The organism is Leptospira brenneri (assembly GCF_002812125.1).
GTDB lineage: Bacteria > Spirochaetota > Leptospiria > Leptospirales > Leptospiraceae > Leptospira_A > Leptospira_A brenneri.
Map to the genome: position 1 here is coordinate 57,672 of NZ_NPDQ01000003.1, position 56,986 is coordinate 114,657.

Sequence of the window (56,986 nt, forward strand, 5' to 3'; positions counted from 1 at the left end):
GGGTTATTTTCTTTATTCAAAAATTGCGGCATTCCATTCGGCGCAATCGTTAGATCGTGACTTGTGGAATAACCGTTATAAAAATACTGCTCCCCTTCAATGATCTTAAAGTTAACAATAACAACTCGTTTGTCTTTTTTAAGAGGATTTTCCCAACGAATTTCCCAGTTAGTCCCTTCATTACTAAGCTCCGCATCCACATACCCTCTGGATTTTAAATAACCAGCAATTTTCTGTTTATCAGATTCGAAGGCAGATTCTTTAAATACACCCGATTCAATGATCCCACTTTCTTTGAGATCCATAATCCCTTGGATATCATAAGTATCAATTTCACTATTTCCGAAAATATTAATTTTACTAACGGGAATTTCTTCCCCTTCATCAATAATAAACTTCACCTTTACCGTGTTAGTTTCTGGGTTTACGGGTTCCGTTTCAAAACGAACATAGGCAAGAAAAAAACCTTCATCTCGGTATTTCTTTAAAATAACTTCCTTGGAGAGGGTCACTTTTTTAGGAGTGATGACTTCGTTTTCTTTTAGCGGAATTTTATCGCGTAAGTCGGAAGGGAAAACCTCATCGGCACCAATAAAATCAATGTCTTTGATCCGCGGTCGTTCTTTGATCACAACAAGGATTTTGACACCATCTCCATCAGCTTCCCCTTGGATATCGATATGATAAAAGAACCCTGAAACAAATAAGGCTCTCATATCTGCATTCAAAAGACCTTGCGACAACTGCATTCCAGGTCGCATGTCCATTAATTCTAAAATGTCATCAGAAGAAGTGTTGATATTTCCTTTAAATTCAATTTTGGTAATGACTTTATCAATAAAGACTGACCTGTTCGACCAAAGGGAAACCCACTCTGCCGAAACTAATAGAAGGAGAGATAAAACAAAAAGGCTAAAAAATTTAATTTTTTTTCGTATGTTCAAAAAATCACTTCGATGTGCCTTTTACCATCGCTAGGTTAAACCGGCTAACACCCGCAGCATTGACTGCATCAATTACCTTAACCACAACTTGGTAGGACGCACCACCATCTCCACGAATAATGACTTTATTTTTTTTAGGGTCTCTTTCTTTTTCTGGACCAAGGAAACCATTGATTTTCTCAGTAAGCCCTTCCAAGGGAACGGGATCTGGACTTTGGTCCAAAAATATTTTTCCCTGTTTGTCGACAGTAATGACAAGTTCATCTTTTTGTTTTTCCTTGGCAACACTTGAAGACCGAGGAAGTTCAACTTTCAATGCGGTGTTTTTTTCCAAGGTCGCATTCATTAAAAAATAAATTACGATAAAGGAAATAACATCAATTAAAGGCGCAAGCTCGATGTTATTAAATGATTTTTGCGTTTTGCGAAATTTCATTTAATTCTATCGTTTATTAAGATGAGGTAATACCAAATCTGTTACGTTTTCCATTTCTGTAATTTTTTCCTCTTTCATTCGAGAAAAAAGATTATAAAAAATGTAAGCCGGAATCGCAATTCCAAGTCCCATAGCCGTAGTGATCAAAGCCTCAGAAATCCCCACCTCTGCACCTTGTGTTCCAGCACCTTCAGCAAAAGACCGAACAATTCCGATGACCGTTCCAAGGACCCCGAGTAACGGAGCAATGGTGGCAATGGTTCCAAGACCAGTCAGATATCTTTCCATCAAATAAACTTGTCGAAAGCCTTCTTGTCTGATGTCTTCCTCCCAGAACTGACTTCCTCTACGTTTTAGGTCAAATGCCATACGAAGGAGGACTGCTGCAGGAGATTGCACTTCCGCTGTGAGCACATCTTTCGCTTCATCCCATTTTTGTTCACGAGCAAGTTCTCTTACCCGACGAAAATGGTCTTGAGGAATGGATTTCAGTTTCCAAAAGTAAACAAGCCGTTCCACGATGATGGTAAAACCAACGATAGAAACAAATATGATTAAAATGGGAATGGTTTGTGGTGGAACCGAGGATATGATTGAATCTGATTTAGCGAAAGGAAAAGACATGAATGGGACCCCATTGAAGGATTACGAATAGAGTTTTCAGTCTTCCCTTTTTCGCCAAATACTATTTTTAGGATGCTAACCTGCTTTTTTCATCAGGAGATCTGTAGCAGCTTTTAAAACCGCGGAGGTTACCTGTTTGCCACCGATCATCCTAGCCAACTCCCGTTTCCTCTCTTCAAAGTCAAGAACCGAAGCCTCAGAAACTGTCCTTCCACCTTCTTGGCGTTTCTCGATCTTGATTTGGTGGTCTCCCGATGCCGCTACCTGTTGTGTGTGCGTGATGAGGAGAATTTGCGAGTTTCTTGCTAGTTTTTTAAGCTTTGCTGCCATTGCTTCTGCTGCTTCCCCTCCGAGACCCGCATCCACCTCATCCAGAACTAACATTTGGGGAGAAGGAGCTCTTTTTCCAAGCACACTCCGAAGAGCTAGCATCACCCGTGACAATTCTCCTCCCGATGCCACCTTTCGAAGAGGACGTGGCTTTTCCCCTGGATTGGCACTGAAATAGAACTCAATTTGATCTAAACCGGACTCCGATAAAAAATAAGATTTAGAACCCTCTTCCACTTCCCCCTCAGGATTTTCTTCCCAACGAAGGACAACTTGGAGTTTTCCTCCCTCTAGTCCTAAATCAAACATCTCTTTCTGGACATCTTCCTCAAACTGAGAAATGACATTGCGGCGTAATTTGGACAGTTGAAACCCAAGTTCCTTTAGCTCAGAAAGGCATTGGTCCTTTTTGATTCGTAAAAAATCCTCATCCCCAGCTTGTTCATTCCACCTCTCTAGTTCAGATTTTTTTTCTTCCAGTAAAAGATTGATTTCGGTTAAACTTACATTGTATTTTTTCTTTAATTTTTTAATGTCTTGGAGTCTAGACTGAACCATATCCAACCTTTCAGGGCTGAAAAATAATTCCTCTTCTTCTTCGCGAATGATGGACTTAAGAGATTTTAATCTGTCATATACCTCTTCCCATTCTTCTAACATTTCCTTTTTTTCAGGAATCAAAATAGAAACCTTTTGGATGGCGTGAATGAGAGTTGGGAAAACTTTTAGAATCGAATTTTCTTTTTCTGTTAGTTCTTCTAACACCAAACGATAGTTCTCTGCTAATTTTTCACCGTTGGCAAGTAAAGATTCTTCTGAGGATAAACTTTCATCCTCTCCTTCCTTCGGAGAAACCGATTCGATCTCTTCAATTTCATATTCGAGGATTTCTTTGCGTTTCAGCATCGTTCGTCTCGTTTCCTCAAAATCGATGAGTTTTTGTTTCCAATGACGATACTGTTGTAATGCTGATTTGAATTTGAACTTTAAAGATTCCAAATTGCCGTACCGGTCAAGGAATTCCAATTGGTTGGATTTTTCTAATAAGAATAGTTGTTCATTTTGGGAATGGATCTCCGCCATGGTTTTACCGAGTTCCCGCAAATGTGTTGTGGATGCCAAACTCTCACCAATTTTAACGCGAGCCTTTCCATCTTTCATTAGTTCTTTGGTAATGATGATTTCATCCCCTGTATAACGAAAACCTTGTTCCATCAAATAGTCCTTTGCTAAGTTTTGGCCGGTTAAAGAAAGGACTGCCTGCAAAGAATACCGCTCCTTCCCTTGCCGTATATTGGCAGTGGAACAACGCCCTCCAAAGAGAGAAGCCAATGCATCGAAAATTAAGGATTTTCCGGCACCAGATTCACCAGTAAAGACAGAGAGACCATCCGCAAGGGAAAGCTCCAGGGACTCAAAGAGTGCAAAATCTCTAATTTTCAAATGTGTAATCATATAGACTCCTGTTTGCTACACATACAATTACTACTTAACAAAAGAGTAGTCAATGAAATTTTTTATTTTTGCCTAAAAAACGAAATTTCTCTCTCTTTCCTTTCTGAAACTCTGGTGGAAAAGGCACCCCATGAAAGATTTAGAAGGAAAAATTCATCTCGTATCGAGCCTTCCCTTATTTCGAAGTCTCTCTCGAAAAGAAAAGGTTTGGGTGGCAGAATCGGTTCATATTGTTGAAGCGGAACGTGAGGAAGTTTTATTCACGGCAGGGGACTCCGACCGCAGTTTATTCTTAATTCTATCTGGTGGGATCAAATTATTTCTCCCGAAAAAAGGAGAAGGGAAAAGAGAGGAAGAAGTACAATACCTTAAAAAAGGAGAGTATTTTGGAATCCAATCCTTGCTAACAGGAGAAAAACATAGCCATACCGCTATTACCGTTACGGAATCTAGATTTCTTGTTCTTTCCCAAGCGGGGTTCCAAAAGTTAATCCAAAAAATTCCTTACCTTTCCATTACCTTTTCAAAAATGTTAACCAAGTCATTACGTGGGGAATTACTTGGTGGAAAAGAATATTTCCATAACTCCGTAGTCTGCCTTGTTCATTCAGATCCCATTGCGAAGGAAAATTTATCGAAAGAACTTGTCGAATCCATAGAAGAAGAATCCGGCAAAAAATCAGTGATCTTACACTTTGGACAAAATGGACAAACAGATAATCCTTATGTGAAATCCTATAAATTTAAAGATTCCGATAGAATCAAAGAAACGCTTGGCAAACATTATGCGAGCCATTCCTTTATTTTTTTGGAAGTTTTTCCTGACACAGATGAAGAGCTAAAACACCTGTTAATTGACGAAGCCGATCATATAGAAAACTATATTTCTCCTGATAAAAAAATAAATCTTTGTGATTCGATTACCACTGAATCCAAAGAAAACGAAATCCTCTATCACGAAACACAAATCCAAGATATCATCAATCATGGAAAATGGGAAATCCATATCCGTAGAAAAGCAAGAGAACTTTCCGGAGTTCAAATTGGAGTCGCTCTTGGTGGTGGTGCCGCCCTTGGACTTGCCCAAGTCGGAATTATGAAGGTAATGGAAGAAGAAGGACTCATCCCTGATATGATCGCAGGAACCAGTATCGGAGCCATCATTGGAGCCTTTTGGGCAAGCGGACTTGGATACAAGGGAATTTTACCGCTACTCAGTGAAATCGATAGTATCTTCAAAATGTTCAAACTCGTAGATCTTTCCTTTCCAGGCCAAGGGCTTTTGCATGGAAAACATGTACGTTCTCTACTCGAAAAGTATTTAGGAGATTTATATTTTGAAGACCTTCCCATCAAACTAAGACTGATTAGTTGTGATATATCTACAAGGCAGGAAATTGTATTATCAGAAGGAAAGGTTTTGGATGCAGTGATGTCGAGTATTTCCATTCCAGGAGTTTTTGTACCCCAACCCCAAGAAAATGGAAAAACTTATGTGGATGGTGGAATTGTAAATCCTCTTCCTGTTTCTGCTTTAAGCCATGAAGGAGTTGGGAAGATCATCGCAGTCAATTCCATGCCAAGTTCCAAAGATGAAATGAAAACAAACAAACTTTTGAATTTGAATGTTTTGGATATTATCGTCAATAGTTTGTATTCTTTACAATATCGAATTGGGAAATACAGTGCTCAAGAAGCAGATGTCTATCTCAACCCGATCCTCCCCAACTCCAATTGGTTTGAGTTTTGGAGAAGTGCAGAATTCATCCAACTAGGGGAAACTGTTGTAAAAAGCTCCCTAGAAGAAATCAAACAACTGTTTAGCGAAAAAACTTAGTCTCTATCGGGCGAGAGGATCACAATATTAAAAGGATTTCTTTCGTTCTTTTCCGATTCGGAAAGAGACTGAGAAAACCTAAGTGCTCCCGTAATTACGGTTCCTGTTGTCAGTCCCGCAAAAATTCCTTCTTTTTCGTAAAGGTCAGCTTGCAAATGTAAGGCTTCCTCTGGATTTACATGAAAATAATGATCGATGAGTTTAGGATCGTAAACTGCGGGTAATTGGATTCTTTCCCTTTCCTTTGGATTCTCCGTTTTCCCATATTCCATAAAAGGGGAATTCTTTTTCCCTGCGATGATGACTTTGACCCTCCGGTCTTGGGATTTCAAATACCGACCAATCCCAGTAATGGCCCCACCAGATCCAGGAGCGGAAATGACTGCCCCTACCTTTCCCTGTAAATCTCTCCAAATCTCAGGCCCTGTGGTTTTGAAATGGAAATTCGGATTTGCTGGGTTGGATGCTTCATCGGGAATCCACCCCCCCAGTTTTTTTGCCTTCTCTTCCGCTAGGTCATACAAACGACTACTGTCACCTTCATTGGTCACAGTGACTTCTGCTCCGTAACTTCTAAGGAGTTGGATGCGTTCTGGACTTGTATGAAGAGGGACTAGACAAAATACAGGATAACCTTTGACCTTTCCGATCCAAGTAAAACTAACAGAAGAGGATCCGGCACCAACTAACACCACACTCATTCCTTTTTTTAGTTTTCCCCTTCTCTCCGCGTCCATATACATAGCAATTGCAGTGCGATCTTTGGCAGAACCAGTAGGATTTAAAAATTCTGCTTTGAGATAAAACTGAACTCCCGTATACTCCGATCCAATTCGATTCAATCGAATGAGAGGAGTGTTTCCGATGAGTTGGAGGATATTGTCTTGGATGGGTCTGGCAACGGAAAGTTCCTTTCCAAAGATACCTTGAACATTATTAAGTGCCTGAAGCAGACTGTTGCCAAGGTCGTCGATGCCTTTGGAAATTGGATCTATCATTATTTTACTTTAATCAGTTCCACATCAAAAATCAGAGTTGAGTTGGCAGGGATAGGACCAATCGCACGCGCTCCATATCCATATTCAGGAGGAATGGTGAGTTTTCTTTTTCCACCTTCTTTCATTCCTACAATCCCTCGTTCCCAACCTTGGATCACTTGTCCTTGGCCTAATCGAAAGCTAAAAGGTTCGCCACGATCCACAGAAGAATCAAAAACTTTGCCATTGGTTAATTTACCAGTGTAATGAACCACTACAGTAGTTCCACGAATAGCCTCTCTTCCTAACCCTTGTTTGGTGTCTTGGATAAGAAGCTCTTCTGCAAAAAGGCCGCCTGTTAAAAACAAAAATCCGAGTATAATTGAAAACCGTTTCATAGTGCGATTATACAGATTTCGCGTACAACCAGGGAACTTCTTTTTGGTTCTTTTCCTCAAATTTTTGAATAAAATCTGCCTTTTGTAGAGTGAGACCAATATCATCAAGTCCATTGAGAAGGCAATGTTTTCGGAATGCATCCACTTCAAAAGGATATTTTTTACCCTCTTCTGTCACCACAACTTGGTTTTCCAAATCGATTTCCAGATTGGCACCTTCTTTTTTATCAATCGCTTGGAAGATTTCTTCTACTTCTGCTTCTGATAAAACAATTGGTAACATTCCATTTTTGAAACAGTTATTATAAAAAATATCTGCGTAAGATGGAGAAATGATAGAACGAAACCCATAATCTTCCAAAGCCCAAGGAGCATGTTCTCTCGATGACCCACAACCGAAATTATCTCTTGTAACAAGGATATTCGCACCTTGGTATCTTGGTGCATTCAAAACAAATTCAGGGTTTGGTTTTTTACCGGCATCATCTAAAAATCTCCAGTCATGGAAAAGATGTTGTCCAAAACCAGATCTCTCAATCTTACGAAGGAATTGTTTGGGAATGATTTGATCCGTGTCTACGTTTGCTTTATCTAAAAGAGCAGCAATGCCTTTTAATTTTGTAAATGCTTTCATCTTATTTCCACTCCCGAATGTCTACGAAATGTCCTTCGACTGCTACAGCCGCCGCCATGGCAGGGCCAACTAAATGGGTGCGTCCCCCTTTCCCTTGTCTTCCTTCAAAATTTCTATTGGAAGTGGAGGCACAACGATCTCCCGGTGAAAGAACATCATCGTTCATAGCAAGGCACATAGAACAACCAGGGTTTCTCCATTGGAATCCTGCTTCTAAAAAGATTTTGTCGAGTCCTTCCGATTCTGCTTGTCGTTTCACCCGACCAGATCCTGGAACAATGATAGCTTCCACTTCTTTACTGACTTTTTTTCCTTTGATGGTATCTGCGACCACTCGTAAGTCTTCAATCCGAGAGTTTGTACAAGATCCAATAAACACCTTATTCACTTTCACATCGGAAAGTCTTTGGCCTGGTTTTAGGTCCATATAGGCAAGAGCGGACTCTGCGGATTTTTTTTGGATTGGATCCGTAAAGTCGTTTGGTGCAGGCACGCTGGCAGTTACAGGAATCACTTGGCCTGGAGATGTTCCCCAAGAAACCATTGGTGCAATTTCATTTGCATTGAGTGTAACTGTTTTATCAAACTTAGCACCTGGATCGCTTGCATAAGAACGCCATTTAGCAGCTGCTACTTCAAAAGCATCACCCTTCGGTGCAAAGTCCCGACCTTTGATATAATTGATCGTAGTGTCATCAGGAGAAATCAAACCTGCACGAGCACCGGCTTCAATCGCCATATTACAGATGGTCATACGACCTTCCATACTGAGAGAACGAATTGCCTCTCCCGTAAATTCAATTACATAACCAGTAGCCCCATCAGTTCCAATTTTACCGATGATGGCAAGTACGATGTCTTTTGCGGAGACAAGAGGAGAAAGTTTTCCATCTACACGGATTTCCAAAGTTTTTGGTTTTTTCTGAACGAGAGTTTGTGTAGCTAAAACATGTTCTACTTCGGAAGTTCCAATTCCAAAAGCCAAGGCCCCAAAAGCACCATGAGTGGCTGTATGTGAGTCCCCACATACAATGGTCATACCAGGATGAGTGAGGCCAAGCTCTGGCGCGACAACGTGAACGATTCCGTTGTCTGGATGGTTGATATCAAATAATGTAATTCCATTTTCTTTGCAGTTGTCCATTAGCGTTTGCATTTGGAGAACTGAAATAGGATCCACCGATTTCCAATCACGTGTTCTAGTAGAAACGTTGTGGTCCATAGTAGCGAAAGTGGCATCCGGACGACGCACCTTTCTATTTGTTAATTTTAAACTCTCAAAAGCCTGCGGGCTTGTCACCTCATGGACAAGGTGTCTATCGATATAGATGAGGCAGGTTCCATCTTCCTCGTGAACCAAATGGTCATTCCAAATCTTTTCAAACATGGTTTTCATAACTAGACTCCCTCACTTCCAGTCATAACTCGGACATGGGGTAGTGTGTCCAGGGAATTTGGAAAAATAGATGCGTTCTACGGGGTTTGGACAGTAGAACCGTTTACAAAAGTTCCCGAGATCCCCGAACAATGTGTTGCGGCAGTCCCAGCACCACCCCCTGTCAGGGGAGCTGTGTAAACACTGATGATATACCCCACACTGGCCTGGGTGACTTTACAAGAACCCACTACACTTGTCTCCGTACACTTAGACGTTTGTTTGGTCCCAGAAAGGCAACTTGTAAGATATCCGTAATAATTTTGGCAGACACCGCCTCCCACTGCACAAGCGAATTTAAAGGTTTTGATGGATCCCCCGTTGAGAAGATCCGTAAGGTCCGAGTCTGAAATATTTTGTACAGGGGTTCCATCGGTTAGAACTGTAAGTGGATTTACCGAACCACTCTCTTTTTGATAAAGATAGAGTAAATAACTCCCAGCCTTTGTAAAAGTAATCACAGTTGCCGGTGAATCCACTTTGGAATATTCAGTACCATCCTTCGCTAGAACTGCCGAGGATAGATCCAATGGACAACTTGTGGAAACATAAACAGAAAGTTTCGCATAACGAGAAAGTACGACCCGTGTTCCGATTTGTGCTCCAGCAATTTGCATCACAGCATAATAGGTATCTCCCGCAAGGGAAAAAGAAACTGATTGGGATGTGGTTGTAATTCCTGTATATCCAGCTTTGATTTGTGTTCCAAGGCCCGCAACAGTACATCCGTCTGCTCCTGATTCTTTCGCTAAAGCCAGTGAGGTTGCGGCATCGTTTTTAGATGTTTCACCGGAACAGGTGAGACAAACTAAAATGGTAAAATTGACTAGGAAAAAAACCAAAATCTTTTTAATCACCGGAACCATCCCTTTACCTTCCTCGAAACGAAAAGATCGTTTTGCCGATTTGGATTTCGTCCAAATTTTGCAATACCTTTGGGCGAAGTAATTTTTTACCATTTAAGTATACTCCCGTTGGTGAAACACAATCAAACAATATATACTTTCCTTTTCGGTTTTTTATCTTCGCATGGAGACCTGCGACTGTGGGGTCACTTAGGACAAGATGATTGGATTCCAGACTTCCAATCCTAACTTCCTCAAACTGTAACTGAAATTGTTCGGAATTTTGATTCCCTTCCCTTCTCATCAGAACTGCAAAAGAATAAGAAACCCCAGAGAGAGGAATTTTTTCGGAAATGGCACTGGCAATCTCCCTGTCTCTTGCAGCCTTTTCCATGGTTTCTCCATACATTCGGTCATAAACCTGCAACTCTTCTTTTCGTTCTGAAAATTCCGACTCAGGAAGAGGTGATTCTGTGAATATACCTTGGTTGTTCTCTTCATATCCGCGCAAATAATACAAAGCCGCCAAACAAAGAAAAATGAGAAACAAACTGACTGGGAAAAAAAATAAAGGATCAGATAGTTTTAAATAAATGTATTTAAAAAATGAAAGTTCATAACGAAACTCAAAATGAATTCCCTGATCTAGAGAAACTAAACTACCGACAACTGCATTTGTTTTCCATGGAGATAGGTTCCAAGGTGAAGTATAAACCAATTGATAGTCTTCTAAACCAAGATTTCTTAAATGAGAAAAAAGATTGGAATAACTGTCCGATTTTGAAATTGGATAATGAAGTCCATTCGCATAACTTGCTAACTTTGTAGCTTCCAAAGAACTCGGTGCTAAAACTATCAATTGGAGGTTTTTGTCCCGAATTCGTTTGGCTAATTCCGGAATTTCAAATCGGTCTTGCCACTCATTTGCAAAACTAACAAGAACAAGGATATAATCTTCCGTGGATTTGTTTTTGGGAATCCCTTCTAAAAAATTTTCCCAATTTCGAATGGGGTATTGGGGTATTGGTTCCTTAGGAAAAGGAAAGGAAATATCGAGCACATTCGAACGAATCCTTTCATACGAATACTTGTTTGTATCGGATTGAATTTGTAATTTAGAAGTCCCACCAGTTTGTTCCGAAATTTTTACCAACTGGTTTGCCAACTGAATGATCCAACGTCTATCTTCAGCATTTGTATAACTAGGAATGGAAATGTACAAATGAACTGGATTTTTTGCATCCATAGGTTCAAAACGAAAAGCTTCTGTCAACCTAGCGACTGAATCTAGTTCTTCCGAAAGAACAAAACCTTGGGGACTTGTCTGAGAATTTGCATGGAAGCGAATTTTTACGTCAGGATAGTATCCAAGTTCTATGGATCTGAGTTTGAATCCAGGTTCGGCAATGAGAAGTCCAGGAAACAAAACAAAACATAAGAAAATCCCATTATTGAAAGAGGAGAGAAGCTTCCTTAAGTTGTTTTCCATATTCTGTTTTTGGCTCCAGGTTTTGGTTTAGAACCGAAATGGATTCTATGACTTCCCCTTGTTTCATTATCGTAACTTGAGAGGCCAGACTTTCGACGATCCGAAGCTCGTGTGTAATAAAAACAACTGACATCCCGTTTTTTGCGAGGTTTTGAACGGTTTCTAGAACAATTTTTTCAGAAAAGGCATCCAGTCCCGTAGTTGGTTCATCCAAAATTAGGATTTCTGGATTTCTTAAGAAAGCTAAAGAAAGTAAGATTCTCTGTTTCTCTCCACCAGAAAGAGTCCTCGCATATTCTGTCCAATGATTTCTTGGAATCGATAACTGATCCCAAATCAGAAATAAAGATTCGTAGGACACTCCCCCTAACCCAGATAATTTAAAAAAATCCTTAATCTGTGCTTCGATAGTTCGAAATGGATGGAAAGCCGAATTGGGATTTTGGGGAACCATAAATAACTTTTCCCGAGATTGATTCAAAAGAACATCTTCGCCTAACACTAAAAATGTTTCGTAACTCAACTTAAAATCTTTTGGAACCATACCAAACAATGAAAATCCCAACGTCGATTTTCCCGACCCAGATTCCCCAATGATTCCATAAATCATTCCTTTTGGGATCTCTAAAGAAATCCCTTTCCAAATCTTTTTCCCATCACTTGTTTCGATGGTTGCATTTTTGATTTGGACAACAAATGGATTAGTCGAGGCCAAAGAGTTCCTTTTCAATGATACTACAGAGAATATGACCAATTAGAATATGACATTCTTGAATTCTTGCAGTGATTTTTGAAGGGACAATGATTTCTACATCAGCTTTGCCTTTTAATTTCCCACCATCTCCACCGAGAAAGAGAACAACCTTCATTCCGATTTTTCTCGCTTCCTCAACCGCCAAGATAATGTTTTGCGAATTTCCTGAAGTGGTTAAACCAACAAAAACATCCGATGGTTTTCCAAAGGCTTGGACTTGTCTTTGGAATACATACTCATATCCATAGTCATTGGAACAAGCGGTAAGAACTGCTTGGTCACTGTTCAGTGCTAGAGCTGGAATTGCTTTTCTCTCATTGCCAGACTTATAACGAACAACAAGTTCCGCTGCAATATGAGAAGCATCACAACTAGAACCTCCATTTCCACAAAAGTATAACAGACCATTCCCTTTTAAAGATTCCACGAGTAACTTTCCCGCAGATTCTATCGAAGGCAAAAGACTTGGTAACAACTGCTGCTTCACTGCAATTGAATCTTCGATTTGAGTTTGGATGAGGGATTTATGATCCATGATTTTCTTCTTTTTCCTTTCTTTCTTTTATGGTATTGATTGTATTTCCGAATTCGAGAAGGGCGGTACCAAATCCGAATAAGTTTTTGGCTTTTGAATAGGGATTGTTGAAATCAGTGTTTCCCAAATTTAAATAAAATAATTCGTCCCTTACAAGTCTCTTCTGTCTTTCTGTCGCCACCGACTCAAAAAAAATCCGACACTCTTCTCCTATAGCGAGCATCACAAGTGCCATTGAATTTGGTTTCATTTGCAAAACCAATTGTTCCTGCCAAAATCGTTCCCAAGAAAGAACCACTCTCCAATCCTCTTTGGGAGCATCCGCATCTAGAAATAAATCTGCTTTGGGAATGGAAAGGGCAGAGATTAGTCCCTCCACTTGAGAGAGATCTCTACTCAGATTTTTATTGAGTTCCCCCTCATCCACAAACAATACACCAGACCACTTGTCCTCTTTGTTTTTATAAAGATGATTCCCTGTGGCCAAAATGATTGAATAGTTTTCACCTTCGGCCCGAAACAATTTAACGTTTGTTTTGGTTAAGCGAAATTTGAGAGTTTCTAAAACTACACCTGTTGCTACCTGTTTGGTGCGAAGTTTCTTTTTCCAATTTTCTATAGCGATCGCCCATTCCATAGCAAAGGATTTAGGTTCTTTTTTCCGCTTCCCTAAATCCTCTTCTTTTGATTTCCTTTTGGATCCAAAAAAAGAGAAAATACGCGTAAACCAACTCCCTTGAGATTTACTTTTCGTTTTTGCCATACTCTTTTCTTATATTGGACGGCCGTTCGATATGTTTTTTATCCAATTCATATAATTTTGCAAATTTTAGGAAAGTGGAAAAGGCCGAAGCAATGGCAATCCAAAGGCCGGGGATTCCATCTAAAAATCCAAATTTAAAAATATATATTTCTAAAAATTTCCCCAATGGTTTCAGAATGGTTTTGGCAAGGGAAAATCTTTCCCCTTTCGCATAACGAGTATAGGCGACAATACTAGAGAACTGATTGATGGTAGTGATTTGATGGCTAAAGTCAGTAAAACTATAATGAAGGATATCCCCCTTCATGATTTTTCCAACAGAACCTGGTTTTAATTCGATATAATCATGAGGATTTTCTCCAACCCAAGTAGCCGCTTTTTTCCGAAAAAGGCGAAATCGACGAAGCGGATACCAACCACTAAAACGAATCCAACGTCCTAAATGATAGGTAAGTCTAGCAATTTTAAATCCATCCGCAACAGTAGAATCGGATTCTAAAAAAACTTGGATCGAATTTACTAATGTTTTGTCTGCTCGTTCATCCGCATCCAGAGACAAAATCCAATCGTTAGAACAAAAGCCAATGGCTTTGTTTTTTTGTTCTACATGGCCAGGAAAAGGAGATTCATAGAATTTTACTTTGGGAAATGTTGTCGCAATTTCTTTTGTACGGTCTGTACTCAGTGAATCTAAAACGATAATTTCATCTGCGATTGGTTCAATGGAGAGGATACAATCTCCGATATTTTTTTCTTCATTGAAGGTGATGATGGCCACCGACAATTTTCTTTTTCTCTTGCCTTCCATAGGAGTTAAAACCTATTCTTAGAACCAAATATGATTGGGAAAGAAACATTTCATAAGATTTCCGTTGTTTTTCTATACCTCTTTTTTGTTCTCTCACCGTTTTCCATTAGTCTTTGCCAAATTTTTGCCGGTGCTTCCATTTTCTTTTTTATTTTAGATTCTATCTATCGAAGGCAATTTCCAAGTTTAGAACCAAATCTTCTGATTTGGATCCTTCTTTATCTAGGGTATCTCATCACCCCTGTCTTACATTGGGACACAACCAATTGGAAACAGACCCTTTTGAAATCGGAATTTGGGGATGTGTGGATGGCATTTTTACTCACGTTTCATTCCCGTCTCTCACCAGAAGAGAAAACAGGTTTGAAAGGTGCCATTAGACTTGGTGCCCTAGCCCTTATCCTTTCCGGAATTTTATCCCTTCTTTCTCCATACAGACTGGCACCCTTTGTGATGGATGGATTCCAATACTTGGAAGGAAGACGCCTCCCCCATCTTCTGGTCCATTTTTTGGACAAAGTTTCTCTTTATCTACCCATTGGGTTTCAAAGTACCCACCTAACTTATGGTGGTCTACTTGCCATCTACTTACCCTCCCTCTGGGAAAGAACTGCGAAAGGATGGTTCATCGCAAAGAAAAAACAAAAATACAGACTTTCACTCATTTGGTATTTAGTTTTATCCAGCCTGGGAGTGTTTTTACTTTTTTTAAACCAAAGTAGGTCAATTTGGTTCGGGTTAGTTTTTGGGCTCTTTCTTATTAGCCTCCACAAAAAAGTCTCTATCAAAAAATACCTTCCTATCCTGGGATTAGGATTTTTTGTTCTGACTATCTTACTTTTCCTTTTCTATCAAAACAATTGGTTATTCCAAAGAGCCATTGATGATTTATTCGCTAAACGTTCGTTAGAGAACCAAAGAGTATGGATTCACAAAATGAATTTTGCGATCCTAAAAGATTTTTATATTTTTGGAATTGGATCTGGCAATTATAGTTTTGAATTTATAGAAAAAGCAAACGTCATAGTGGCACGTTTGCCTGAATTGTATTATGATTTATCGATCACTCCCAAATCCCATGCCCATTTTGATTTGATCCATTTTTGGTTACTAGGTGGAATCATTTCAGGAATTTCTTTTCTTTATTTTTTGTATTTAGAAACAAAAAACATCTTAGAAGATACAAAACATACCATTTTCTATTTGGGTTTTTTTGCCATCGTCTTTGCAGGAAGTTTCCAATGTTTTCTTTTGGATGATGAAGTTTTACTTCCTTTCCTTGGGATTTTGTGTTTACTCCCTGCTAGAAAGAAAAGAGAGAATTTCACTGGTTCCAAGTTTACCTTTCAAAATTCAAAAAATATATTTCTCCTCCTTTTTCTTTGGATTCTCATTTCTTTTTTAGGGGCTCTCTACTTAACCAAAACTCCAGAAACGGAACTCTTTGTCCATAGAGCTCGCACGAAACATAACTTTCCTACCGCACTTGCACAAGCTTCCATCAATGCAAGCCTGCCAGTGGCGGTACAGAAAGGAACTGGTGAGTTGTATTTTAAACTTTCAGGTTGCCTCGACCATACTATAAATTTTAAAGAAACCCAGAGAGTCCGCAAAACTCCCGTTCAACTAAAAATTCACTGGGAAGAGAAAGTGGAGGGAGAACTTCCAGAGTCTCTTGTATTAGAAATTCGAAAACGGGAGAGTTTTGACCAAGACAAAGAATACCGAGTCCAAGCGGAACGAATTGTGAAAACAGAAAACTTTGTCCATTTAAGATCGAAACAAACGATCCAGGTGGATCCTAAGGATCATTTAGGAAATGAATTAGAATTTATTGATTTTGGGTTTCTATACACTTGGAAGGAGAATGTGAATCCTTACCTTCCTCGAATCGAAATTACAGGAAATTGTGACTAAGACAGCGAGGGGTCGCACATAAGAGATGTTGATCCTGGTCTTGTTTGATTGGAAAGTTCGCGGGAACCCGCTTCAAACTTCGGCCTTCCTGGCCTTTCGTTCTCAGCCCGTCCTACTCGCGACTTCGGACATCCTGTCCTCAGAAAAATGGCTTCATGCTCCATCCACCCTTGGCCTTACGGCCAACTTCGCCTCCGGCTTCTATAAAGCCTGCGCGGGGTCGCTACGTTTTTTTTGACTCGCAATCGTTCGATTCATACCTGGAGCGGGAATCGAACCCGCACGGGATTACTCCCACAGGATTTTAAGTCCTGTGTGTCTACCAGTTCCACCATCCAGGCGAATGTTTCCGTGATAGGCGTCGGCCGGATTCGAACCGGCGGTCAAGCTTTTGCAGAGCCATGCCTTACCACTTGGCCACGACGCCAATCGTGACTTTGGATAGGCTAAAATAGGAAGGTCTGGTGTCAAATGGAAACTGGTTCCACTTTTCATCGGATTGTAACAATTCAGAGAAAAATCAAATTGCCTAAGGATTTTAAGAGGATGGGCTGTAGATATGAACCTAAAGACCTTTCTCACTGTATCGATTTTATCAATCCTAACTCAGAATGCCTATGCAGACACAGTGACTGTAAAAGCAACCAAAGAGGTGATGGAAAATGTGAAAACTTCCTCACCCACTGCCAATTATGTTTTAGTAGAATCAAAAGACGGCACCAAACAAGCGTTTAAAAAGAATGCCGTGACTGTTGTAACTCTACCTGTGGTTTGGGAAGCCCCAAAAGAAGAAGAAAAACCTGGTTTGTTTGGTTCTCTTTTTGCATCCAACCAAACCAAAGAAGAAACAAAAACAGAACCGGAAAACGCAGAAGAACCAAAAGAAAATCCGGAAAACCAAAGTTTTTTTAAAAGAAAACTTCCTGAACTAGCAATGGGCGGGATGGCTCTTCTTTGGATTTTGCTCCCTTAAAATTTTCATAAATCAAATTTTAGAACTATTTTATTCCCATTCAATGGTTCCCGGTGGTTTGTGAGTGAGATCATACAATACCAAAGAAATTTGTGGCAATGCTAACAATTCTTTGGTGATCCGGTCTAAAATCTTTCGATCCATCTGGTAAAAATTCGCAGTCATTGCCTCGGTTGATTCCACTGGCCGGAGCACCACTCCATAAGAATTTTCACGAAGTCCGACAGGCACAAGCACCACTGGCATTTGCCAAATCGATGTATGGATCGATTCATCATAGAGGATTCGGTTTACAATCGCATCGGCATCTCTTAGAATATCAGAATGTTCTTTATCCAAAGTCAGTTTGGTATAATAAAAAGAACCGGAAAAGTTCTTAATTCCAGGAGCAAAAACAACCCTGTTAATCTCTTTTTTGAAATTGGTGATCATCACCGCCGATTTATCTAATTCGTTCCAATCGGCAGAAAAATCATTCAAAACAGCGCAGTGTGCATAACTTCTTTGGTCCCCTTGGACTCCCACGGAAAGAATGGGTAAAATTTTTACTTCTGCATTTTGATCGCCGAGGCCTAAATCAGAAAAATCGATCTTAGGGGGTTTTGTTTCGGGGCTTGCAATCATTCGCACCACAAGGCCTGGGCCCGGGAATGGATGCCTTTCAATCCAACGTTCAGGAAGACCGAGCAGTCTTCCCAGTTCTCTCACTTCATCTTTATACAAATCAGCAATTGGTTCGACGATCTTTCCCTCTTGGATGAGTTTTTCAATTTGTGGAACTCGGTTGTGATGGGTTTTGATTTTATGAGAATGTTTGGTTCCCCCAGATTCAATGGTATCAGGATAAATGGTTCCTTGGCCAAGAAGCCAATGTTCCGAATCCAGTCCGAGTGATTCCGTAGCTTTGCTTTGCGCTTCTAAAAATAAATCTCCCACAATCCGACGTTTTTTTTCGGGTTCAAATTCAGATTCCAGATGTTTGTAAAAGACTTCGCTTTCATCCCAAACCGTTAGGTCAAAACCAACTTGATGAAGGTTGTCCATAAGATCTTTTACTTCATCTTTACGCATAAACCCCGTGTCGACAAGTAGGCCCTTCACCCGGTCTTTTCCCAGTGCTTTGGCAAGGAGTAAGTAAGCAACAGAAGAATCCACTCCTCCCGAAACCAGTAAAAAAACATTTTTACCAACAGGGACTTTCTTTTGTAACTCAGAGATTTGTTCTTCTAAAAACCGAGAAATACTCCAACTCGCACTAGCATCACATAAGTTCACAAAGTTACGAAGTAAAACTTCCCCTTCTTCCGAATGAGTGACTTCCGGGTGGAATTGAATGCCAAATTGTTTTTTAGACTCATTAGAAACAAACGCATAACGACAATTATCTGACGAAGCGACAATTTGAAAACCTTCTGGCATCCGAACCACTTCGTCACCATGGCTCATCCAAACTTTAGTTTTAGAGGAAAGGGATTTAGAAAGTAAAGAATCCGAATTTTGAATTTCTAAAATGGCAGGACCATATTCTTTTGAATTGGAAGAAACAACCTCACCACCGAGAGCCTTCATTAAAAGTTGGTGGCCATAACAAATTCCTAAAATAGGAACCGAAATTTTAAAAAACCCTTCGGGTAAAAGTGGTGCCCCTTTTTCATAAACACTGCTTGGGCCACCAGATAGAATGATTCCAGCATAGGATGCATAAACATTCAAAGGTTCTTCGTTAGAAAGAATTTCCGTATAAGCACCAAGCCTACGAATTCGGGATGCGATGAGGTGAGCGTATTGACCGCCGAAATCGACGACTGCAATTTTTTTATCACTTTTCATGGGATGATTCCAAAATAATTTTGCAATTGTCGGGGTAAACAAATGTCGGAAAAAAAATCAGAATCTTCTTACGAGGACAAACAAGACCATATCCCGTCCTGGAAAACACCTGAAATCGAATGGTTTGCCAATGTTTATGCCGGAAAAGAATACAATATCGAATTTACCATCCCAGAATTTACTGCTGTATGCCCCAAAACGGGACTTCCCGACTTTGGTTCCATTTTTATCGAATACATCCCTAGGGAGCGTTGTGTCGAACTCAAATCTCTAAAGGAATACATGATGGCCTACAGAAATGTAGGAATTTTCCACGAAAACGTAGTGAACAAAATCCTAGAAGACTTTGTCTCTGCAGTGGATCCCATTTATGTAAAGGTGGTGGGTGATTATAATGTGCGAGGTGGAGTAAAAACCATCGTAAAACGAGAGTACAAAGCCTAAATGGAAAACCTAGTTGGCTACATTGCTGCCTTTTTAACGACTGTTTCTTTCCTTCCGCAAGTACTCCGAGTGGTAATGACCAAACAAACCCGAGACATCAGCCGAAATATGTACATTATGTTTTTTGCAGGTGTCCTTTTATGGCTGGTATATGGAATTTTAAAATCCGATTTTCCGATCATCCTCGCGAACACAGTTACCATTTTCTTCGTATCCATTATTTTATTTTATAAACTCAAAACAGAGGAAGAGACATGAGAAAAGCTTATGTAGACAAAGACAATTGTACTTCTTGTAACCAGTGCGCTGATAATATGCCAAAATACTTTATGATGGATGAGGACGATGTTTCTCAAACTCATATCGCAGGAGAATCCATAAACGATGCGGCAATTCCGGAAGAAGACGAAAAAAAAGTGCAAAAGGAAATGGATGAATGCCCAGGGGAATGCATCCACTGGAAAAAACACTAACTTAAGTTTTCATCCAATCTTGCAATTTTTGGATTTGGCCATCCAAAGACAATTTTTCTCCCAAACGTGTCGCAAGATAAATTTGATTATCAAAACTTTTACAATCCTTATCGTTTCGATACAAAGATGATTTTTTTTCTAAAAGATAGGTTGGTAATATAGAAACTCCCAAACCAAGTTCCAAAGCCGTTTTAATATCATGAAGATTTGGCAACACTGAATAGTTCGTTAGTTTGGGACGGGAATCAAAATTGACCTTCCAAAATCTTCTGACAATGGCAAAATCCTCGCTGTAAACTAACCAATGTTGTTTTTCCATCCAGGTTTTAATTGTTTCTAGTTTCTGTTTGTTTTGTCCCCGAAAGGGAAAACTGGGATCGAATGGAATCTTCGGGGATGCCACAAATACAAAGGTTTCTCGAAATAATTCTGTAAACCCAATCCCTAGAACTGTTAATTTTTGGTTACTGATGACAAAATCAATTTCCTCTTTTGTGAGAGCTTCTAAAAGTTCAGGAGGAAAGCCATACTGCACGTGAAACCTCTCTCCTTCTTTAGAAAGCTTCGGTAAAATTTTTTCTAAAAATATTTCTTTGGCGGAACCGATTCTAAGTTCCCTAACCTTTTCTTTTGACCCCATTTGCCCTTCCATTCGTTCCAACTCTTCGATGGGTCCAGCAATTTTTACATACAACCGTTTGGCGGCGTCTGTCGGGATTAGATCTCTGGAAGTTCGGCGAAATAATACCTCTTTTCTATGCCTTTCCAAAGACTGTAAATGCAAACTGAGGGCTGGTTGCGATAACCCAAGGATTTTTCCTGCTTTGGTTAAATTCCTTTCTCTATAAATACAATAGAAACTTTGGTACAACTCAATTGGGTTCATTAGGTATTAATATTTTTATATCATAGTATAAACACCATCATTATTCTAATAACTATTTCCCCTTGTCTAAAAAATTGATAAGGAAAAAAGTTTCGATTATCAATCAGATTTGAATACGAGAGGATCCAATGAAAAAAGTATTATTTGTTTTAACAAGCCATGGGGAAAAGGGAAATGCAGGTTCCACAGGCTATCATTTGGGAGAGGTGTCTCATCCATGGAAGGTGCTTCACGATGCAGGTGTTGAAATCGACTTAGTCAGTCCAAGAGGCGGAGAACCGCCTGTAGACGGGTTTGATTTAGAAGATCCTGCAAACAAAGAATTTTGGAACCACCCGGTCTATCAAGAAAAACGAATCCATACAAAATCCCCCAAAGAAATAACACCAAGTGATTACTCTGCCATTTATTTTGCCGGTGGGCATGGAACCATGTGGGACTTTCCAGACAACAAAGAACTGCAAGAACTAACCAAAACCATCTATGAATCGGGTGGTGTAGTGGGCGCGGTTTGTCACGGCCCTTCGGCTCTTGTCAACGTTACCCTTTCCAATGGTTCCAAACTCATTGCAGGGAAACGAGTGAATGGATTCTCAAATGAGGAAGAAGAAATTGTTAAACTGGAGGGAGTGGTTCCGTTTCTTTTAGAAAATAAACTCATCGCTTCGGGTGGAAAGTATTCTAAGTCAGCACCTTGGAACTCTCATGTAGAAGTGGATGAACGTCTTGTAACAGGACAAAACCCACAGTCAGCAAAAGCGGTTGGAGAGGCCATTTTAAGTTTACTAAAGAAATAAAGATACCTCAGAGTTCAGTTACTTTGAAGTTCTCTTTCAGGGCTTTGTAGAAATACGAGGCCCTTTCTCTTTGGTCTTATTTTCTCTTAACCCCAAACTCTCTTTGACAATGCCAAATACATCTTTTACCGATTCGAAAGAATGTTTTTTCCCGCGAGGGTCGTAGACAAAACCAATGGTTTTCATTTCAGGGTTTGTATTCCAATATCCATGGCCATGGATGGAAGTTTGTGATTTGGAAAATACCTCACCCTTTCTTGTGCCACTAAAAAATAATTTCTTTGAAGTGCGAAGGACTCCCAATGCAGAAGGATGGATTTTCGAAGTTGTTGAAACCCACTCGGCACCGGGACAGAGTGTGAGAATTTCAGAAACAATGGATTCTAATTCTGATTCAGAAACTTTTGTATCGGCCGTGGGTAAAAGAATCGCAGTACCGCCAGAACTTTTGAATGTAAGTTTGTAAGTTCCCGTTTCATCATCAATATAACCTTTTTGTTTTAAAACGACATTCGGTGCACAAACTGATTCTGCCGAATGAAAACCATGATCAGAAACAATCACCACAGTTGGACTTTTTTTTGTAAAAGCACCGACCGATTGGAAAAATAAAGCAATGGCTTTGTCGAGTTGTAAAAGTCGAGTGAGCGCTCTTTCCGATCCTGGACCAAATCCGTGATGGTTGGTATCTAAATCCGTAGTATACACAAACATCAGGTCCGGTTTTTTCTTATGAAAAAGCCAAGTCGCTGTTTTAAGTTTAACTTCATCTTTGGAAACATCATTTAACGGAGCTCCTACGGCTAGTTCCGCTTCTTTGTGTAGATCTTTTGTGGAAAGAACCCGAAGGAGTTTGTCATCTTCAGGAATTTTTTTCCTCCAATACTGGGGAAGATTCCAATCAATGTTTGCACCCACAGTCACAGGCCAAAATACATTGGCTGTGGTTTTCTGATTCTCTTTTGCTAAATCCCAGATGGTAGGAACCAAGATATCTTCTACATACCACATCCATCCCCCATCGTTTTTTTCAAAAGGATCGGAGAGAGTATTGTTGTAGATTCCATGTTCTGCCGGATCCAAACCAGTCACCATAGAAGTATGTGCCGGATATGTTACAGATGGATTGATGGTTTCAATTTCAGAGACTCCGTATTTTTGAAAGAGTTCTGTTAAATGAGGGAAATAGGAATGGTATTTTGGATCCGACCAGTAATAGGCAGGAAATCCATCAATCGAGAGAACAATGGTTTGGTGAACTTGGAGAGAATTCTTTTCTTTTACAGAAGTTTTTTTAGATTTGGCGTTCAGAGAAAAACAAAAAAGAAGAAAAAGAACTAACCCTAAATAGGGAAATGTTTTTTTGAATTGACCAAATGTTTGCATAAACTCACGAAAGAAGTTATTAATCGAAATTCCATGCACGGTTCTTCGACCATTTTATTTGTCTACCCGCAAATGTATCACATCTTGTTGCCGGGATATAATTTAAGGTAATTATTCCAGAAAAATCTTTGAGAATTATCTCATGATCTAAGGAGAAAATACCTGAAGGTAGTCGTTTCAGTGGAACACCATTGCAAATGTCTTTTTTGTTAAATTGAATATTGACATTTAGGTTCATCTATTATGCGCCTGGTCCACGTTTAGTGCAGAATTTTTGTAAAAGATCATATGCCTTTGAAATCATGGCCGGGTTGATCGTAATAATTCCGGCTCGAATTCTAAGCCATTCAGTATTACTGATACTTCTATAAGTATTTTTGTCATTCAAATGTATTGTTGCAAGTACATCGTCAACATTACTTACTCTGATTTCACCTAATTGACTTTCCTGCGACCAGATACAAAGGGCTGTTGCAGCCAACTTAGTTCCATTCACCGAATTAGGTCCCCTAGCGGGAAAATTCTTTATAAATCCCTCATAGTAACGCATGTCCAGAGTTATAAACGGCTCATCTTTTGATGGTGATAGAGCCCCCACTAACTCCGCTGGTAAAACCCCAATTCTTGAAGCCATTCGAACAATGGGTTCTTCAGACTCATTCCCTATGAATCCTGAATTCTCTGATTCTAGGCTAGAGGATTTTTTGCTCATAGCTCTGAGAACTGACTGCCATAGAACAGGATCTGTAGATTCTGCAACCAAGGTGTCCCCGGCAAACAAAGTCACCTTTAACCCAGCCTTTATCGTATTACTATCCATTACACGAATACCTCACTCTATATTTCTGCGATGTCAATTAAACCTCATACTAAAATAAATTTACATACAAAAAAGTCAACTATTTTAATATATTTTCAAAAAATGGTATACTATGAGTATAAATACGTATTCTAAACCTATAAATACTAGCATTGCGACTGTGGATAGGTGTGTATAGGAGATTTTTATGTTGACAAACACTTGTTAACGCGCATAATAATAATATGATTAAAGTTGTCAACAAACGGAGGAAAAATGGAACACTATAAGATTCAAATAACGAAAGGTCAGGCTCAACTAGAAATATCAAGTCATGATAAGAATTGGGTCGAAAGCAAATTTGAAGAGTTTTCAAATAGGGTATATGGTGAGACAACTGATAACGATCGAAAGAAACCCGGAGACGGCATACTCAGAAAAAACCAAACTCCAACCATGAAAATGCCTATTAATGAGTTTTATCGCAAATTTATTCACGAAAAAAAGATTTCTTCCCGGCCAGATATAGCGACAATCTTTGTCTTCTATCTTTCTAAATATGAAGATAAAAAAGAAATTCCAGCCATTGAAATAAAAGACTTATTCAAAGATGTCCAATATCCTGGCTGGAATGGCATTAACATTAGTGATGTTCTCAATAAAGCAAAACGCAAAGCACTCCTTAATAGCGTAAACAATAGTTGGGCTTTAACTATTACTGGAGAAGATTATGTAATGAACTTGTTATCTGAAAATGAGTAGCGATAATTCATTAGAACGAGTTGAGAAGCTATCAGAAACACTAGAAGTATTAAGCTCTGAATATGATTTGTATATTCTTTTTATTGATCTTTGCGATTCTGCAAGTTTCAAAAAATATTGTCTGAATAACTCGATGCCACCATTTATTTGGATCTCTCGGCAAATGGTATTTCTATCTAGAACAGCCAATATTGTAAGTCGATACGAAGGAACCGTTGTAAAGACTATTGGGGATGAGGTGATGGCAACTTTCCCCACAGACATCAATGTAGAGACGATATTCAAATGCTGTAGAGAAGTTTTTCAGCTGTTCGATAATTTGAAAGCTTTTAATAAAGCACCTTTTAAAATTGAAGCCAAGGCATCTCTAGATTTTGGAACTTGCTTTGACGGTCGTATAATTGATACAAATTACATAGACCCGATTGGAACTGCTGTCGACAGATGTGCAAGGATGTCTAAACATTCTAGTTCAAATAGCATTGTTTTCTCACACGATTTAAATCAGATTTGTTTAGAACAAGGATTTCTTTTTGAAAGCGGTACTGTCACAGAGATTGAAGATGATTTAAAAGGTTTAGGAAAAACAAAAATATATAAGATCAACCAAGTCTTTAGCTAACTTGCCAATTATTTTTTCGCGCCTAAAACCTTTCCTTCAAGACAAAAAACCATTATTTATCTAGTATTCTTTGAAACGTTTTTTTGGTTTTATCTGTTTAATTACAAATTAGAGCCAACAAGTTCTTTACTACTGCGAAAAAGAATCATTTTATAATCACCATTGCCCATCGAAATCACGTTGAATGTAATTGTTAACTAGGAATTTGTTCCTTTTAGCACCATAGCTACGGACAGGAACAAATTAAACCCTAGTCTCCGTTAAGAGAGACTCACTATGGCAAAAAATGGAAAGGAGACCTGCCCATTTTCCAAACGATTTAGAATTTGCCGCGAGTGATTTCATTTTTCGCATAAACTTTGTTTAGTGAATGAAATCAGTATTCTTGTTCCGATCTCGTGGAACCAAGAAGTTCATCTGGAATGTCCTCAATGCTATCCCCAATTTGGATGGCAAGACGGTTCCCCACACGTCCTGGTGTGGCTTTGAACTTACTGCGGTCTCCTACTTTTACCATTAGGTCTGTTTTGATTGGAGTGTTTTCAAGTTTGATCACATCTCCCACATGTAAATTCATAAGGTCATTCAGAGAAATGTCCACACTTCCCACTTCGGAAATGAGAGGGATTTTGACTTGATCGAGTCGTTCTTGGATGACGGCACGGTTTTCGTCCACTTCCCCTTTACGAATCGAAGAATACCAGTATTGAGCCGAAAGTTTATTAATAATAGGTTCAATGGTGATATAAGGAATACAAAGGTTGGTCATCCCTTCTACCTCCCCTACTTTGGTTTCCAGGGTAATTAATACCACCATGTCATTGGGAGGAACGACCTGGGCGAACTGTGGGTTCGTTTCGATGTTTCCTAGTCGTGGACGTAAATCAATTACCGTAGACCAAGACTCTCGTAAGTTTCCAAGAATCCTAACAATAATCCCTTCCATTACTGATAACTCGATATCGGAAAGTTCTCGGTTGACCTTAGAAGACTCTCCCTTACCACCAAACAAACGATCGATGATCGTAAAGGAAATGGATGGGTCAATCTCTAAAATGGCAGATCCGCGAAGGGGATCCATATTGATTACGGCTAGCGTTGTGGGATTCGGAATGGAACGAATGAATTCTTCGTAAGTTAACTGGTCCACAGAAGCTACGTGCACGACAACAAGAGCTCGTAACTGTGCCGACAGGCCTGTCGTTGCCAAACGGGCAAAGGTCTCGTGCATCATCTGCAAAGTACGAATTTGGTCTTTTGAAAATTTATCCGGACGTTTGAAGTCGTAAATTTTGACTTTCTTCTGTTCCCCAACCGATGAGTATTCATCCTCTGAGACTTCCCCAGAGGAGATCGCATTTAACAGGGCATCAATTTCGTCCTGGGAAAGGATTTCTGTCATTTTTTTACCTTTACGAGTAAGTTTTTAATCTGCCAAAATCCAACACGGCTTCCTTCTTCTTGTCGCAAGGTGTATATATATTCGTACCTTGTTTTGAACCGACCCATCATTCTTTCCACATAAACTTGAACTCGGGCATCCCGTTTGGAGGGATAATCCACATTCATCACTTTAAAGTATTTTAAAACACCTGAGGGTGTCTCCGTCAAATACTCTTTAAAATCTTCGATAATAGTTTCTCTTTCGCCTACACCGGCTTCAGTATAGGCACTGCTGTAACGATCATAGGCCAAGATATATTCTGAAAAATCGATCCATTTGAAATGGTATTCCCAACGTTTTTTCATCTCAGCACCGAGAAAAAGGAAGATGGTCTCTTCTGGGGAAAGCCCACCGTTTTCTGTGATTTGGCGAGTGACCGTTTCCTTTCTTTCCGCTTTGGAATTTTGAAATAAAAATCCTACTGTATTCCCGGAACGAAGGAAGGCCGATTTGTCTTCGGTATAATTGGGGTAAAAATACCCCGTTACATAGAATTTTTGATCTGGTAAAAAGCTATAGTGTTCATCCAAATAGATAGTTTTAGAAAAAGATTCATTCCTATGAAGGCTGACCTCTTTATTCTCATCTCCCACTAAATTTACAATGGTGGTTCTACGTTTGAGGATGGGGTCTGGAAATTCCGGATCTTCAATGGGTGTAAGGATACGATCATTATCATCTTTCACAATGATTTGGAAAGAATACCGGTAATCAAAAGAAGGGAAGATACGAACCACTTCTTTTCCGGTATTGGTCACAGTGAAAGTAAGAGGAACTCTTTCTCCGGCTTGGTAACTCCGCTTGGTTAAAGAAAGACTGATTTTTGACTGCAAAGATACAAAATTATCGATCCTTTCACCCCGAGCATCCCGGTCTGGAAACGCAAGGAGGGAATTTGCCAAAAGAATTCCTAAAATCAGTAAAATTCGGAGTGACCGCATACAGTTTAAGATTTCGGCAGGATTTAAATTTTTCGAAAGAATTTTTAGGACATAAAAGGGCTAACCAGCACCCATTTTGGCTTCATCCAGGATATAGTCTGCAATCCGAATGAGCCTTGTCGTGACCCCACCCAGTTTTTTGTATTGGTAGTAGTTTTCTCTCTGTTTGTCCAAATGGGGTTCCACCAGGGCCACTGTTTTAGAGGAAACTTTTAGGTTTTTGATCTCGTTTTCTGTGACCCCATAGAGATTGGCTTCGGAAACAAAACGGTTTAATTCCTTCACCAAACTTTCATCAGTAAGGTCTTGGATCTCAAAAACCTTTTCAATTTTCAAAATGAAATCGGTAAGAGTTTTTTTGATTTTCGATTCTTCTTCTGTGGGTTTTCGTTTGGAAGTTACTTGGTTCAGTGATTCATAACGTTCGAGAGCCGTCTCATAAAGTTGGCTCATTTTCGATTTTTGACCCAAAATAAAACTAATGAAACTAAGAAGTCCGACAAAGGTATCGGGGTAACGATTGATTCCCCCAATCTCGTCAAGTGCATTGGCAAATGCTTCTTCATTATGAGGTACTGTCATAATGAATTTTAATACCGGTTCCACTGAGGAACCAGAGGTGTATTTTTGTATGACTTCGATTCCTTCTAAGTAGTTCATTGTCTTTTATCAATCACAACAACCTTTCGGATTGTCGTTTGAAGGTTCCCCTTTTCAATGATTCGATCCAGTACATCATACCCAGAAACTAAAAATCCAAAAACAGTGTGGAGACCATCAAGATGTGGGGTGTCTACCTGGTTGATAAAAAATTGTGACCCGTTGGTGTTCGGGCCTGCATTGGCCATAGCAAGAGACCCGCGAAGGGCTTTTTTACTTGGAACCGTTTCGTTATAACGATATCCCACTCGATGTAAAACTTCCAGAACAGGAAGTTCCATCGCTTCTTGGTAAGCCTTTTCTACTTCCGTTCGTTTCTCTTCAAACTCCGCTCGGGATTGAATTTTAAACTCTGCTAAAACCGCACGTTGCAATTGGGATTGGTATTGAGGAGCATCTTTGATTTTGAGTTTGTCAAGACCCAAAGCCTTTCCATTGATTTCGTCTTCGATTTGAAATCCTGGCCCTCCGGTTCCGTCTCCTCTGGGACATCCCCCTTGTGCCATAAAGTTTTCAATTACCCTATGAAATTTAAGTCCATCGTAGAACGGTCGTCTTTCGGAATCTTTGTCGGTTTTGAAGTCTTTTTCCCCTTGGGCCAAATCAATAAAGTTTTGAACCGTTTTAGGTGCTGCCGTGTCGTATAGTTCCAAAACCAAATCACCAGCAGTGGTGGAAAATACAGCATAGATGGCAGGTTTTTCTGGTAACTTGACCGAAGTGGTATCTTGTCGTTTGACAATGACCTTAGACAAAGAATAAGAAACTGGTTCATAAGTGATTTTTTTGAAAGTTTGGTCACTACAAAATACAGTTTGAGAAAGAACCAAAAAGAGAAATGCGAAAACGGAGATTTTGTTTAGGAACTTAGAATTCATATTTATTTTTTACCTTTTGATTCTATCGATTTTAGCTTTTTGGTCAATTCGTTTACTTTGGCTTTTGCCCGTTTGATTTGTTCTTTTTGACGAGGAAGTGAAGTCCCTCCCATCACATCTTTTTTGTCACAAGAGGTTTCGAGAGAAATCGCCGCTTCATATCCAGGATCTGTGAGAACCGCATGGATTTGGCCCCTCTCTCCACTCGGAATGGTAAACAAATCATAACCTTTGGATGAGCAGTGTTTCACAAGCTCCCCCACAATTTCATGGGCGGAACGGAAAGGAATCCCCTTAGCACTGACAATCCAATCGGCAAGATCTGTGGCTGTAGAAAATCCAGAACGAAGGCTACGGATCGCATTTTCTGGAAATACTTGGATTCCCTGAACCATATCCCGCACCCCCTCGATGCTGAGTTTGATTTGTTTGACTGTATCAAATAACGGAAGTTTATCTTCTTGGAAATCTCGATTATACGATAAAGGTGTTCCTTTCAGCATCACTAGTAAATGGGTCAAACTACCAATCACGCGACCTGCTTTTCCTCGGATGAGTTCTGCCACGTCAGGATTTTTTTTCTGGGGCATAATAGAAGAACCCGTGGTTAAGTGATCGGGAAGTTTGAAATAACTAAATTCCTGAGAGGTATAAAGGATGATCTCCTCACAAAAACGAGAGACATGGATCATAAACTGAGAGGATGCAAAAAGGAATTTAAAGATATGGTCTCTTTGGCTTACCGCATCCATAGAATTTTCAGAAATCCGAGAGAGGGATAAATCTTTCCTTAGAAATTCTCTATCTGTGGCATAGTTGACTCCTGCGAGAGCACCAGAACCTAATACAAGTTCATCTGCTCTTTCATAGGCACTTAAAAAATCTTCAAAGTCACGAACGTTCGCCCAAAAATGAGATAAAAAATAATGAGAAGCACGAATGGGTTGGGCAATTTGTAAGTGTGTATATCCAGGAATGATGGTTTTTGTATGATCCTCAGCTTTTCCGATCCAAGCAGAAAGTAAATCAGCAAGTAAAACCAAAATGGACTGCACTTCCGTTTTGATATACAAACGAACGTCCTGCGAAACTTGATCATTACGACTCCTACCAGTATGGAGTTTTTTTCCTAAATCTCCAAGAAGCTCCGTTAGGCGAGATTCCACAGACATATGGATGTCTTCGTTCTCAATTTTGAATTCAAACTTTCCAGAATCGATTTCTTTTTTGATCTGCGAAAGCCCTGTTTCAATTTTTCTTTGTTCCGATTCAGAGAGAATTCCGATTCGTTTTAACATTCGCGAATGGGAAATCGAACCTTCAATATCATGAGCATAAAGTTCTTTATCAAAACTTATGGATTCTCCAATACGAATCATTAGCGAAGATGGTGGTGCATCAAACCTTCCACCCCATAATTTTTTTTCTTTCATTCTGATTCCTTATGATATGTATCTGTCCATACTTTCAAAATCTCTTTGTCCTTTTCTGATAACTGGGCACTAGGATGTAATAAAAGATAATCTTTAGGAGGCATCTCTCCTTCCTCAACCTGTTCCCAAACCTCGTAGATTTTTTTGTTTTGTTTTCTTTCCGCAAGTGATCCGAACTCAGAAAAATTCAATTCCTCTCGTCCTTCGTCCACATGATGGGAAATGAGCAAAGATGCCGGAAATATATAAGAGTAAGTCGGCCAAACCGTTTCGTTGGAATGACAATCATAACAGCTGCGTTTTAAGATTTCTTTAACTTCTTTACTAGTTTGGATTTCAGAAGTTGTTGGAGGGTTGGTTCTTGAAACTGGAAAAAACTGAAGGAGGAGAAAAATACCGAGTAGAATGAGAAAAATTCGTTTCACACAAGACAGGTTCTATCCCTTCTCCCGAAATCAAAGTATTATTTTTCTTGCCTTACATTAGAATCTGACGTTCCTTCTCCTTAGAGGTTTCCATTGGATTTTATTTTCGCAAACTCACCCTATGTCTGGATTTTTCTAGGAATCACATTATTATTTTCTGAGTTCCTACTTCCTGGAACTTTTGTAATGTTTCTAGGAATTGGAGCCATATTTACGGGGATTTTGACTCGTTTGGTAGAACTCCAATTTTACACCCAAGTGGTTGTTTGGGTGGTCTCTAGTCTTGTTTCCATTCTCGTTGGTGGATCCGCAGTGAAACGATTTTTTAAATCGGAATCTTCTGTAGATCCTTTTGTCCAAGATGATTTTCTAAACCAAATAGTTCCTGTGGAAACAGATATTTTAGTACAAAGACATGGTGGCAAAATTCGTTTTCAAGGAACTCTTTGGGATGCGATTTCTACCGATTCCAAAATACCAAAAGGAAATTACGTTCGTATTCTCTCTAGGGAAAATCTTACTTTTACAGTAGAGAAAGTAGAATCATAAACAAAGAATTTCGTTTTTTTTAAACACAAATAAAAAAACCCTTTTCTCTTTTTCCTCATCTTATAGGGTCAAACGTCTTAGAGGAGGAAATTATGGGTGCAACCGTCATTGTTGTATTTTTGGTCGTTGTTTATATCATTAAAAAAACAATCATCATCGTTCCAGAACAAAGTGTTTATGTAAAAGAAAGATTAGGTGTGCTAAATGGTGTTTTGAAATCGGGATTTTATTTTATGATTCCGTTTATTGATCAAATCCGTTATCGCCAAAATCTAAAAGAACAAACCATCGATATTGATCCACAAGTTTGTATCACAAAGGATAACGTATCCGTTGAAGTGGATGGGGTATTGTATCTAAAAGTTGTAGATGGAGAAAAAGCATCTTACGGAATCGATAACTTTATGTTAGCGACCACTCAACTGGCACAAACCACTCTTCGTTCCGAAATTGGAAAATTAATTTTTGATAATCTACTTTCTGAAAGAGATGAAATCAATGGTCGTGTGGTTTCCAATATTGACCGTGCGACTGATCCTTGGGGAATCAAAGTCACAAGATACGAAATTAGAAATATCACTCCGCCAAAACAAATCTTACTTGAGATGGAAAACCAGATGAAATCTGAAAGGGAAAGACGAGCAGAAATCACCATCTCTCAAGGAGAAAAGGATGCTCGGGTGAATCACTCTGTAGGAGAAAGACAAGAATCCATCAACATCTCCGAAGGGGAAAAAATTCGTTTGGTGAATGAGGCCGATGGACGTGCCCAAGAAATCACTCTCATTTCAAATGCCACCGCAAAAGGTTTACAACTCATCTCCGAAGCCATTAGCAAAAAAGGAGGAAAGGAAGCGGTGAGTTTACAGATCACTCAAGAGTATTTGGATGCCCTGGGTTCCATTTTAAAAACATCCAAAACCACAGTGGTTCCAGAAACTTTAGCGAACATTGGTGGAGTTTTTGAAGGACTTTCCAAAATCACAACGAAAATCCCACAGGTAGGAGAATAGAATGGAATTTGTATACTTAGCCTTTTGGTCGATCATTGCCATATATTTGATTTATAAAATCTTCCGCTGCATTCGGATCATTCCGGCGCAAGATGTTCTCATTGTAGAGCGACTTGGAAAATACTCTCGTAGTTTACGAGCAGGGTTTCATATCCTCATTCCTTTCATTGATCGCGATGCGTATTACCATACCCTCAAAGAACAATCAATTGATGTACAACCGCAGATTTGTATCACGCATGACAACGTACAGGTGAAAGTGGATGGTGTGATTTATTTAAAAATCATTGATCCAGTACGCGCCTCTTATGGAATCGAAGACTTTCAATTTGCTGCCATCCAACTCGCACAAACGACAATGCGTTCTGTGATTGGAACGATGGAATTAGATAAAACCATTGGGGAAAAAGATTTAATCAACTCTACCATTGTTGCGGCTATCGACCAAGCTTCCGAACCTTGGGGAATTAAAGTCAATCGTTATGAGATTCTCAATATTGTTCCACCAAAATCTGTCCTTGACGCTATGGAAAAAGAGAAGAAAGCACAGATCGCCAAACGTTCACAAGTTCTGCTTTCCGAAGGAGAAAGAGATTCCAGAATCAACCGCTCTCTTGGTTTTAAAGAAGAAGCAGTGAACAAATCAGAAGGGGAAAAACAAAGAAGGATCAACTCTGCCGAAGGAAAGGCAACAGAAATCGAAGCTCTGGCTGTAGCAACAGCGAAAGGGATCGAAGCCATTGCAAGTTCCATCTCCGACCAAGGAGGAGCCTCTGCGATCAAACTCCAAATCACAAAAGCCTTTATCCACAACTTCTTAAATGTTGCGAAAGAGAATACGGAAATTCTCATCCCTGCGGATGTAATGAATTTACCAAATCTCATTTCCAACTTAACCGAAGGAAAAAAACCAAAAGTATAAAAACGATTCGAATTCAATCCGGCGGGCCCTCCGCCGGATTTTCTGTAAACAATCGAAAACTTGGTTTCGCCATGGCTTGAGCCGCAAGGGAAACAAGGAGGGCTTCATTGTCATCGGGTCCAATGCGATTGGCATGGATCACCCCACAACCTTTACAGCGATGTAAAATCACCCATTCACCCTTACGAACCCAAATGGAAATGGCTTCCATTTTACTTCCACACGTAGCAGCCCGATCTCCAGGTGAATTGTCCAAATGCAAACTGGTTAGGCAATTGGGGCAATGGTTTCTCTGGTCAGTTCCAAAACCTGGAGGAAAGACCATTTGTTTGCATTCTACACAACGAAATTCATTTTCATCAGAACGAAAACGATGAGATTTTGTTTTGGGTTTTAGAGAAGAGATATCTTCGTCTTCATCGTCAAAACGTTTTTTCTTAGAGAACTTTTGAATTTTAGATAGTTCGGATTCACGTACCATATCCAGTTTTTGCGGCAAAACAAAAATGGGATACCAAAACAGTGGATGAGTGGGAATAGACCGCCTGTGCGAAGATAGCCGCCTCCTAATTGTATTTAGGCGGGGTATCCAAAACAAGTTCACCGTTTTGGCGGTCTACACAATGGCCAGGTTTAACATAGAATTATAGACTAAAAAAATAAAGATTTCCTGTCAAGGAGAATCAATATTTAACTTTTTGCAAAGGAAATAACAATTCTGTCCCAGAGGGTAATCGGGAATCATCCCCACTTCTTCATAACCGAGTTTTGTATAGAACTTAGGGGCTTGGAACCCAAAAGAATAACCAAAAACAAGAGTGGCTCCAAGTCCTAGTGCTTCTTCTTCAATTTGTTTTAGTAACTTGGTTCCGAGATCTAGTCCCCGTTTTTCTTCTGCAACCCAGAGAAGCTGGAGGTTCAAACCTTTAAAGAATAAATAACAAAGGGATGCAGCAACAAGAGTTTCCCCCTCTTTCACAAGAATGGCGAAAAATTCTTTTTTCTCGAAACTCGGATCCCCTAATTTCGAAACACTGAATTCATGAAGTAGGTTCCAAAGATTTTCCTGCAAAGCTTCTGAAGGATTTTTGATTCTTTCGATGGTATAGGGAGATTCAAATAACATTGGATCAAAATTAGATTTGAATCAAAATCTATAAGAAGGCGGGGCCACCAAGTCTTTCCATTGGATCGACGATTTGAGTGATTTGGACACCGTAGTAGTCATCTAAAATAATGAGTTTTCCCCGACCGACCAGTTTCCCATTCGCAAGGATATCAAGCTCTTCCCCAATATTTTTATCTAATTCGACCACAGTCCCTTCTGTTAGCTGGAGGACATCTTTGATGAACATAGTAGTTCGTCCCAGTTCGATTGTGAGTTGGAGGGTAACATCTAAAAGTAAATTGAGGTTGGCTGTATTACTTCCTGGGCTCGCTTGAGACTTAGATGCAGACCTTGCGGGACTGGGAGTGGCACTCGGACCAAGGGCTGCAGCAATATCAGCAAAAGAAGGGCCATTGTCATCCCCACCGCCACCAACGAGGGCATCTAAATCATCAAGACCACCGCCGCCTCCAGAACCACCAGCTGCAGGAGTGCTCCCTCCTCCACTAAAACCGCCGAGTAGAGCATCTATGTCTTCTTGTGATAGTGAACCTTCACCCATATCTTTGCAACCTCTCCATTGTATTCGTCGGTGGAAATCAAAATCCTTCCTTGAAAAAAAAGGGAAAGTTCCGTATTTTGTTCCTTATGTCCAATTCTGCGACCCATCCGGATTATTTCAAAGCGAAGGAACTATTTGCCTCTGAACTAAAAAATGCCAATTATCAATTTGTCCAAGAAAAGGAAGAGACCCTCTTTCGATTTCGTTCGGAAAATGCAGGGAAAGACCGAATTCTGGATTGTTTGGGAATTGTTAGAAATTATATAGAAAACTTTCGGATTTATAATTTTGAAGAAGGATATATTAGCATCCAAGCCTTAAACGAAAATTTATTTGAACCACAAAAGAATCTATCAGGTAAGTTTCGGATTCGATTTTCTTTCAAATCAGATTTAAAAGTAGAGTGTTCTAAACATGGTGATTTTTCCACCAAAGAAATCCAAACGATTTTAAGTCTGTTTCAATTTTTAAAGGCAGAAGGTACCGAATCAAGGGATCCAAGAATCCTCCTCCACCAACTCGGAGCAGAAGTTTATGAGCCGCATTTAGAAAAAGCAAAAGGTAACGACCTAGGTTTTGATTCTGTTTTTGGGTATGATAGGGTGAAAGCTCAGATCTTAGAAAGTTTGGTTTTTCCTATTTTGAAACCAGAACCTTTTTATGAAATTACCAAACTCACTCGTAAAAAACCAAGCCCCAATCTTCCCCGCGCCGTTCTCTTTGAAGGGGAACCAGGAGTGGGAAAAACCAGTATGGCCAAAATTGTCTCCCATCTCTGTGGGATTCCCATGGTTTACGTACCCATTGAATCCATCTTAAGTAAGTATTACGGAGAATCCTCCCAAAACCTAGCGATGGTCTTTGATGCTGCTGCCCTTTTCCCTAGGTGTATGCTCTTTTTGGATGAAATCGATTCCCTAGCCACATCTCGAGAGGATGGACTTTTTGAAGCTACAAGGAACCTACTCAGTGTTCTCCTTCGCAAACTAGATGGGTTTGCGGAACGAAGCGGAACCATTACCATCGGTGCCACCAATCGAAAAAGGGATTTGGACTCAGCACTTCTCTCCCGGTTTGACCGAAAGATCTACTTTCCTTTGCCAAATACGAACGAACGTTCCAAAATTTTAGAGGGTTATGCAAAACACCTCCCCTCCAAAGACCGAGAGAAGCTGGCCGAAGTCTTGGAAGGTGCCTCGGGAAGGAATTTAAAAGACTATTGTGACTATGTCGAGAGGCGATGGATCACCCAAAACTGGGAAAAAGAGGACTTTTTGTCCGCTCCCGAGATTTCATTTTATTTGGATTCCTTTCCAGATTTTGGATGGAAACGCTAAAAAGTAATCGATTCGGCTTCAATCTTCTAGGAGATTTACCGATAATTTTTACAGGATAGTTGTTTACGACCATTGGTCGTTCTTTGGTATCCTCAAATTAACCTTTTAGGAAGATTCGGACATGAAAATAAAATTAATTCTCCCCATCCTTTTACTCAATTTTGGGGTTTTCGCTCAAACTGGTAGCTCGGAAACAGGTTCCACTTCTGCTGGAATTGATCCTACTCAATCCGGTAAATCCATTACTGAGACAGAAAAAGAACTAGATGATAATATTTCTGAAGTGAATAAACGCCTCCGTTTACACACAGTTTTATTTAAAATGAAAGTGAGAACTCTTCCTCACCGCACTGTCCTTTACAAAGGAAAACCAAGTGCTGATGGCGAAAGATGTGAAGTCGCTGACAAACAAGAAGCACAAGATAACACTTGTTTGCATTTAGAAGTTTTTGACTTTGTGGGAAGTGAAGATGGAAAGTCTTCAAAAAACCTTGGTGCGAAATTCAAAAAAATGGAACTTTTTTATGAAGGTACCAATAACGCAGATCCAGATCCAAGAAAAGAACAACCACGTAACCTTACAAAAGTAAGAACTTACATTTACCAAAACAATTTTGTTTTAGAAGACAAAATCATTTCCGTGATTGCTGACGTTGCACCAAACGGAACTCCAGCGCATGACGATAAACTGGAACTCTTCTACCAACATGATGACTATCCTGTTTGGGGAACTCCAGAAACTCCTTCTGAAAAAGGTGTTGGTAAATACATTCTTGCGAACGTAGAAAATACAAAAACAAACCCAATTCGAAACAATTTCAAAAAACAATTCTACTTCAAAAACTTGGATTACTTCGACAAACTGTTTACAAAACTTTTCGATTATAACGATCGAGATTCCAATAAACACTATAAGAAAAACGTAGAAGCATTGAAGAGTTCTTTAAAGTACTAAGAACAACAGGTTCTTAATTGAATCTCGTTAAACAATGTCCGAATTGTTCCACGATGTTACGGTTCCCTGCCACACAGGGAACCATTTTGGTTCAATGTCCCGTTTGTTCTCACCGTTTTACCTTTATTCCTGAACAAGAATCTTCGGAAGATTTTAGAAACACATCAGAACCAATTCCTTCTTTTCAATTCCAACCATCATTTCAAAGTTATAAGGAACTATTCCTAGATTTACTTTATGCTCCCATTGATTACTTAAAATCAAAACAAGGGCCAAAAAAACGAGAAATTCGTTGGATTCCTATCTTACTGTTTACAATTCTTATGTTGTATTTTTGGAAATGGTCCTCTGTACCAGAGTCCCCTAATTCCGATTCAACGAAGGAAGAACAAATCCAAAATCGAATTCAGGAAGAACCAGATATAGAATCAAGCCCAGTTACCCCAGAAGAAGATTCTTTACCAAATCCAAAACCCAGTTACGAGATCTAAAGTTTGAATTGGATTCTTGTTTATGAAAAGGAACTAAATTCAAACCATTTAGTCCAACTAACAGGAGAAAGACATCTCCATATCCAAACGATTCTGAAAAAAAACTTAAATGAATCCGTACAAGTTGTCATTCCTAGTTCCGGTAATTATCTTTTTCAAGTTCATTCCGTTTCTGAAAACTCCACTACATTAGAAAAAAAAGAAACTCTTCCCGATGTTTTAAAACCATTGGATGTTGAATTTTTTTTTTCACTTCCAAGACCACAGACGGGAAAAAAACTTTTACATTTAAGTGGGGGCTACGGAGTACATTCTGTTTATTTTTTCGGGACGGATTCTAAAAATAAAGAATATTGGACCTCTCCCGTTTATGGGAAAGATCTGAATTCCTATCTTGAAACAGGTATGAGCCAAACAGGAAATAGTCAGTTCCCCAATGTCCACGCAGAAAAAAATGCGTCCTGGAGATCATTTTTAAAATCATGGAAGGGAAAGGTTGTGGTTTTAGACCGAGAGGGAGAAACCCTTTCAAAGGATTTTTTAAATTTAAAAGAAACTGAAGAAAAATTCTTATTTGTCTTTGGACCAGAATCTGGTTGGAAACCGGATGAGATTTTATTTTTTAAAGAATCTGGTTTTAAGATCTTGAGTCTTGGAAAGATCAACCTTAGGACAGAATTTGCCTATTCTGCATTTTTACACCAATTGTTTTTGATTAAAAACTAATCCCACCAGAAACTAAAAATCGAACTTCATCAATACTAACAAAAGACTTTTCGCTGCTATCTAAATAATACTTTCGATAGTTTTGTAATCGTAAAACGATTGGGCCAAAAGATTTCGAGATTTCTGCAGCGGCCTGTGTGTTGTTGTCTAACTCAAAAGCTTTTCCTTGTGATTCATATCCTTTCTTTGTATAATAGAAAGACATCAAAAAAGATGAACCGAGTGGAATATAAGCGGCAGCGAATACACGTTTGTTTCCTTTGAGACCGTAGTCTTCAACGGCAAATTCAAAACCCAAATGATAAAAATTGACGTAAATTGTATGGTAATAGCCGGTTACTTTGGCATTGGATTGGTTTTCTAAATAATCATATTTAGGACGAAGAGGAGCGGAAACTGGAAATTTTTGAAATCGTTCCACTTCGTAAAAACTATCAAAATACATCGGAGCATAATTTGCCGTCATCTGACGAAATTCAGGTTTTAGGATGATATTTAAATCCTTGGTTCCCAAACGAAAGATACTGCCATAATGTGTCCCTTGTGCTCCATCTAGACCTTTGATTTTATTAAAGTCTAAATATGGAGTGAATTCAACAAACGGTAGGTTCAGAAGTCTGTATTCAATGTCCATTCCTTCTACAGAAGCACGGGTGACCTGGGTGGTTTTGGGATTGTCTAAATTCTTTTCTGTAACAGGAGAACCATTGGTATTATAAGACATTTGTACGGGAGCGGCTCTATCCCAAGCCCTTGTGTAACCAATCGTCAAACGGTTGTACCATGGGTCATTATCCACAAGTTCCATTCGAGAATCTTTGTTAATGGGTCTAAGTTCTTTTTTTCTGGCTTCTTCCGCTTTTTTGTTTTTGGCTTCTTCAGAACCAGCTTCTTCTTCTACACTGATCCGGCCCGATTCGTCGAGAACATTCCCTCTTACGTTCATAAGATAAACCACATCGGAAGACTTATCAAATAAAGAAAAAAGAGATTTTCCTATGGCAAGTGGTTTGATATAAACTCTTGCTGCATTCACTTCAAAATTAACAACCGAATTAGCAAAATACTGAACTCCCACATAGTCAGTATTTAAATCAGCCATCACACCTGGGTTATAAGAATCAAACCGAGAGGAACTTTGGTATTTGTTGACGATGGTTCCGTGGCCAACATAACCATCCACCATCTTACCTGTATAAGCCGAATAAGTAACCTTCCCTGGGACTTGTTGGTTGTAGGTTCCGTAAGAAATATAATTCAAAACACGAGCATAGTCATTTTTGCTATTATAATCCATCTCTCGGATTTTTCCTGCTTTGCTATCTAACTGAAGAGGTTCCTTATCCACGGCGAGGGCATTGATCGGGAGAGAAAAAGAATAACCGAAATTACTTCCGTGGTTGTAGGTGAAATTGGGAGAAATATACCCATAGTAGTCTTTTTGAAAACTGGATCCACCAGCATCAAATTGTAAAGCAGAGGCTCGTCTTGATTCAGTGCCCGTGGGAACCCAGACCTGCGCTTCCAGAGCAAAGGTAAGTAAAAAAAATAGCAGTACAATGCCTTTGGTCTGAAGGAACTTCATCACGATACGATCATTATCGTAAGGTTTTGGGTTGAAAATAAGAAATAATCTATTTAGACCCATTCCAATAAAACGAACCGATATTCTGTTTTATTGGAATTTTCGTTGACAAATAAGAGAAGCAAGATGAAGATGACAAGACCATCGGGGGAATCTATGCCACGTAATTTTAAACCAGAAACCATCGCACTCCACGGAGGACAAGAACCAGATCCGACAACTACGTCGCGAGCTGTGCCTTTGTACCAAACCACATCTTATGTATTTAAAGATACGGACCATGCGGCACGACTTTTCGGCCTACAGGAGTTCGGAAATATTTATACAAGGCTCATGAACCCAACAACGGACGTTTTAGAAAAACGTGTGGCTGCTTTGGAAGGCGGAGTGGCAGCTCTTGCGACTGCTTCAGGACAAAGTGCAGAAACACTTGCACTTCTCAATATCGTTGAGGCAGGACAGGAAATTGTTGCTTCTTCTTCTCTTTATGGTGGAACTTACAACCTTCTCCATTATACATTTCCAAAATTAGGAATCAAAGTCCACTTTGTTGACCAATCAGATCCTGAAAACTTTCGTAAAGCATCCAATGACAAAACGAGAGCATTTTACGCAGAAACCTTAGGAAATCCAAAACTAGATACACTTGATATCGCGGCAGTCAGTAAGGTTGCAAAAGAAGTCGGTGTTCCTCTTGTGATTGATAACACTATGCCTTCTCCCTATTTAGTGAACCCAATCAAACACGGAGCAGACATCGTTGTCCACTCTCTCACTAAATTTTTAGGCGGTCATGGAACTTCTATTGGTGGGATCATCATTGATGCTGGTTCCTTCAATTGGGGGAATGGAAAATTTAAAAACTTCACGGAACCAGATCCATCTTACCACGGACTCAAATTTTGGGATGTATTTGGAAAGTTTGAACCATTTGGCGGAGTGAATATTGCTTTTATTTTAAAAGCACGAGTGCAAGGCCTTCGTGATTTAGGACCAGCGATTTCTCCTTTCAATGCTTGGCAAATCTTACAAGGTGTGGAAACACTCCCTCTTCGTATGGAACGTCATTCTAGCAATGCCCTAAAAGTTGCTGAGTTTCTACAAAAACATCCTAAGATTGAATGGGTGAACTATCCAGGTCTTTCTACCGACAAAAATCATACAATTGCAAAGAAATACCATGAACGCGGACTTTATGGTGCGATCGTAGGATTCGAAATCAAAGGTGGAGTCGAAAAGGCAAAAAAATTCATCGATGGACTAGAGCTCTTTAGCCTTCTTGCTAACATCGGTGATGCGAAATCTCTCGCCATCCACCCAGCTTCCACAACTCACCAACAGTTGACAGGAGCCGAACAAATTTCAGCGGGAGTGACCCCTGGATTTGTGCGTTTGAGCGTAGGACTAGAAAACATTGATGACATTCTGGTAGACTTGGAAGAGGCATTAAAAAACATCTGATTAAGACTATGCCTACCTCCGAACAGAACGAGTTTTCCCACGGATCCGTAGGCGTAGTATATACTCAAGTTATTCAATTTGACTCTTTGACTTTAGAGGGGGGTGAGACAATCACTCCTCTTGAAATCGCCTACGAAACCTACGGCACACTGAACGAAAAAAAAGACAATGCCATCCTTGTTTGTCATGCACTTTCTGGAGATGCTCATGCCGCCGGATTCCATGAAGGAGACAAACGTCCAGGTTACTGGGATTATTATATCGGGCCAGGGAAGGCATTTGATACGAATCGTTACTTTATCATCTCTTCCAATGTAATTGGTGGTTGTAAAGGTTCTAGTGGGCCACTTACCATCAATGGGAAAAATGGAAAACCTTTCCAATCAACCTTCCCCTTTGTCTCTATTGGAGATATGGTGAATGCCCAAGAAAAACTAATCAGCCATTTTGGAATTCATAAACTTTTTGCCGTTGCAGGTGGATCGATGGGAGGAATGCAAGCCTTACAATGGTCAGTTGCTTACCCTGACCGACTCAAAAACTGTATTGTAATGGCATCCTCTTCCGAACACTCTGCACAACAGATTGCCTTTAATGAAGTGGGAAGACAAGCCATCCTATCTGACCCCAATTGGAACCAAGGCCTCTATACTCAAGACAATCGACCTTCTAAAGGACTGGCTCTTGCCCGGATGATGGGTCACATCACTTATTTAAGTGATGAAATGATGAGAGAAAAATTTGGAAGAAAACCTCCTAAGGGAAACATTCAATCAACAGACTTTGCTGTGGGAAGTTATCTCATCTACCAAGGGGAATCCTTTGTAGACCGATTTGATGCAAACTCTTATATTTACGTTACCAAAGCTCTGGATCATTTTAGTTTAGGTACAGGAAAAGAACTTACCAAAGTATTATCAAAAGTTAGGTGTCGTTTTCTAGTGGTTGCTTATACTTCAGACTGGCTTTATCCTCCTTACCAATCGGAAGAAATTGTAAAGTCACTCGAAGTCAACGCAGTTCCTGTTAGTTTTGTAGAGCTGAATAACCCAGCAGGGCATGATAGCTTTTTATTACCAAGCGAACAACAGGATTCGATTTTACGAGATTTTTTGAGTTCAACAGACGAAGGAGTTTTCCTTTGAATATCCATACGAACGAAGCTCTTGGTTTAGATTTAAAAAATAGACCTGATATTTCTTACATTGCCAATTTGGTCAAACCAGGTGAACGAGTTTTGGATCTTGGTTGCGGGTATGGTGAACTCATGTTAATCCTAAAAAACAAAGGGGTTCGTGTCCAAGGGATTGAGAAGGATGATAAATGTATCATCCAATGTGTAAAAAAAAGTTTATATGTCCACCATGGTGATATTGACGATGGACTGAAACACCATCTAGACCATAGTTTTGATTTTGTAATCCTAAACCAAACCATCCAACAGACGTTAAATCCGGGTGAAATCATAAAAGAGTGTCTCCGTATCGGAAAACAAGTCATTATCGTATTCCCCAATTTCTCCCATTGGCAAATCCGTTCCTCCATCCTTCTTAGCGGAAAAACTCCAGTGACTGACCTTATGCCTTTTCATTGGTATGACACGCCGAACTTACACTATTTATCAGGGAAGGATTTTGAAGATTTTTGTGATTTCGAAAGGATCAAGGTTCTACACCGTGCTTTTTTTAACAGAACAAGACAAATCAAACTATTTCCAAACTTATTTGCCACTTTGGCTTTATTTGTGATTCGTGCTTAAGAAAAAATAACTCTCTTTTATTTAGAATCGCAATCGGATATAAAAGTTGGATTGAATTTTCAGAAGGTCAAGAAATCGAGTTTTATTAGATCTTATAGTTCCGAAACACACCTTACATAGCCGGTTGCATCTTTAAATTCATAGGATTGATTCCCTATGTTAAAGTCTACCATATAGACCGAAGTATCACCTAATGCTTGAAACGTTTGCGAACTCCAATACCTTGCGACTTGGGCGTTAGGAAAAAGAATGGGATCAGCAGTGGCGCCGGAATATTTTGTCATGTCGCCTACTGTGGTGCAACCATCTTCACCAGTGATCACTCCCGTATTTGTGGCACTACAACGAATTACTGAAAACATTTCTGTATAGAATGGAAGCCGCCAGTTACCGCGACCATAGGATTGGGAATGACTCCGCCCTAGACAAGAAGAATAAACGGCACCTGTATTCACCAGGGCTGTGTTCACACCTCCATTACAAGCATTTGGGTTTGTTGTGTCATTGTATCCTTCTGATGTTGTACAAAAGCTGAGCGCCTGCGCAGCTCCGTTCGAACAGTCCCCTTTTCCAACTCCGATACTGGTTCCATCAGGATTCCAAGACGATCCATAAGTACACCTGTCCCAAAGAAGAGTTTTCCCGGCAACGATGGTCCGAACAAAGGGACAAGTAATTTTGGCATTCACAAAACCATCACCTGTCCAAGTTCCTTTATCCCAAACCATACAGTGTACGTCCGTTGGCTGGGTCGGAAAATCAAGTTGGATGTATTTTGGAGAAGCAAACACGTCCAACCGGAAAGGTCCATTGGTAGTCACAGAGATATAACTCCCATCGGAAGCTGATCTCAAAACAACTGGTGAGGTATTGAGTCCGGTAACTGTGCCTTGAATGCTAAATGATCGTGGGTATGCCACAATCCATTCTTCGGCTAAACGAGTTTCCCAAAAGGCTTGTGTCGAAGGATCACTAGGATTATTCCATTCGAGTTTACAGCTAAAGCAAAGGAGGAAAAACAAAACAAAGAGAAAATTTATCGCAAGTGAAGAATGTCGAAAGTTCACAGTCTCATCCTGATCTACCTTTATTATAAAGGAATGTTGCCGATTCAATAAAAGTTTTTTGTAAATAAATTGTTCATTTAGAAAGGTAAGGGAAATGCCTTAGGACTCGGTAGGTATACCATCCCCGCCCAACTCGAACTGGGTGGGGTTATCCACCCGCCACCCAATAACGCCTGTTTACCATAAGATCACAAAAAAGAAAACCTCATTCCTGAAACTCAGTTTTTTTTTACAGGAAGTTCACACTAATACAAAAGCCCGGCAATCACTCCGGGCTTTTAGCTGTACGACGATCATTCAATCACTATAGGTATCGAAAGAAAATCAAAATCCTTTAGGGATTTCCTGAAAATATTTTGAAAACAAATGAGAAAATAAACTACGATTGAAAAATGAATTTGTTTTTTTTGCCAAAACATAAAACCAACTAATCAAAGCTAAATTGTATTTTATTAAATCAAATATTCAAACAAATTTTCATCCTGATTGACCAAGGTAAAATTCAGATGGAATGCATCCATCCTTGTTAGAAGCGAATTAAAATCATCTTTTGATTTTAATTCAATACCGATCAGTGCTGGACCCGATTCTTTATTATTTTTCTGGATGAATTCAAATCGAACAATATCATCATTTGGGCCAAGGATTTCGTTCACAAACTGTTTGAGCGCACCTGGCCTTTGTGCAAAACGTACGATAAAATAATGTTTCAAACCTTCAAACAATAGTGATCTTTCTTTAATTTCTTGCATCCGATCAATATCATTATTCCCACCACTCAGGATACAAACGACCTTTTTACCACGAATTTGATCTGCATACTGATCTAAGGCAGCAATGCTTAAGGCTCCCGCAGGTTCTGCGACAATAGCGTCTTCATTGTATAATTTTAAAAGGGTGGAGCAGACCTTCCCTTCTTTTACAAGTAACAAATCAGAAAGAACATCTTTACAAAAAGGGAAAGTAAGATCCCCTACTTTTTTAACCGCAGCCCCATCTACAAACTTATCAATTTTATCTAAAACCATAGGTTTTCCTAACTTTAAGGCTTCTTGCATTGATGGTGCTCCAAATGGTTCTACACCGATTATTTTGGTTATCGGAGAGAATTTCTTAAAATAATTCCCAACTCCTGCACAAAGTCCACCTCCGCCGATGGGGACAAAAACAAAATCAATATCTGATTCATCTTCTAAGATTTCTTTAGCAACCGTACCTTGGCCTTCTATGATTTTTATATGATCAAATGGGGGAACAAATACCTTATTATGAGTTTTAGCATATTCTAAAGCATAGGTTTGACATTCATCAAATGTATCACCAACGAGTATAATTTCGATCCAATTGCCACCGAACATTTTAACTTGGTTTATTTTTTGTTTTGGTGTGATAGCGGGCATATAAATTACCCCATGAAGACTCAAAATTTTACAAGAATATGCCACTCCCTGTGCATGATTACCTGCACTGGCACAAACTACCCCCCTCTTTCGTTCCTCTTCTGTTAAACTTTGGATTAGGTGATAAGCACCTCTAATTTTATAAGAACGAACTAATTGTAAGTCTTCCCTTTTGATAAAAATTTTGGCCCCAAAAGTTTCGGATAATTTTGCATGAAATTGTAAAGGAGTTTTGTAAACAATGGATTGGAGAGCTTTGTATGCGGATTCAATATCTAATTTCATCGAGTGTACTCACAATCTCTAATAAATCTTAGGTTCTCTTTTTGGAGAATGAATTTATCTTCTGAATCAAAAAAAATGAAAACCGACTAGCACATCGTAAAGAAAAACAGAACGAAGCGGTTTTGTTAGTATTAAACTGTGAGTTTCAAATTAATTTCAAAAAAGATGACAGTCGTGAAAGTGAAGGAGTGAATTCTAGGATCTAGCTGATTGGGGATGGGTGAAAAAGAAGAAAATCGAGAAACCAGAGGCCGGCCCCAACCACCCTGCCTGGGCCTTTGGTTTCTCTTATCCTATTACTGGAGCAATCTCATCACTGACTGAGACTTCATGTTTGCTTGCGCAAGCATTGATGTAGCAGCCTGAGTTAAGATTTGGTATCTCGTGAAGCTGGTCATTTGTTCAGCCATGTCAGTATCACGGATACGAGACTCAGAAGCTTGTGTGTTTTCATAAGCATTCATAAGTCCTTTCGCAGCATGCTCCATACGGTTGTAATAAGCACCAAGGTCAGCTCTTTGTTTAGAGATCACTCTTAGGGCATCATCACAAAGTCCGATTACGGAGTTTGCTTTACCTGCAGTCGAAAGAGAGATGAAAGTAAGAACCGTAGGGTTTCTTAATCCCAATGCAGCAGTGTTCATTGTTTCAATGTACACGCGCTCTCTTTGGTGCATGTTAGCTCCAATATGGAACCACATACTAGCAGTTGGGTTGAGACGAGCAAAAGCTCCTGTAAGCAGTTTCATTTTGTTGAATTCTGCTTGAGAAGCAATACGATCGATCTCGTCCACTAGCTGTGAAACCTCGACTTGGATCTGTTGTCTATCTTCTTCCGAGTAGATACCGTTCGCAGCTTGTACCGCGAGTACACGAACACGTTGAACGATTTCGTGTGTTTCTTGAAGATATCCTTCCGCCGTTTGAATGAGGGACATACCATCTTCAGTATTCTGTTCTGCACGTCGAAGACCAGCAATCTGAGTTCTCATTTTCTCAGACACTGCAAGTCCAGATGCGTCATCTCCGGCTTTGTTAATACGCATACCAGAAGACAACTTTTCAATATCTTTGCTCAGGTTCGCGTCGTTAGACTTCAAAGTTCTGTGTGCAAAGATCGCACTTACGTTGTGGTTGATAATCATCCGGGTTCCTCCTTGAATCCGTTCTCTCGCCACTAGAGGTTTTCACCTAAAGCCCGAGAAATTGATGAATTTTCGAAGAGGCCATCCTTGGCCTTTTCAAGATAAGGATCGGTATTTCTGGTAGGGAGGATAATAGGGAAAAAGAAATAAAATTTGAATAAAAATAGAACTTCCCCTTTTCTAAAATATGTCCTAGTGAATCTTTGGAATTGGATTCCAGAAAAAGGCAGGCTTTTCACGTGTTAGAGACAATTTATTTAGCGAACCCCCGAGGATTTTGTGCTGGAGTCAAGTATGCTATTTCCTACGTGGAAACTGCATTCCAAGAAAACCCAGAAACTCCCCTCTACGTCCGTAAAGAAATCGTCCATAACCAAAGAGTCGTGGAAGAAATGAAAAAAAAGGGAATTCGTTTCATTAGCGAACTCAATGAAGTTCCCGATGGAGCCACTGTCGTTTTTTCTGCCCATGGAGTTTCCCCCGAAGTGGTCAAAGAAGCCACAGAAAGAAAAATGAAAATTGGGGATGCTACCTGCCCCCTCGTCACAAGAGTACATAGAAAAGCCCGCAACATCAAAGACTCGCACCAAATTATCTATATCGCCCACAGAGGCCATGACGAAGCCATAGGAACCATGGGAGAAGCCGAGATGTTTCTTGTAGAATCACCGGAAGATGTCGAAAATCTAAAAGATAAAATTACAAAAGACAAACCTTTGACTTATCTCATGCAAACAACCCTCTCTGTTGCAGATACAAAAAGCATTGTGAAAAAAATTGAAGAAGTTTTTCCGTACGTTGAACACCCACAAAAAGATGATATCTGTTATGCGACTACAGAAAGACAAGAAGCGGTTCAGTCCATGTTAGAATCCGTAGATGCTATGCTTGTAATTGGAGCAGAAAATTCCTCCAATTCTGTACGACTTTGCCAATTAGCAAAAAAAACAAGACCCGATAGTTTTCAAATTTCGAAAAAAGAAGATGTAAATCCGGACCATATCAAAAACGCAAAGATCAAAATCCTAGGAATTACTGCGGGGGCTTCTAGTCCCCAAGTCCTTGTCGATGAAATCGTAGGAGAGATTTTAAAACATTTCCCCGATGCCAAAGTTTCTTTGTTTCCAGAAAGCAGAGAAGATACAATGAGTTTTCGGTTGCCCAAAGAACTACTTAAGCAGTATTAAAAAATGCCTTTGGATGCTTGGTCTATACTCAAAGCATCTCTGGAAGGAGATGATTCAGGAACATGCATTCTCTCTATAGACAAAACTACTAAAAAATTTGAGTTTATTTTAAGAAATAAACTCTTTGATACCTTAGAATACGGATTCGATTTAAATAGTTTTCTCGCAAAAAAAATAGAAAATTCTAATTTTTCTAAAGAACTCATTTATAAACCTGATGGTACCATCTTAGAATCGTATTTTGGAAATTTTAAAGTTCAAGAAGAAAACAAAAACAAAGAATACACAAAATTTTGTATAAAAGATATTACCGCCAAACAAAAACAAGAAGAAGAAATTGCTTGGCGATTACGGTTTGAAATCGGTGTAGCCTCTTCCATCCAAATTCTGATCCAACAACCTTCCATCAGAGAAGGATTACCACACGCACTTTACCAACTGCTGTATTTTACAGAGATGGATTCCATTTTTTATCTTAAGTATGAACCAGTTAATTCAGAAGAGAGATTCCAAATTTGGGTGAATGAAAGAAAGTCCACAAAATATCCAAAGTTACCGGAAGAATGCCAAAATTCCGATTGGTTTGATTTGGGACTCAGCAGGTGGGTTCACAAACTTAAAAAAGAAAAAACAATCCATCTAACAAAAAAAAGAGCACTGGATAGAGAGAAATGGTTTTTTGAAAAAACCCAAGCAGAAACCCTCCTTCTCATTCCCGTTTTGTTTGAAAAACAATTTTTAGGTGTGATGGGTTTTTTAAAATACAAAGAGAATTCCCCCATCAAACAAGAAAACCTTTTGATTTACCAAACGGTAAGTCGGTGGATGGGATTATTTGTCCAAAGAGATTTAGACCTAACAGAGATCAATCGGTATAAGTCCACTCTAGAATCTTTGGTTTTAGAAAGGACACTCGATCTTACAAAAACGAAAGAAGAATTAGAACGCGCTTACAAAGCCAAAACTGAATTTTTAGCTCATATGAGCCATGAACTCAGAACTCCTTTAAATTCGATCATTGGGTTTTCAAAACTCATCCAACTCCCAGACTCAGATAAAACGGGAAAGGAATACCTAAATTATATCTATACTGGTGGAACTAGACTCCTGAGTATGATTAACGAAATTTTAGGTTTGATGAAAATTGAGTCGGGACAAATTAAAATTAAGTTATCAACCTTTAAACCAGAAGATCTATGTCGCCAAACCTTGGATCTAATCCAACCACAAGCTAACGCCAAACGGATGGACATTCGATTTCGCCCACCGCTCCAATCAAAAACGATCACTTCTGATTCTGGAAAAATCCAACAAATCCTTCTCAACCTCCTCTCCAATGCGATTAAATACTCAAATCAACCCTATATTGAGTTTGAATGTCATTGGGAACTCGACACTTTAACTATTTCTGTTCGCGATTTTGGCCCAGGAATCTCGGAAGAGGATCAAATCAGGGTGTTTCATACCTTTACACGGTTAAACGACGATGGGAATATAGAAGGAACGGGACTTGGACTTTCCATTTCGCAAGGCCTAGCCATTCGACTTGGAGGGGCAATCGAACTCACTTCCCAATTAGGCCAGGGGTCAAATTTTAAACTCAAGTTACCGGAATTTATAAAATAAAGGAATTGAACCCTGTAGAATTATCCCGTAGGATTTCCGATAATCTATATGGTGGAATCGATTTTTAATTCAAACAATCCCGCGAAGGCTCGAAGCAAGGAATTTCGACGTCCCAAAGAACCAATCCTAATCATCGAGGATAAAAAGGAAAACCAAGTCCTACTCGAAGCGATTTGTAAACGAATTGGAATGGAAGCCGAGATTGCGGAAGACGGCAAAATTGCCCTTGAAATGGCATCCTCTAGACCATATAGCCTCTATTTGGTGGATTTGATGATGCCTGTGATGGATGGGAAAACATTCATTCTAGAAAGAAAAAAAATAGAACCCACTGCTGTTTTTATTGTACAAACAGCGATTGACCAAACAGAAGAGATTATAGAAGTGATGAAACTCGGAGTCTACGATTACCTTTTAAAACCTCTTCATGTAGAAATTGTTTCTGATCGTATTGAAAAAGCATTAGAATACGTCTATTTAAAGAGAATGGAGTCTCTTCTTATTGATGAAGAATCAAAAGAATTAAAAAGCCAATTGGAATGGCTAAACTACAAAGAATCTCACAGAAAGACAAACGAAGTTAACTCGGAACTTTATTCCATCTTAAACTTAAAAACAACCTTAATGCAAGGCTCTGGACTCGGGGCGATGTCAACGATTATTGATTCCATCCAACAAATCAAAATCAATCAAGGGAATGATTATCTGATTAGTAAAGAGTTCTGGGATTTGTTATTTGAAAATCATGAACACAACATGGCGATGATGTCAGGACTTGATCTCGCAGTCGATATCATCCAAAACAATAAAGGTTTGACACGAAAAAAAAGCGAAGAACTATTAGGAATCTTGCCTTCTCTTGTTGAAGAATTTAAAAACGAAATTGAAGAACGAGAGATTAAGGTAAATTTACCTGTAGTCAAACAATCAGTTTATCTTGATTTTGATATGGAATCAATGAGAGTTGCCATCCATGAAATCATTACAAATGGACTGAAATATTCCAAAAAAAAATCTCACTTTGATGTTTTTGTAACTTTTGTTGACGGTTATTTCTGTTTGTCTGCAAAAAACAATATTGTTGAAGATGAATATGCAAGACAACTAACCCACTCCGAAAAAAGATTAATCGAACCATTTTACCGTATTCATCCACCTGTTGAAAGTTTCTACTCAAAAGAAAAATTCAGTTTGGGACTTGGATTAACAATGGTTGATTTTATCCTTCACAGACACAACGGAATGTTTTTCATTCGAAACGCAATCGATCATACAACAGAAGTAAAAGCTGACTGTATCATTGCTGAAATATTTTTACCAATCCAAAACAACAAGGAAACCAACCATGAATAGAAAAATTCTGATCATTGATGATTCTGCGGTATTTCGCAAGATTATTTCAGTCCATTTAAAAAACGCGAGTTTTGATTTAATCGAAGCTGGTGACGGGTTAGAAGGTTTGAAACAACTCGAAGGGAACGAAGTGGATTTGATTGTTTCCGATATGAATATGCCAAATATGGATGGAATCAGCTTTATTAAAAAAGTAAAAGAAAATCCAAAATATAAATTCACTCCGATCATCATGTTAACAACAGAATCGCAACCAGAAAAAAAACAACAAGGTTTGGATGCCGGAGCGAAAGCCTGGCTTACAAAACCTTTTTCCCCAGAAGAATTACTCGATACGATTTCTAAATTACTACCGTAACCATGGAACCAGTCCAAACTCTACAAACAACAAATTCAGGTTTTGAAATCAAGTGGCAGGGATACCTTACAGTACCCTTCGTCAAAGAGTGGAAAAACCTAGCAGATGTTTGGACAAATGAAAAAGGAAAGGTCATTCATTTAGATCTAAATGGAATTCAACGAATTGATTCCGCAGGGATTCAGTTTTTAATTTATTTAAAAGAATTAAGCCAAACGAATCACTATTCGATTCATTTGAAAAACCATTCGCTCGCTGTTCTCAAAGTTTTAGATTTACTTGGTCTCGTTAGTTTTTTTGGAGATCGAGTAAAAGTAAAAAAAGAACATTCCAATGAAGTAGAATTTCGATATGGGACAAGGAAGACCAATTAATGGATTTAACTGAGGTTATAGATGCCTATCTAGTTGAATCCGAGGAATTCTTACGTGATATGGAGGCCATTCTCCTTCGTACCGAAGTTTCAACTCCTTCTGATGATGATTTAAATGCAATCTTTCGTGCAGTTCACACAATCAAAGGAACTGCGGGTATGTTTGGTTTTGATTCCACAGTAAAATTTACACATGTCGTGGAAAATCTTTTAGATGGCTTACGTTCTCACGAAATACCCTTTGCAGAGGGTCTCACCGAAATTTTACTAAATGCAAAAGATCATTTGTCTTATCTGGTTTTGGAAGAAACCAAAGGCAAAATCCCAGAATCCAAGGTTGTTCATGGAAATTCCATTTTGGACCAAATGAAACCTTACCTAAAAAATGATACATCGGAAAAAACAAATACCGATCCACTTCTTGCAGTTCCCTTGGAAAATAAGCCAACATTACAAACTTCAGGTTTCGGAATTCCGGCTTATCTCATTTCGTTTCGACCAAACCGCAATGTATTTTCCCAAGGATTAGATCCCATTTCGTTTATTGGATACTTAAAAAAAATCGGAACGATTCACGCTTTAAAAACAATTTCTGAAATCGCAGCCAATTTAGAAAACATCGATCCTGAATTTTGTTATTTAGGTTTTGAAATTCACTTTGTCTCCGATTCCGATTTGGAAACAGTCAGAAAGGTTTTTAATTTTATCGAAAACGACTCTTTTTTACATATACTTCCACCTGGTGCAGGTATCCAGGATCTTTGTGATCTCTCAGGCCAACTTCCTGAGGAAGAAATTTTACTCGGTAATCTTTGGAAAGAAATTGGAATACTAACGGATGCTAGTTTAATTCAATATTTAGAAACATTAAAAACTCTGAAAACTGGAATTGAGACCAATACAAACCAACTTTCAAATTCCTTTAATTCTGTAGAACCGGTCAAAGAAACTGTAACACAAAATCCTGCTTCCCAAACAAACAAAGATACAAATAAATCTTCCACCATCAAAGTTGATTCCAAACGAATCGACAATTTAATCAACCGAGTGGGAGAACTCGTTGTTTCCTGTGCCAATATGAACCAACTCATTGGAAATATGGAAGATTCCAATCTACAGGAATCATCCATCCTTGCAATGAGGCTTCTGAATGAAGTTAGGGAAATTTCACTCAAATTAAGAATGGTTCCCATTGGAGATAGTTTCCAAAAGTATACAAGAATTGTGAGAGATTTAGGTAAAGAACTCGGTAAAGATATCAAACTAAGTACAGAAGGAAACGAAACCGAATTAGACAGAAATATTGTTGAGAAGTTGAGTGACCCACTCACCCATCTTGTAAGAAATGCATGTGATCACGGTTTAGAAACACCAGAAGAAAGAGAAAAAAAAGGCAAACCAAGACAAGGTACAATTAAATTAAATGCCTTCCATGAAGCAGGAAGTGTAGTGATTGAAATTACCGATGATGGAAACGGAATCCAAAAAGAAAAAGTTTGGCAAAAGGGACTGGATAAAGGACTCGTTTCCGGATCCATGCCTGAGTCGGAAGATGAAATTTATAAACTCCTCTTTCATCCTGGACTTTCGACTGCTTCCCAAATCACAAATGTTTCTGGTAGAGGTGTCGGCCTAGATGTTGTTTTACAGAATATTGAATCCTTACGAGGGAATATCACAGTCAAATCGACACCGAGCCAAGGTAGTCGGTTCATTCTTCGTTTGCCTTTAACTTTAGCCATCATAGATGGTTTTCTTGTCGAAGTTGGTAAAAACCAATTCATCATACCGATGGATATGATATTTGAATGTTTACATTTTACAGATGAAAATAAGGCTGATGCGAACCAATTTTTTGCCCTTCGGGGTAGTTTGATTCCTTATCTCAGACTAAAAGATTATTATCCATCGGAATCAACCGGAGATTCCGTACGCGAAAACATCGTCATTGTTAGAAACGGTGAAAAAAAAGCAGGGATCGTAGTCGAAAGACTCCTCGGAGAATACCAAACAGTAATCAAACCAATGGGATCAGTATTCCGCCATGTAAAGGGTGTTAGTGGTTCAAGTATTTTAGGAGATGGGAATGTTGCCCTAATCATTGACATACCATCGCTATTCGAACGAACCATAACTTTAGAAAACGAAAAATTATATAAATAAAGAGGATGATATGAAAAATATAAAGATAAACACAAAACTGATAGTTTTTTTCCTTACGGGTTTACTATTTGTGATTTGGACATCCGCATACTCCTGGGGAACATTCACAAGTTCTTTACCCACAGAAGAAACAACCAAAGTCCAGATTCAGAAAACGGAAGCACTAAATCATGTTTGGAATTTAAGCCAATCCACACATTCCGATCTACTCTTAATCCTCCAATCACAAGAAGTAGATAAAACTCTAGTCGCAAAACTCAAATATGATTTGGAAAAACTAAACTCCGCTTGGACAGAAATCTCTACCACTCCTACTTCCAAGGAAGAATCATCCATTCTAAGTTCTTTATCGGCAGAAAAAGATGGGTATATTGCAGCAGTAAAAGTTTATCTCTCTGAACCAGAAGATTCGGCTAAAAAGGAAAACCTTCGAGTTTCCTTACCATCTTTATGGAAACCATACGCGAATTCTATTTTTAAATGGAATACAGAAATCACAAAAGAAAGTATTACAAAGTTTTCACAAAGTTCTGCTTCGACAGACCTCAAACTAATCCCCATTTATATCTCTTGTGGGATTTTTTTAATCATCACAGCTTTTCTTTTGTTTTCCTTATTAAAAGGAATCGAAAAACCAATGAAAGATGCCATTCAAATCAAAACAGCATTGGATAGTGTTTCTACAAATGTGATGATTGCTGATTTGGATTTAAATGTTGTTTATATGAACAAATCAATTCATGCAATGTTTGCAAAATCTGAAAGCGAAATCAAAACCCAAATTCGAAACTTTTCATTAAAAGATTTAATGGGAAGTAATATTGATGGGTATCACAAAGATCCAAGCCACCAAAGAAGACTCCTAGGCACTTTTACTTCTGAACACAAAACCAGTATCACCATGGGAAGTCGTGAATTTAATTTAATTGCAAATCCAATCATTACGGCTTCTGGAGAAAGATTGGGTAGTGTTGTGGAATGGGCTGACGTTACAGAAGCCAATGCAAACGCAAAAGCTGTTGATAGATCGCAAGCCACCATTGAATTTAATATGGAAGGAACTATTTTAACTGCGAACGAAAATTTTCTAAAAGTAATTGGATATAGTTTGAGTGAAGTAAAAGGCCAACATCATAAAATGTTTGTTGACCCACAAGAAGCAAATTCTGATGTTTATCGTCAATTTTGGGCAGCACTAAACCGTGGTGAATTCCAAGCAGCAGAATACAAAAGAGTTGGAAAAAATGGTAAAGAAGTTTGGTTACAAGCAACCTATACTCCCATCATTGATGCCAATGGAAAACCATTTAAGGTTGTTAAATACGCAACAGACATCACTGAACAAAAGAAAATCACTCTCGAAACAGCTCGTATAGTAGACGATCTAGTGATTGGACTTGCTGCTTTAGAAAATGGAGACCTCACCCAACTCATTACCAATGAATACGACGGTGGATTTGCCAGACTCAGAGATTCATTTAACAATACATCTAAAAAATTGGTAGAGATCATTAACGATGTCAGAACCAATACAGATGCCCTTGTCAATGCAGCCGATGAAGTGGCCTCTACCGCAAGCACTCTTTCCCAAGGAGCCAGTGAACAAGCAGCCTCAGTGGAAGAAACATCTGCTTCTTTGGAAGAAATGGGAGCATCCATTGACCAAAATGCAGAAAATGCAAAACAAACGGATACAATTGCTACAAAATCAGCAAAAGACGCAAAACAGGGTGGAGAGGCGGTTCGAAATACAGTTTCTGCAATGAAAGAAATTGCAGATAAAATTTCTATCATCGAAGACATTGCCTACCAAACCAACTTACTTGCATTAAACGCTGCAATCGAAGCCGCAAGAGCCGGTGAACACGGAAAAGGATTTGCCGTAGTTGCTTCTGAGGTGAGAAAACTTGCAGAACGTTCTCAAAAATCAGCCAATGAAATCGGAAGTTTGGCTGGTAGTTCCGTACAAATTGCAGAATCTGCCGGAAAACTCATTGAAGAGATTGTCCCTGCTATCAATAAAACAGCAGACCTGGTTCAAGAAATTACCGCGGCAAGCCAAGAGCAGTCTTCGGGTGTGAACGAAGTGAACAAAGCCATGGGACAACTAGACCAAGTGTCTCAGCAATCTGCGACAGCTTCCGAAGAACTAGCAGCCATAGCAGAAGAATTACAAGCTCAAGCAGAGAAACTTCTCTCCTCTATTAGTTTTTTCAAACTGGGAAAACAAGGAAACCTTCCGGGTGCTGTTTACGATGCAAAACTATCTAAAATAAGATCTTCCAGTCGACAAGCAGCAGCGAGTTCCAAAAAGACGGATCATTCTGACGAAACGAATAAATTCCAAAAGTATTAAACTAGGATATCCATATGCAGGAACTCCAATACTTAACCTTTCTCATTTCAGAAGAACTTTTTGGTCTGGGAATCTTATACATCAAAGAAATCATTGAATTTGAATCAGTGACCCATGTTCCCATGATGCCAGATTATATTCCTGGAGTGATCAACCTTAGGGGCAATGTAGTTCCTGTGATTGATCTCAATGCAAGATTCTACAAAAAGAAAACCGAAACCAATCGAAAAACATGTATCATCATTACCGAAATCAATGTTGAAAATGAAAT

The 56,986-nt window shown here is 39.2% G+C and carries 58 protein-coding genes and 2 tRNA genes (2 of these 60 only partly in view); 27 read left to right on the forward strand and 33 right to left on the reverse strand.

The features are described 5' to 3' along the window. From CH361_RS06890 to recN, 4 genes are all read right to left on the reverse strand, one after another. Nucleotides 1-944, reverse strand: partial view of a BamA/OMP85 family outer membrane protein gene (locus CH361_RS06890; protein ID WP_100790108.1) — the start only. Its footprint begins 1,933 nt before the window's first position; only the first 944 of its 2,877 coding nucleotides appear in the window; its start codon is at nucleotides 942-944; its stop codon lies beyond the left edge, outside the window. A gap of 4 nt (nucleotides 945-948) precedes the next feature. Beyond that, complete coding sequence (locus tag CH361_RS06895; protein WP_100790109.1) at nucleotides 949-1,380, reverse strand: ExbD/TolR family protein; 432 nt, start codon at nucleotides 1,378-1,380, stop codon at nucleotides 949-951. A gap of 6 nt (nucleotides 1,381-1,386) precedes the next feature. Then, nucleotides 1,387-2,004, reverse strand: coding sequence for a MotA/TolQ/ExbB proton channel family protein (locus CH361_RS06900; RefSeq protein WP_100790110.1), 618 nt, complete (start codon nucleotides 2,002-2,004; stop codon nucleotides 1,387-1,389). A gap of 75 nt (nucleotides 2,005-2,079) precedes the next feature. Next, nucleotides 2,080-3,789 carry a DNA repair protein RecN gene (gene recN / locus CH361_RS06905; RefSeq protein WP_100790111.1) on the reverse strand — a complete coding sequence of 570 codons (1,710 nt, stop codon included), beginning with the start codon at nucleotides 3,787-3,789 and terminating at the stop codon, nucleotides 2,080-2,082. Nucleotides 3,790-3,919: 130 nt separating this feature from the next. On the opposite strand from recN, the gene CH361_RS06910 reads away from it, so the two are divergent. Beyond that, nucleotides 3,920-5,626, forward strand: a complete 1,707-nt coding sequence (locus tag CH361_RS06910; RefSeq protein ID WP_100790112.1) for a patatin-like phospholipase family protein — start codon at nucleotides 3,920-3,922, stop codon at nucleotides 5,624-5,626. On the opposite strand, the gene CH361_RS06915 is transcribed toward CH361_RS06910, so the two are convergent. The 10 genes from CH361_RS06915 to CH361_RS06960 all read right to left on the reverse strand — a co-directional run bounded on the left by CH361_RS06915 (nucleotide 5,623) and on the right by CH361_RS06960 (nucleotide 14,264). Then, complete coding sequence (locus tag CH361_RS06915; protein WP_100790113.1) at nucleotides 5,623-6,624, reverse strand: PLP-dependent cysteine synthase family protein; 1,002 nt, start codon at nucleotides 6,622-6,624, stop codon at nucleotides 5,623-5,625. The genes CH361_RS06910 and CH361_RS06915 overlap by 4 nt on opposite strands. Continuing rightward, nucleotides 6,624-7,001 (reverse strand): FKBP-type peptidyl-prolyl cis-trans isomerase, encoded by a 378-nt coding sequence (locus tag CH361_RS06920; protein WP_100790114.1) that lies wholly within the window; start codon nucleotides 6,999-7,001, stop codon nucleotides 6,624-6,626. Before CH361_RS06920 ends, CH361_RS06915 begins: the two co-directional genes overlap by 1 nt. A gap of 7 nt (nucleotides 7,002-7,008) precedes the next feature. Continuing rightward, nucleotides 7,009-7,635, reverse strand: coding sequence for a 3-isopropylmalate dehydratase small subunit (gene leuD, locus CH361_RS06925; RefSeq protein ID WP_100790115.1), 627 nt, complete (start codon nucleotides 7,633-7,635; stop codon nucleotides 7,009-7,011). A gap of 1 nt (nucleotide 7,636) precedes the next feature. Further along, nucleotides 7,637-9,031 (reverse strand): 3-isopropylmalate dehydratase large subunit, encoded by a 1,395-nt coding sequence (gene leuC / locus CH361_RS06930; RefSeq protein WP_100790116.1) that lies wholly within the window; start codon nucleotides 9,029-9,031, stop codon nucleotides 7,637-7,639. A 77-nt stretch (nucleotides 9,032-9,108) separates the two neighbouring features. Beyond that, nucleotides 9,109-9,936, reverse strand: a complete 828-nt coding sequence (locus CH361_RS06935; protein ID WP_100790117.1) for a hypothetical protein — start codon at nucleotides 9,934-9,936, stop codon at nucleotides 9,109-9,111. Between the two features lie 4 nt (nucleotides 9,937-9,940). Further along, nucleotides 9,941-11,404 (reverse strand): FHA domain-containing protein, encoded by a 1,464-nt coding sequence (locus CH361_RS06940; RefSeq protein ID WP_100790118.1) that lies wholly within the window; start codon nucleotides 11,402-11,404, stop codon nucleotides 9,941-9,943. After that, on the reverse strand, nucleotides 11,364-12,119 hold the full coding sequence (locus CH361_RS06945) for an ATP-binding cassette domain-containing protein (RefSeq protein WP_100790119.1): 756 nt from the start codon (nucleotides 12,117-12,119) through the stop codon (nucleotides 11,364-11,366). The genes CH361_RS06940 and CH361_RS06945 overlap by 41 nt, the downstream gene beginning before the upstream one ends. After that, a complete protein-coding gene (locus CH361_RS06950) occupies nucleotides 12,106-12,693 on the reverse strand; it encodes a D-sedoheptulose 7-phosphate isomerase (RefSeq protein ID WP_100790120.1) in 588 nt (195 codons plus the stop codon). Before CH361_RS06950 ends, CH361_RS06945 begins: the two co-directional genes overlap by 14 nt. Further along, the gene (locus CH361_RS06955; protein WP_100790121.1) at nucleotides 12,683-13,456 is read right to left on the reverse strand and encodes an LBBP_01157 family protein; all 774 of its coding nucleotides are present in this window, start codon (nucleotides 13,454-13,456) and stop codon (nucleotides 12,683-12,685) included. The genes CH361_RS06950 and CH361_RS06955 overlap by 11 nt, the downstream gene beginning before the upstream one ends. Next, nucleotides 13,437-14,264: a glycosyltransferase family 2 protein gene (locus tag CH361_RS06960; protein ID WP_100790122.1), complete on the reverse strand. Its 828-nt coding sequence runs from the start codon at nucleotides 14,262-14,264 to the stop codon at nucleotides 13,437-13,439. Before CH361_RS06960 ends, CH361_RS06955 begins: the two co-directional genes overlap by 20 nt. A 30-nt stretch (nucleotides 14,265-14,294) precedes the next feature. Here CH361_RS06960 and CH361_RS06965 point away from each other — a divergent pair, with 30 nt between their 5' ends. Further along, nucleotides 14,295-16,181 carry an O-antigen ligase family protein gene (locus CH361_RS06965; RefSeq protein WP_100790123.1) on the forward strand — a complete coding sequence of 629 codons (1,887 nt, stop codon included), beginning with the start codon at nucleotides 14,295-14,297 and terminating at the stop codon, nucleotides 16,179-16,181. A gap of 257 nt (nucleotides 16,182-16,438) precedes the next feature. Here the strand turns inward: CH361_RS06965 and CH361_RS06970 are convergent. Both CH361_RS06970 and CH361_RS06975 read right to left on the reverse strand, forming a co-directional pair. Continuing rightward, a tRNA-Leu gene (locus CH361_RS06970) sits at nucleotides 16,439-16,522 on the reverse strand. 15 nt (nucleotides 16,523-16,537) lie between these two features. After that, a tRNA-Cys gene (locus tag CH361_RS06975) sits at nucleotides 16,538-16,608 on the reverse strand. A gap of 132 nt (nucleotides 16,609-16,740) precedes the next feature. Here CH361_RS06975 and CH361_RS06980 point away from each other — a divergent pair. Continuing rightward, nucleotides 16,741-17,154: an LIMLP_04285 family protein gene (locus CH361_RS06980; protein ID WP_100790124.1), complete on the forward strand. Its 414-nt coding sequence runs from the start codon at nucleotides 16,741-16,743 to the stop codon at nucleotides 17,152-17,154. 30 nt (nucleotides 17,155-17,184) lie between these two features. Here CH361_RS06980 and guaA read toward each other — a convergent pair whose 3' ends face one another. Beyond that, entirely contained in the window at nucleotides 17,185-18,984 is a 1,800-nt protein-coding gene (gene guaA / locus CH361_RS06985; RefSeq protein WP_100790500.1) for a glutamine-hydrolyzing GMP synthase, read from the reverse strand. A 42-nt stretch (nucleotides 18,985-19,026) separates the two neighbouring features. On the opposite strand from guaA, the gene queF reads away from it, so the two are divergent. From queF to CH361_RS07000, 3 genes are read left to right on the forward strand one after another with little or no spacing between them, the layout of a single operon-like run. Then, nucleotides 19,027-19,428 carry a preQ(1) synthase gene (gene queF, locus CH361_RS06990; protein ID WP_100790125.1) on the forward strand — a complete coding sequence of 134 codons (402 nt, stop codon included), beginning with the start codon at nucleotides 19,027-19,029 and terminating at the stop codon, nucleotides 19,426-19,428. After that, nucleotides 19,429-19,686 (forward strand): SemiSWEET transporter, encoded by a 258-nt coding sequence (locus tag CH361_RS06995; protein ID WP_100790126.1) that lies wholly within the window; start codon nucleotides 19,429-19,431, stop codon nucleotides 19,684-19,686. Continuing rightward, nucleotides 19,683-19,901 (forward strand): ferredoxin, encoded by a 219-nt coding sequence (locus tag CH361_RS07000; protein ID WP_100790127.1) that lies wholly within the window; start codon nucleotides 19,683-19,685, stop codon nucleotides 19,899-19,901. The genes CH361_RS06995 and CH361_RS07000 overlap by 4 nt, the downstream gene beginning before the upstream one ends. 1 nt (nucleotide 19,902) lies before the next feature. Here CH361_RS07000 and CH361_RS07005 read toward each other — a convergent pair whose 3' ends face one another. After that, the gene (locus CH361_RS07005) at nucleotides 19,903-20,787 is read right to left on the reverse strand and encodes a LysR family transcriptional regulator (RefSeq protein WP_100790128.1); all 885 of its coding nucleotides are present in this window, start codon (nucleotides 20,785-20,787) and stop codon (nucleotides 19,903-19,905) included. A 128-nt stretch (nucleotides 20,788-20,915) separates the two neighbouring features. Between CH361_RS07005 and CH361_RS07010 the strand changes: the two genes are divergently transcribed. Beyond that, a complete protein-coding gene (locus CH361_RS07010; protein WP_100790129.1) occupies nucleotides 20,916-21,584 on the forward strand; it encodes a type 1 glutamine amidotransferase domain-containing protein in 669 nt (222 codons plus the stop codon). Nucleotides 21,585-21,620: 36 nt separating this feature from the next. On the opposite strand, the gene CH361_RS07015 is transcribed toward CH361_RS07010, so the two are convergent. Next, complete coding sequence (locus CH361_RS07015) at nucleotides 21,621-22,970, reverse strand: alkaline phosphatase family protein (protein WP_100790130.1); 1,350 nt, start codon at nucleotides 22,968-22,970, stop codon at nucleotides 21,621-21,623. A 241-nt stretch (nucleotides 22,971-23,211) separates the two neighbouring features. Then, nucleotides 23,212-23,790 carry a hypothetical protein gene (locus tag CH361_RS07020; protein ID WP_100790131.1) on the reverse strand — a complete coding sequence of 193 codons (579 nt, stop codon included), beginning with the start codon at nucleotides 23,788-23,790 and terminating at the stop codon, nucleotides 23,212-23,214. A gap of 255 nt (nucleotides 23,791-24,045) precedes the next feature. On the opposite strand from CH361_RS07020, the gene CH361_RS07025 reads away from it, so the two are divergent. Beyond that, entirely contained in the window at nucleotides 24,046-24,531 is a 486-nt protein-coding gene (locus CH361_RS07025; RefSeq protein WP_100790132.1) for a hypothetical protein, read from the forward strand. After that, nucleotides 24,524-25,153, forward strand: a complete 630-nt coding sequence (locus CH361_RS07030) for an adenylate/guanylate cyclase domain-containing protein (protein WP_100790133.1) — start codon at nucleotides 24,524-24,526, stop codon at nucleotides 25,151-25,153. The genes CH361_RS07025 and CH361_RS07030 overlap by 8 nt, the downstream gene beginning before the upstream one ends. 376 nt (nucleotides 25,154-25,529) lie before the next feature. On the opposite strand, the gene fliM is transcribed toward CH361_RS07030, so the two are convergent. The 6 genes from fliM to CH361_RS07060 are packed head-to-tail and all read right to left on the reverse strand — an operon-like array spanning nucleotide 25,530 to nucleotide 30,934. Next, entirely contained in the window at nucleotides 25,530-26,555 is a 1,026-nt protein-coding gene (gene fliM / locus CH361_RS07035) for a flagellar motor switch protein FliM (protein ID WP_002974265.1), read from the reverse strand. After that, a complete protein-coding gene (locus CH361_RS07040) occupies nucleotides 26,552-27,538 on the reverse strand; it encodes a hypothetical protein (RefSeq protein WP_100790134.1) in 987 nt (328 codons plus the stop codon). The genes fliM and CH361_RS07040 overlap by 4 nt, the downstream gene beginning before the upstream one ends. A 60-nt stretch (nucleotides 27,539-27,598) precedes the next feature. After that, entirely contained in the window at nucleotides 27,599-28,198 is a 600-nt protein-coding gene (locus tag CH361_RS07045; protein WP_100790135.1) for a hypothetical protein, read from the reverse strand. Next, a complete protein-coding gene (locus CH361_RS07050) occupies nucleotides 28,195-29,076 on the reverse strand; it encodes a peptidylprolyl isomerase (protein WP_100790136.1) in 882 nt (293 codons plus the stop codon). Before CH361_RS07050 ends, CH361_RS07045 begins: the two co-directional genes overlap by 4 nt. Before the next feature lie 2 nt (nucleotides 29,077-29,078). Continuing rightward, a complete protein-coding gene (argH, locus tag CH361_RS07055; protein ID WP_100790137.1) occupies nucleotides 29,079-30,509 on the reverse strand; it encodes an argininosuccinate lyase in 1,431 nt (476 codons plus the stop codon). Then, the gene (locus CH361_RS07060) at nucleotides 30,506-30,934 is read right to left on the reverse strand and encodes a heme-binding domain-containing protein (protein ID WP_100790138.1); all 429 of its coding nucleotides are present in this window, start codon (nucleotides 30,932-30,934) and stop codon (nucleotides 30,506-30,508) included. The genes argH and CH361_RS07060 overlap by 4 nt, the downstream gene beginning before the upstream one ends. 93 nt (nucleotides 30,935-31,027) lie before the next feature. On the opposite strand from CH361_RS07060, the gene CH361_RS07065 reads away from it, so the two are divergent. The 3 genes from CH361_RS07065 (at nucleotide 31,028) to CH361_RS07075 (ending at nucleotide 33,418) form a co-directional block, all read left to right on the forward strand. Further along, nucleotides 31,028-31,483: an NfeD family protein gene (locus CH361_RS07065; protein WP_100790139.1), complete on the forward strand. Its 456-nt coding sequence runs from the start codon at nucleotides 31,028-31,030 to the stop codon at nucleotides 31,481-31,483. A 92-nt stretch (nucleotides 31,484-31,575) separates the two neighbouring features. After that, a complete protein-coding gene (locus tag CH361_RS07070; RefSeq protein ID WP_100790140.1) occupies nucleotides 31,576-32,496 on the forward strand; it encodes an SPFH domain-containing protein in 921 nt (306 codons plus the stop codon). A gap of 1 nt (nucleotide 32,497) precedes the next feature. Further along, complete coding sequence (locus tag CH361_RS07075) at nucleotides 32,498-33,418, forward strand: SPFH domain-containing protein (RefSeq protein WP_100790141.1); 921 nt, start codon at nucleotides 32,498-32,500, stop codon at nucleotides 33,416-33,418. A 13-nt stretch (nucleotides 33,419-33,431) separates the two neighbouring features. Here the strand turns inward: CH361_RS07075 and CH361_RS07080 are convergent, their stop codons facing one another. The 3 genes from CH361_RS07080 to fliN all read right to left on the reverse strand — a co-directional run bounded on the left by CH361_RS07080 (nucleotide 33,432) and on the right by fliN (nucleotide 35,088). Further along, nucleotides 33,432-33,899 carry an RNHCP domain-containing protein gene (locus tag CH361_RS07080; protein WP_100790142.1) on the reverse strand — a complete coding sequence of 156 codons (468 nt, stop codon included), beginning with the start codon at nucleotides 33,897-33,899 and terminating at the stop codon, nucleotides 33,432-33,434. Nucleotides 33,900-34,091: 192 nt separating this feature from the next. Next, the gene (locus CH361_RS07085) at nucleotides 34,092-34,544 is read right to left on the reverse strand and encodes a GNAT family N-acetyltransferase (protein WP_100790143.1); all 453 of its coding nucleotides are present in this window, start codon (nucleotides 34,542-34,544) and stop codon (nucleotides 34,092-34,094) included. Between the two features lie 28 nt (nucleotides 34,545-34,572). After that, on the reverse strand, nucleotides 34,573-35,088 hold the full coding sequence (gene fliN, locus CH361_RS07090) for a flagellar motor switch protein FliN (protein ID WP_100790144.1): 516 nt from the start codon (nucleotides 35,086-35,088) through the stop codon (nucleotides 34,573-34,575). Between the two features lie 86 nt (nucleotides 35,089-35,174). Between fliN and CH361_RS07095 the strand changes: the two genes are divergently transcribed. The 4 genes from CH361_RS07095 (at nucleotide 35,175) to CH361_RS07110 (ending at nucleotide 38,597) form a co-directional block, all read left to right on the forward strand. Further along, entirely contained in the window at nucleotides 35,175-36,425 is a 1,251-nt protein-coding gene (locus CH361_RS07095; RefSeq protein ID WP_208861405.1) for an AAA family ATPase, read from the forward strand. A gap of 121 nt (nucleotides 36,426-36,546) precedes the next feature. Further along, complete coding sequence (gene fcpB / locus CH361_RS07100) at nucleotides 36,547-37,380, forward strand: flagellar-coiling protein FcpB (RefSeq protein WP_100790145.1); 834 nt, start codon at nucleotides 36,547-36,549, stop codon at nucleotides 37,378-37,380. Between the two features lie 53 nt (nucleotides 37,381-37,433). After that, a complete protein-coding gene (locus CH361_RS07105; RefSeq protein ID WP_100790146.1) occupies nucleotides 37,434-37,871 on the forward strand; it encodes a hypothetical protein in 438 nt (145 codons plus the stop codon). Nucleotides 37,872-37,874: 3 nt separating this feature from the next. After that, on the forward strand, nucleotides 37,875-38,597 hold the full coding sequence (locus CH361_RS07110; RefSeq protein ID WP_100790147.1) for an RsmE family RNA methyltransferase: 723 nt from the start codon (nucleotides 37,875-37,877) through the stop codon (nucleotides 38,595-38,597). Here CH361_RS07110 and CH361_RS07115 read toward each other — a convergent pair. Further along, nucleotides 38,587-40,182, reverse strand: coding sequence for a hypothetical protein (locus CH361_RS07115; RefSeq protein ID WP_100790502.1), 1,596 nt, complete (start codon nucleotides 40,180-40,182; stop codon nucleotides 38,587-38,589). The two genes, CH361_RS07110 and CH361_RS07115, sit on opposite strands and share 11 nt — an antisense overlap. Nucleotides 40,183-40,338: 156 nt before the next feature. Between CH361_RS07115 and CH361_RS07120 the strand changes: the two genes are divergently transcribed. Genes CH361_RS07120 through metW form a run of 3 tightly spaced genes read left to right on the forward strand, consistent with a single transcriptional unit; the run spans nucleotide 40,339 to nucleotide 43,402 of the window. Beyond that, nucleotides 40,339-41,643: an O-acetylhomoserine aminocarboxypropyltransferase/cysteine synthase family protein gene (locus tag CH361_RS07120; protein ID WP_100790148.1), complete on the forward strand. Its 1,305-nt coding sequence runs from the start codon at nucleotides 40,339-40,341 to the stop codon at nucleotides 41,641-41,643. A gap of 8 nt (nucleotides 41,644-41,651) precedes the next feature. After that, complete coding sequence (gene metX, locus CH361_RS07125) at nucleotides 41,652-42,788, forward strand: homoserine O-acetyltransferase MetX (RefSeq protein ID WP_100790149.1); 1,137 nt, start codon at nucleotides 41,652-41,654, stop codon at nucleotides 42,786-42,788. Continuing rightward, nucleotides 42,785-43,402, forward strand: a complete 618-nt coding sequence (gene metW, locus CH361_RS07130; RefSeq protein ID WP_100790150.1) for a methionine biosynthesis protein MetW — start codon at nucleotides 42,785-42,787, stop codon at nucleotides 43,400-43,402. Before metX ends, metW begins: the two co-directional genes overlap by 4 nt. 92 nt (nucleotides 43,403-43,494) lie before the next feature. Here metW and CH361_RS07135 read toward each other — a convergent pair whose 3' ends face one another. The 3 genes from CH361_RS07135 to CH361_RS07145 all read right to left on the reverse strand — a co-directional run bounded on the left by CH361_RS07135 (nucleotide 43,495) and on the right by CH361_RS07145 (nucleotide 47,299). Further along, nucleotides 43,495-44,469: an Lcl domain-containing protein gene (locus tag CH361_RS07135; protein ID WP_100790151.1), complete on the reverse strand. Its 975-nt coding sequence runs from the start codon at nucleotides 44,467-44,469 to the stop codon at nucleotides 43,495-43,497. A gap of 452 nt (nucleotides 44,470-44,921) precedes the next feature. Further along, entirely contained in the window at nucleotides 44,922-46,154 is a 1,233-nt protein-coding gene (gene ilvA, locus CH361_RS07140) for a threonine ammonia-lyase (RefSeq protein WP_100790152.1), read from the reverse strand. 296 nt (nucleotides 46,155-46,450) lie between these two features. Then, nucleotides 46,451-47,299 carry a flagellin N-terminal helical domain-containing protein gene (locus CH361_RS07145; protein ID WP_002974229.1) on the reverse strand — a complete coding sequence of 283 codons (849 nt, stop codon included), beginning with the start codon at nucleotides 47,297-47,299 and terminating at the stop codon, nucleotides 46,451-46,453. Between the two features lie 239 nt (nucleotides 47,300-47,538). Here CH361_RS07145 and ispH point away from each other — a divergent pair, with 239 nt between their 5' ends. The 8 genes in view from ispH to CH361_RS07185 are tightly spaced (at most 48 nt apart) and all read left to right on the forward strand, a layout consistent with a single transcriptional unit that may run on beyond the window. Beyond that, entirely contained in the window at nucleotides 47,539-48,486 is a 948-nt protein-coding gene (ispH, locus tag CH361_RS07150) for a 4-hydroxy-3-methylbut-2-enyl diphosphate reductase (RefSeq protein WP_100790153.1), read from the forward strand. A 3-nt stretch (nucleotides 48,487-48,489) separates the two neighbouring features. Further along, nucleotides 48,490-50,112 (forward strand): sensor histidine kinase, encoded by a 1,623-nt coding sequence (locus tag CH361_RS07155; protein ID WP_100790154.1) that lies wholly within the window; start codon nucleotides 48,490-48,492, stop codon nucleotides 50,110-50,112. A 48-nt stretch (nucleotides 50,113-50,160) separates the two neighbouring features. Continuing rightward, nucleotides 50,161-51,465 carry an ATP-binding response regulator gene (locus CH361_RS07160; protein WP_100790155.1) on the forward strand — a complete coding sequence of 435 codons (1,305 nt, stop codon included), beginning with the start codon at nucleotides 50,161-50,163 and terminating at the stop codon, nucleotides 51,463-51,465. After that, entirely contained in the window at nucleotides 51,458-51,823 is a 366-nt protein-coding gene (locus CH361_RS07165; RefSeq protein WP_100790156.1) for a response regulator, read from the forward strand. The genes CH361_RS07160 and CH361_RS07165 overlap by 8 nt, the downstream gene beginning before the upstream one ends. A gap of 2 nt (nucleotides 51,824-51,825) precedes the next feature. Then, nucleotides 51,826-52,197 (forward strand): STAS domain-containing protein, encoded by a 372-nt coding sequence (locus CH361_RS07170; RefSeq protein WP_100790157.1) that lies wholly within the window; start codon nucleotides 51,826-51,828, stop codon nucleotides 52,195-52,197. After that, a complete protein-coding gene (locus CH361_RS07175; RefSeq protein ID WP_100790158.1) occupies nucleotides 52,197-54,359 on the forward strand; it encodes a chemotaxis protein CheA in 2,163 nt (720 codons plus the stop codon). The genes CH361_RS07170 and CH361_RS07175 overlap by 1 nt, the downstream gene beginning before the upstream one ends. A gap of 10 nt (nucleotides 54,360-54,369) precedes the next feature. Further along, complete coding sequence (locus CH361_RS07180) at nucleotides 54,370-56,715, forward strand: methyl-accepting chemotaxis protein (RefSeq protein ID WP_100790159.1); 2,346 nt, start codon at nucleotides 54,370-54,372, stop codon at nucleotides 56,713-56,715. A gap of 14 nt (nucleotides 56,716-56,729) precedes the next feature. Then, nucleotides 56,730-56,986 carry the 5' portion of a chemotaxis protein CheW gene (locus CH361_RS07185; protein ID WP_100790160.1) on the forward strand. Its footprint extends 220 nt past the window's final position, so the window shows 257 of its 477 coding nt (coding positions 1-257); it begins with the start codon at nucleotides 56,730-56,732; its stop codon lies beyond the right edge, outside the window.

Excerpts from the sequence above, each read along its gene's own strand:
- CH361_RS07175 (WP_100790158.1), top strand. The coding sequence starts at position 52,197 with ATGGATTTAACTGAGGTTATAGATGCCTATCTAGTTGAATCCGAGGAA.
- CH361_RS07170 (WP_100790157.1), top strand. The coding sequence starts at position 51,826 with ATGGAACCAGTCCAAACTCTACAAACAACAAATTCAGGTTTTGAAATC.
- CH361_RS07120 (WP_100790148.1), top strand. The coding sequence starts at position 40,339 with ATGCCACGTAATTTTAAACCAGAAACCATCGCACTCCACGGAGGACAA.
- CH361_RS07165 (WP_100790156.1), top strand. The coding sequence starts at position 51,458 with ATGAATAGAAAAATTCTGATCATTGATGATTCTGCGGTATTTCGCAAG.
- CH361_RS06955 (WP_100790121.1), bottom strand. The coding sequence starts at position 13,456 with ATGGCAAAAACGAAAAGTAAATCTCAAGGGAGTTGGTTTACGCGTATT.
- fliN (WP_100790144.1), bottom strand. The coding sequence starts at position 35,088 with ATGGGTGAAGGTTCACTATCACAAGAAGACATAGATGCTCTACTCGGC.
- CH361_RS07020 (WP_100790131.1), bottom strand. The coding sequence starts at position 23,790 with ATGGATAGTAATACGATAAAGGCTGGGTTAAAGGTGACTTTGTTTGCC.
- leuD (WP_100790115.1), bottom strand. The coding sequence starts at position 7,635 with ATGAAAGCATTTACAAAATTAAAAGGCATTGCTGCTCTTTTAGATAAA.
- CH361_RS07005 (WP_100790128.1), bottom strand. The coding sequence starts at position 20,787 with ATGAACCCAATTGAGTTGTACCAAAGTTTCTATTGTATTTATAGAGAA.
- ilvA (WP_100790152.1), bottom strand. The coding sequence starts at position 46,154 with ATGAAATTAGATATTGAATCCGCATACAAAGCTCTCCAATCCATTGTT.
- CH361_RS06960 (WP_100790122.1), bottom strand. The coding sequence starts at position 14,264 with ATGGAAGGCAAGAGAAAAAGAAAATTGTCGGTGGCCATCATCACCTTC.
- CH361_RS07040 (WP_100790134.1), bottom strand. The coding sequence starts at position 27,538 with ATGCGGTCACTCCGAATTTTACTGATTTTAGGAATTCTTTTGGCAAAT.
- CH361_RS07025 (WP_100790132.1), top strand. The coding sequence starts at position 24,046 with ATGGAACACTATAAGATTCAAATAACGAAAGGTCAGGCTCAACTAGAA.
- CH361_RS07050 (WP_100790136.1), bottom strand. The coding sequence starts at position 29,076 with ATGAATTCTAAGTTCCTAAACAAAATCTCCGTTTTCGCATTTCTCTTT.
- CH361_RS07070 (WP_100790140.1), top strand. The coding sequence starts at position 31,576 with ATGGGTGCAACCGTCATTGTTGTATTTTTGGTCGTTGTTTATATCATT.
- CH361_RS07015 (WP_100790130.1), bottom strand. The coding sequence starts at position 22,970 with ATGCAAACATTTGGTCAATTCAAAAAAACATTTCCCTATTTAGGGTTA.
- CH361_RS06900 (WP_100790110.1), bottom strand. The coding sequence starts at position 2,004 with ATGTCTTTTCCTTTCGCTAAATCAGATTCAATCATATCCTCGGTTCCA.
- CH361_RS06895 (WP_100790109.1), bottom strand. The coding sequence starts at position 1,380 with ATGAAATTTCGCAAAACGCAAAAATCATTTAATAACATCGAGCTTGCG.
- CH361_RS06910 (WP_100790112.1), top strand. The coding sequence starts at position 3,920 with ATGAAAGATTTAGAAGGAAAAATTCATCTCGTATCGAGCCTTCCCTTA.
- CH361_RS07145 (WP_002974229.1), bottom strand. The coding sequence starts at position 47,299 with ATGATTATCAACCACAACGTAAGTGCGATCTTTGCACACAGAACTTTG.
- CH361_RS07160 (WP_100790155.1), top strand. The coding sequence starts at position 50,161 with ATGGTGGAATCGATTTTTAATTCAAACAATCCCGCGAAGGCTCGAAGC.
- CH361_RS06920 (WP_100790114.1), bottom strand. The coding sequence starts at position 7,001 with ATGAAACGGTTTTCAATTATACTCGGATTTTTGTTTTTAACAGGCGGC.
- CH361_RS07085 (WP_100790143.1), bottom strand. The coding sequence starts at position 34,544 with ATGTTATTTGAATCTCCCTATACCATCGAAAGAATCAAAAATCCTTCA.
- argH (WP_100790137.1), bottom strand. The coding sequence starts at position 30,509 with ATGAAAGAAAAAAAATTATGGGGTGGAAGGTTTGATGCACCACCATCT.
- metX (WP_100790149.1), top strand. The coding sequence starts at position 41,652 with ATGCCTACCTCCGAACAGAACGAGTTTTCCCACGGATCCGTAGGCGTA.
- guaA (WP_100790500.1), bottom strand. The coding sequence starts at position 18,984 with ATGAAAAGTGATAAAAAAATTGCAGTCGTCGATTTCGGCGGTCAATAC.
- leuC (WP_100790116.1), bottom strand. The coding sequence starts at position 9,031 with ATGAAAACCATGTTTGAAAAGATTTGGAATGACCATTTGGTTCACGAG.
- CH361_RS07105 (WP_100790146.1), top strand. The coding sequence starts at position 37,434 with ATGTTACGGTTCCCTGCCACACAGGGAACCATTTTGGTTCAATGTCCC.
- queF (WP_100790125.1), top strand. The coding sequence starts at position 19,027 with ATGTCGGAAAAAAAATCAGAATCTTCTTACGAGGACAAACAAGACCAT.
- CH361_RS06995 (WP_100790126.1), top strand. The coding sequence starts at position 19,429 with ATGGAAAACCTAGTTGGCTACATTGCTGCCTTTTTAACGACTGTTTCT.
- CH361_RS07095 (WP_208861405.1), top strand. The coding sequence starts at position 35,175 with ATGTCCAATTCTGCGACCCATCCGGATTATTTCAAAGCGAAGGAACTA.
- CH361_RS07180 (WP_100790159.1), top strand. The coding sequence starts at position 54,370 with ATGAAAAATATAAAGATAAACACAAAACTGATAGTTTTTTTCCTTACG.
- CH361_RS06980 (WP_100790124.1), top strand. The coding sequence starts at position 16,741 with ATGAACCTAAAGACCTTTCTCACTGTATCGATTTTATCAATCCTAACT.
- CH361_RS06935 (WP_100790117.1), bottom strand. The coding sequence starts at position 9,936 with ATGGTTCCGGTGATTAAAAAGATTTTGGTTTTTTTCCTAGTCAATTTT.
- CH361_RS07080 (WP_100790142.1), bottom strand. The coding sequence starts at position 33,899 with ATGGTACGTGAATCCGAACTATCTAAAATTCAAAAGTTCTCTAAGAAA.
- recN (WP_100790111.1), bottom strand. The coding sequence starts at position 3,789 with ATGATTACACATTTGAAAATTAGAGATTTTGCACTCTTTGAGTCCCTG.
- CH361_RS07045 (WP_100790135.1), bottom strand. The coding sequence starts at position 28,198 with ATGAACTACTTAGAAGGAATCGAAGTCATACAAAAATACACCTCTGGT.
- CH361_RS07030 (WP_100790133.1), top strand. The coding sequence starts at position 24,524 with ATGAGTAGCGATAATTCATTAGAACGAGTTGAGAAGCTATCAGAAACA.
- CH361_RS07010 (WP_100790129.1), top strand. The coding sequence starts at position 20,916 with ATGAAAAAAGTATTATTTGTTTTAACAAGCCATGGGGAAAAGGGAAAT.
- CH361_RS06940 (WP_100790118.1), bottom strand. The coding sequence starts at position 11,404 with ATGGAAAACAACTTAAGGAAGCTTCTCTCCTCTTTCAATAATGGGATT.
- fcpB (WP_100790145.1), top strand. The coding sequence starts at position 36,547 with ATGAAAATAAAATTAATTCTCCCCATCCTTTTACTCAATTTTGGGGTT.
- CH361_RS07075 (WP_100790141.1), top strand. The coding sequence starts at position 32,498 with ATGGAATTTGTATACTTAGCCTTTTGGTCGATCATTGCCATATATTTG.
- CH361_RS06965 (WP_100790123.1), top strand. The coding sequence starts at position 14,295 with ATGATTGGGAAAGAAACATTTCATAAGATTTCCGTTGTTTTTCTATAC.
- CH361_RS06915 (WP_100790113.1), bottom strand. The coding sequence starts at position 6,624 with ATGATAGATCCAATTTCCAAAGGCATCGACGACCTTGGCAACAGTCTG.
- fliM (WP_002974265.1), bottom strand. The coding sequence starts at position 26,555 with ATGACAGAAATCCTTTCCCAGGACGAAATTGATGCCCTGTTAAATGCG.
- CH361_RS07115 (WP_100790502.1), bottom strand. The coding sequence starts at position 40,182 with ATGAAGTTCCTTCAGACCAAAGGCATTGTACTGCTATTTTTTTTACTT.
- CH361_RS07155 (WP_100790154.1), top strand. The coding sequence starts at position 48,490 with ATGCCTTTGGATGCTTGGTCTATACTCAAAGCATCTCTGGAAGGAGAT.
- CH361_RS06950 (WP_100790120.1), bottom strand. The coding sequence starts at position 12,693 with ATGGATCATAAATCCCTCATCCAAACTCAAATCGAAGATTCAATTGCA.
- CH361_RS07000 (WP_100790127.1), top strand. The coding sequence starts at position 19,683 with ATGAGAAAAGCTTATGTAGACAAAGACAATTGTACTTCTTGTAACCAG.